This window comes from Amycolatopsis sp. NPDC004772, assembly GCF_053601215.1.
Genome location: NZ_JBSGBK010000003.1, coordinates 1 through 50,591, shown reverse-complemented (window position 1 = coordinate 50,591; position 50,591 = coordinate 1). Strand labels below are relative to the sequence as shown.

At 69.1% G+C, this 50,591-nt stretch carries 76 protein-coding genes and 1 tRNA gene (1 of these 77 running past the window's edge); 65 read left to right on the top strand and 12 right to left on the bottom strand.

The window, feature by feature from the left end; genetic code table 11:
• The 13 genes in view from ACWEF6_RS02835 to ACWEF6_RS02775 are tightly spaced (each overlapping or abutting the next) and all read left to right on the top strand, a layout consistent with a single transcriptional unit that may run on beyond the window.
• A protein-coding gene (locus tag ACWEF6_RS02835) for a hypothetical protein (protein ID WP_449681334.1) crosses the window boundary here: on the top strand, nucleotides 1-675 show its 3' portion. It extends 228 nt beyond the left edge of the window; only the last 675 of its 903 coding nucleotides appear in the window; its start codon lies off the left edge, out of view; its stop codon occupies nucleotides 673-675.
• Nucleotides 672-1,313, top strand: a complete 642-nt coding sequence (locus ACWEF6_RS02830) for a hypothetical protein (protein WP_449681333.1) — start codon at nucleotides 672-674, stop codon at nucleotides 1,311-1,313. Before ACWEF6_RS02835 ends, ACWEF6_RS02830 begins: the two co-directional genes overlap by 4 nt.
• Nucleotides 1,306-1,698 (top strand): hypothetical protein, encoded by a 393-nt coding sequence (locus tag ACWEF6_RS02825; protein WP_449681332.1) that lies wholly within the window; start codon nucleotides 1,306-1,308, stop codon nucleotides 1,696-1,698. Before ACWEF6_RS02830 ends, ACWEF6_RS02825 begins: the two co-directional genes overlap by 8 nt.
• Entirely contained in the window at nucleotides 1,691-2,014 is a 324-nt protein-coding gene (locus ACWEF6_RS02820; protein ID WP_449681331.1) for a hypothetical protein, read from the top strand. The genes ACWEF6_RS02825 and ACWEF6_RS02820 overlap by 8 nt, the downstream gene beginning before the upstream one ends.
• The gene (locus ACWEF6_RS02815; protein WP_449681330.1) at nucleotides 2,007-2,174 is read left to right on the top strand and encodes a hypothetical protein; all 168 of its coding nucleotides are present in this window, start codon (nucleotides 2,007-2,009) and stop codon (nucleotides 2,172-2,174) included. Before ACWEF6_RS02820 ends, ACWEF6_RS02815 begins: the two co-directional genes overlap by 8 nt.
• Nucleotides 2,171-2,578 (top strand): hypothetical protein, encoded by a 408-nt coding sequence (locus ACWEF6_RS02810; RefSeq protein ID WP_449681329.1) that lies wholly within the window; start codon nucleotides 2,171-2,173, stop codon nucleotides 2,576-2,578. Before ACWEF6_RS02815 ends, ACWEF6_RS02810 begins: the two co-directional genes overlap by 4 nt.
• Nucleotides 2,575-2,955 (top strand): hypothetical protein, encoded by a 381-nt coding sequence (locus ACWEF6_RS02805; RefSeq protein WP_449681328.1) that lies wholly within the window; start codon nucleotides 2,575-2,577, stop codon nucleotides 2,953-2,955. Before ACWEF6_RS02810 ends, ACWEF6_RS02805 begins: the two co-directional genes overlap by 4 nt.
• On the top strand, nucleotides 2,952-3,314 hold the full coding sequence (locus tag ACWEF6_RS02800; RefSeq protein ID WP_449681327.1) for a hypothetical protein: 363 nt from the start codon (nucleotides 2,952-2,954) through the stop codon (nucleotides 3,312-3,314). Before ACWEF6_RS02805 ends, ACWEF6_RS02800 begins: the two co-directional genes overlap by 4 nt.
• A complete protein-coding gene (locus ACWEF6_RS02795; protein ID WP_449681326.1) occupies nucleotides 3,311-3,664 on the top strand; it encodes a hypothetical protein in 354 nt (117 codons plus the stop codon). Before ACWEF6_RS02800 ends, ACWEF6_RS02795 begins: the two co-directional genes overlap by 4 nt.
• The gene (locus ACWEF6_RS02790) at nucleotides 3,661-3,807 is read left to right on the top strand and encodes a hypothetical protein (RefSeq protein ID WP_449681325.1); all 147 of its coding nucleotides are present in this window, start codon (nucleotides 3,661-3,663) and stop codon (nucleotides 3,805-3,807) included. Before ACWEF6_RS02795 ends, ACWEF6_RS02790 begins: the two co-directional genes overlap by 4 nt.
• Nucleotides 3,804-4,178: a hypothetical protein gene (locus ACWEF6_RS02785; RefSeq protein ID WP_449681324.1), complete on the top strand. Its 375-nt coding sequence runs from the start codon at nucleotides 3,804-3,806 to the stop codon at nucleotides 4,176-4,178. Before ACWEF6_RS02790 ends, ACWEF6_RS02785 begins: the two co-directional genes overlap by 4 nt.
• The gene (locus tag ACWEF6_RS02780) at nucleotides 4,109-5,104 is read left to right on the top strand and encodes a DNA cytosine methyltransferase (RefSeq protein WP_449681323.1); all 996 of its coding nucleotides are present in this window, start codon (nucleotides 4,109-4,111) and stop codon (nucleotides 5,102-5,104) included. Before ACWEF6_RS02785 ends, ACWEF6_RS02780 begins: the two co-directional genes overlap by 70 nt.
• A complete protein-coding gene (locus ACWEF6_RS02775) occupies nucleotides 5,101-6,036 on the top strand; it encodes a hypothetical protein (RefSeq protein WP_449681322.1) in 936 nt (311 codons plus the stop codon). Before ACWEF6_RS02780 ends, ACWEF6_RS02775 begins: the two co-directional genes overlap by 4 nt.
• A 41-nt stretch (nucleotides 6,037-6,077) precedes the next feature.
• Here ACWEF6_RS02775 and ACWEF6_RS02770 read toward each other — a convergent pair whose 3' ends face one another.
• Together ACWEF6_RS02770 and ACWEF6_RS02765 are read right to left on the bottom strand one after the other, a co-directional pair.
• Complete coding sequence (locus ACWEF6_RS02770; RefSeq protein WP_449681321.1) at nucleotides 6,078-6,707, bottom strand: hypothetical protein; 630 nt, start codon at nucleotides 6,705-6,707, stop codon at nucleotides 6,078-6,080.
• A gap of 120 nt (nucleotides 6,708-6,827) precedes the next feature.
• Complete coding sequence (locus tag ACWEF6_RS02765) at nucleotides 6,828-7,157, bottom strand: hypothetical protein (RefSeq protein ID WP_449681320.1); 330 nt, start codon at nucleotides 7,155-7,157, stop codon at nucleotides 6,828-6,830.
• Nucleotides 7,158-7,416: 259 nt separating this feature from the next.
• Between ACWEF6_RS02765 and ACWEF6_RS02760 the strand changes: the two genes are divergently transcribed.
• The 48 genes from ACWEF6_RS02760 (at nucleotide 7,417) to ACWEF6_RS02525 (ending at nucleotide 40,383) form a co-directional block, all read left to right on the top strand.
• Nucleotides 7,417-7,611 (top strand): hypothetical protein, encoded by a 195-nt coding sequence (locus tag ACWEF6_RS02760; RefSeq protein WP_449681319.1) that lies wholly within the window; start codon nucleotides 7,417-7,419, stop codon nucleotides 7,609-7,611.
• Entirely contained in the window at nucleotides 7,604-8,059 is a 456-nt protein-coding gene (locus ACWEF6_RS02755) for a DUF6221 family protein (protein ID WP_449681318.1), read from the top strand. Before ACWEF6_RS02760 ends, ACWEF6_RS02755 begins: the two co-directional genes overlap by 8 nt.
• On the top strand, nucleotides 8,056-8,322 hold the full coding sequence (locus ACWEF6_RS02750) for a hypothetical protein (RefSeq protein WP_449681317.1): 267 nt from the start codon (nucleotides 8,056-8,058) through the stop codon (nucleotides 8,320-8,322). Before ACWEF6_RS02755 ends, ACWEF6_RS02750 begins: the two co-directional genes overlap by 4 nt.
• Nucleotides 8,319-8,453 (top strand): hypothetical protein, encoded by a 135-nt coding sequence (locus ACWEF6_RS02745; RefSeq protein WP_449681316.1) that lies wholly within the window; start codon nucleotides 8,319-8,321, stop codon nucleotides 8,451-8,453. Before ACWEF6_RS02750 ends, ACWEF6_RS02745 begins: the two co-directional genes overlap by 4 nt.
• Nucleotides 8,453-8,752 (top strand): hypothetical protein, encoded by a 300-nt coding sequence (locus ACWEF6_RS02740; protein WP_449681315.1) that lies wholly within the window; start codon nucleotides 8,453-8,455, stop codon nucleotides 8,750-8,752. The genes ACWEF6_RS02745 and ACWEF6_RS02740 overlap by 1 nt, the downstream gene beginning before the upstream one ends.
• 52 nt (nucleotides 8,753-8,804) lie before the next feature.
• The gene (locus ACWEF6_RS02735; RefSeq protein WP_449681314.1) at nucleotides 8,805-9,083 is read left to right on the top strand and encodes a hypothetical protein; all 279 of its coding nucleotides are present in this window, start codon (nucleotides 8,805-8,807) and stop codon (nucleotides 9,081-9,083) included.
• Nucleotides 9,080-9,259 carry a hypothetical protein gene (locus tag ACWEF6_RS02730; protein WP_449681313.1) on the top strand — a complete coding sequence of 60 codons (180 nt, stop codon included), beginning with the start codon at nucleotides 9,080-9,082 and terminating at the stop codon, nucleotides 9,257-9,259. Before ACWEF6_RS02735 ends, ACWEF6_RS02730 begins: the two co-directional genes overlap by 4 nt.
• Nucleotides 9,260-9,323: 64 nt before the next feature.
• Nucleotides 9,324-10,100 (top strand): hypothetical protein, encoded by a 777-nt coding sequence (locus tag ACWEF6_RS02725; protein ID WP_449681312.1) that lies wholly within the window; start codon nucleotides 9,324-9,326, stop codon nucleotides 10,098-10,100.
• A gap of 89 nt (nucleotides 10,101-10,189) precedes the next feature.
• Nucleotides 10,190-10,828 carry a hypothetical protein gene (locus ACWEF6_RS02720; RefSeq protein WP_449681311.1) on the top strand — a complete coding sequence of 213 codons (639 nt, stop codon included), beginning with the start codon at nucleotides 10,190-10,192 and terminating at the stop codon, nucleotides 10,826-10,828.
• A 1-nt stretch (nucleotide 10,829) separates the two neighbouring features.
• Nucleotides 10,830-11,012: a hypothetical protein gene (locus ACWEF6_RS02715; RefSeq protein ID WP_449681310.1), complete on the top strand. Its 183-nt coding sequence runs from the start codon at nucleotides 10,830-10,832 to the stop codon at nucleotides 11,010-11,012.
• The gene (locus ACWEF6_RS02710) at nucleotides 11,012-11,398 is read left to right on the top strand and encodes a hypothetical protein (RefSeq protein ID WP_449681309.1); all 387 of its coding nucleotides are present in this window, start codon (nucleotides 11,012-11,014) and stop codon (nucleotides 11,396-11,398) included. The genes ACWEF6_RS02715 and ACWEF6_RS02710 overlap by 1 nt, the downstream gene beginning before the upstream one ends.
• 67 nt (nucleotides 11,399-11,465) lie before the next feature.
• Nucleotides 11,466-11,774 (top strand): hypothetical protein, encoded by a 309-nt coding sequence (locus ACWEF6_RS02705; RefSeq protein WP_449681308.1) that lies wholly within the window; start codon nucleotides 11,466-11,468, stop codon nucleotides 11,772-11,774.
• Nucleotides 11,767-12,231 carry a DUF6221 family protein gene (locus ACWEF6_RS02700; RefSeq protein ID WP_449681307.1) on the top strand — a complete coding sequence of 155 codons (465 nt, stop codon included), beginning with the start codon at nucleotides 11,767-11,769 and terminating at the stop codon, nucleotides 12,229-12,231. The genes ACWEF6_RS02705 and ACWEF6_RS02700 overlap by 8 nt, the downstream gene beginning before the upstream one ends.
• Complete coding sequence (locus ACWEF6_RS02695; protein ID WP_449681306.1) at nucleotides 12,228-12,467, top strand: hypothetical protein; 240 nt, start codon at nucleotides 12,228-12,230, stop codon at nucleotides 12,465-12,467. The genes ACWEF6_RS02700 and ACWEF6_RS02695 overlap by 4 nt, the downstream gene beginning before the upstream one ends.
• 323 nt (nucleotides 12,468-12,790) lie before the next feature.
• Nucleotides 12,791-14,380, top strand: a complete 1,590-nt coding sequence (locus tag ACWEF6_RS02690) for a TROVE domain-containing protein (protein WP_449681305.1) — start codon at nucleotides 12,791-12,793, stop codon at nucleotides 14,378-14,380.
• Nucleotides 14,381-14,921: 541 nt separating this feature from the next.
• Nucleotides 14,922-15,107, top strand: a complete 186-nt coding sequence (locus ACWEF6_RS02685) for a hypothetical protein (RefSeq protein ID WP_449681304.1) — start codon at nucleotides 14,922-14,924, stop codon at nucleotides 15,105-15,107.
• 194 nt (nucleotides 15,108-15,301) lie between these two features.
• Nucleotides 15,302-15,622, top strand: coding sequence for a hypothetical protein (locus tag ACWEF6_RS02680; protein ID WP_449681303.1), 321 nt, complete (start codon nucleotides 15,302-15,304; stop codon nucleotides 15,620-15,622).
• Nucleotides 15,622-15,987 carry a hypothetical protein gene (locus tag ACWEF6_RS02675; protein WP_449681302.1) on the top strand — a complete coding sequence of 122 codons (366 nt, stop codon included), beginning with the start codon at nucleotides 15,622-15,624 and terminating at the stop codon, nucleotides 15,985-15,987. The genes ACWEF6_RS02680 and ACWEF6_RS02675 overlap by 1 nt, the downstream gene beginning before the upstream one ends.
• Before the next feature lie 2 nt (nucleotides 15,988-15,989).
• Nucleotides 15,990-16,532 carry a hypothetical protein gene (locus tag ACWEF6_RS02670; protein WP_449681301.1) on the top strand — a complete coding sequence of 181 codons (543 nt, stop codon included), beginning with the start codon at nucleotides 15,990-15,992 and terminating at the stop codon, nucleotides 16,530-16,532.
• Nucleotides 16,532-16,684 (top strand): hypothetical protein, encoded by a 153-nt coding sequence (locus ACWEF6_RS02665; protein WP_449681300.1) that lies wholly within the window; start codon nucleotides 16,532-16,534, stop codon nucleotides 16,682-16,684. Before ACWEF6_RS02670 ends, ACWEF6_RS02665 begins: the two co-directional genes overlap by 1 nt.
• Nucleotides 16,684-17,121 (top strand): AAA family ATPase, encoded by a 438-nt coding sequence (locus tag ACWEF6_RS02660; RefSeq protein WP_449681299.1) that lies wholly within the window; start codon nucleotides 16,684-16,686, stop codon nucleotides 17,119-17,121. Before ACWEF6_RS02665 ends, ACWEF6_RS02660 begins: the two co-directional genes overlap by 1 nt.
• A gap of 388 nt (nucleotides 17,122-17,509) precedes the next feature.
• A complete protein-coding gene (locus ACWEF6_RS02655) occupies nucleotides 17,510-17,794 on the top strand; it encodes a hypothetical protein (protein ID WP_449681298.1) in 285 nt (94 codons plus the stop codon).
• On the top strand, nucleotides 17,791-19,287 hold the full coding sequence (locus ACWEF6_RS02650) for a hypothetical protein (protein WP_449681297.1): 1,497 nt from the start codon (nucleotides 17,791-17,793) through the stop codon (nucleotides 19,285-19,287). Before ACWEF6_RS02655 ends, ACWEF6_RS02650 begins: the two co-directional genes overlap by 4 nt.
• Nucleotides 19,284-19,463 (top strand): hypothetical protein, encoded by a 180-nt coding sequence (locus ACWEF6_RS02645; protein WP_449681296.1) that lies wholly within the window; start codon nucleotides 19,284-19,286, stop codon nucleotides 19,461-19,463. Before ACWEF6_RS02650 ends, ACWEF6_RS02645 begins: the two co-directional genes overlap by 4 nt.
• Nucleotides 19,464-19,474: 11 nt before the next feature.
• Nucleotides 19,475-20,635, top strand: a complete 1,161-nt coding sequence (locus ACWEF6_RS02640) for a phage portal protein (RefSeq protein WP_449681295.1) — start codon at nucleotides 19,475-19,477, stop codon at nucleotides 20,633-20,635.
• Nucleotides 20,632-21,432 carry an HK97 family phage prohead protease gene (locus ACWEF6_RS02635; RefSeq protein ID WP_449681294.1) on the top strand — a complete coding sequence of 267 codons (801 nt, stop codon included), beginning with the start codon at nucleotides 20,632-20,634 and terminating at the stop codon, nucleotides 21,430-21,432. Before ACWEF6_RS02640 ends, ACWEF6_RS02635 begins: the two co-directional genes overlap by 4 nt.
• A gap of 124 nt (nucleotides 21,433-21,556) precedes the next feature.
• The gene (locus ACWEF6_RS02630; RefSeq protein ID WP_449681293.1) at nucleotides 21,557-22,951 is read left to right on the top strand and encodes a hypothetical protein; all 1,395 of its coding nucleotides are present in this window, start codon (nucleotides 21,557-21,559) and stop codon (nucleotides 22,949-22,951) included.
• 66 nt (nucleotides 22,952-23,017) lie between these two features.
• A complete protein-coding gene (locus tag ACWEF6_RS02625) occupies nucleotides 23,018-23,365 on the top strand; it encodes a hypothetical protein (protein ID WP_449681292.1) in 348 nt (115 codons plus the stop codon).
• A gap of 21 nt (nucleotides 23,366-23,386) precedes the next feature.
• Entirely contained in the window at nucleotides 23,387-24,274 is an 888-nt protein-coding gene (locus ACWEF6_RS02620) for a LamG domain-containing protein (RefSeq protein WP_449681291.1), read from the top strand.
• 9 nt (nucleotides 24,275-24,283) lie between these two features.
• Entirely contained in the window at nucleotides 24,284-24,949 is a 666-nt protein-coding gene (locus tag ACWEF6_RS02615) for a LamG-like jellyroll fold domain-containing protein (protein WP_449681290.1), read from the top strand.
• Nucleotides 24,950-24,964: 15 nt separating this feature from the next.
• Nucleotides 24,965-25,432, top strand: a complete 468-nt coding sequence (locus ACWEF6_RS02610) for a hypothetical protein (RefSeq protein WP_449681289.1) — start codon at nucleotides 24,965-24,967, stop codon at nucleotides 25,430-25,432.
• A gap of 243 nt (nucleotides 25,433-25,675) precedes the next feature.
• Nucleotides 25,676-26,449 carry a hypothetical protein gene (locus ACWEF6_RS02605; protein WP_449681288.1) on the top strand — a complete coding sequence of 258 codons (774 nt, stop codon included), beginning with the start codon at nucleotides 25,676-25,678 and terminating at the stop codon, nucleotides 26,447-26,449.
• Entirely contained in the window at nucleotides 26,450-27,244 is a 795-nt protein-coding gene (locus ACWEF6_RS02600; RefSeq protein ID WP_449681287.1) for a hypothetical protein, read from the top strand.
• Nucleotides 27,244-27,762: a hypothetical protein gene (locus tag ACWEF6_RS02595; RefSeq protein WP_449681286.1), complete on the top strand. Its 519-nt coding sequence runs from the start codon at nucleotides 27,244-27,246 to the stop codon at nucleotides 27,760-27,762. The genes ACWEF6_RS02600 and ACWEF6_RS02595 overlap by 1 nt, the downstream gene beginning before the upstream one ends.
• A gap of 9 nt (nucleotides 27,763-27,771) precedes the next feature.
• Nucleotides 27,772-28,065, top strand: a complete 294-nt coding sequence (locus tag ACWEF6_RS02590) for a hypothetical protein (protein WP_449681285.1) — start codon at nucleotides 27,772-27,774, stop codon at nucleotides 28,063-28,065.
• A gap of 1 nt (nucleotide 28,066) precedes the next feature.
• Nucleotides 28,067-29,101 (top strand): phage tail tube protein, encoded by a 1,035-nt coding sequence (locus ACWEF6_RS02585; protein WP_449681284.1) that lies wholly within the window; start codon nucleotides 28,067-28,069, stop codon nucleotides 29,099-29,101.
• On the top strand, nucleotides 29,101-29,667 hold the full coding sequence (locus ACWEF6_RS02580; RefSeq protein WP_449681283.1) for a hypothetical protein: 567 nt from the start codon (nucleotides 29,101-29,103) through the stop codon (nucleotides 29,665-29,667). The genes ACWEF6_RS02585 and ACWEF6_RS02580 overlap by 1 nt, the downstream gene beginning before the upstream one ends.
• A 9-nt stretch (nucleotides 29,668-29,676) precedes the next feature.
• Complete coding sequence (locus tag ACWEF6_RS02575; RefSeq protein WP_449681282.1) at nucleotides 29,677-30,096, top strand: hypothetical protein; 420 nt, start codon at nucleotides 29,677-29,679, stop codon at nucleotides 30,094-30,096.
• Between the two features lie 130 nt (nucleotides 30,097-30,226).
• Nucleotides 30,227-34,087 (top strand): transglycosylase SLT domain-containing protein, encoded by a 3,861-nt coding sequence (locus ACWEF6_RS02570; protein WP_449681281.1) that lies wholly within the window; start codon nucleotides 30,227-30,229, stop codon nucleotides 34,085-34,087.
• Nucleotides 34,087-34,956, top strand: a complete 870-nt coding sequence (locus tag ACWEF6_RS02565; protein WP_449681280.1) for a phage distal tail protein — start codon at nucleotides 34,087-34,089, stop codon at nucleotides 34,954-34,956. The genes ACWEF6_RS02570 and ACWEF6_RS02565 overlap by 1 nt, the downstream gene beginning before the upstream one ends.
• On the top strand, nucleotides 34,929-36,107 hold the full coding sequence (locus ACWEF6_RS02560) for a siphovirus ReqiPepy6 Gp37-like family protein (RefSeq protein WP_449681279.1): 1,179 nt from the start codon (nucleotides 34,929-34,931) through the stop codon (nucleotides 36,105-36,107). The genes ACWEF6_RS02565 and ACWEF6_RS02560 overlap by 28 nt, the downstream gene beginning before the upstream one ends.
• A complete protein-coding gene (locus tag ACWEF6_RS02555) occupies nucleotides 36,107-36,979 on the top strand; it encodes a hypothetical protein (protein WP_449681278.1) in 873 nt (290 codons plus the stop codon). The genes ACWEF6_RS02560 and ACWEF6_RS02555 overlap by 1 nt, the downstream gene beginning before the upstream one ends.
• Before the next feature lie 36 nt (nucleotides 36,980-37,015).
• A complete protein-coding gene (locus ACWEF6_RS02550) occupies nucleotides 37,016-37,321 on the top strand; it encodes a hypothetical protein (protein WP_449681277.1) in 306 nt (101 codons plus the stop codon).
• A gap of 2 nt (nucleotides 37,322-37,323) precedes the next feature.
• On the top strand, nucleotides 37,324-37,506 hold the full coding sequence (locus tag ACWEF6_RS02545) for a DUF7620 family protein (RefSeq protein ID WP_449681276.1): 183 nt from the start codon (nucleotides 37,324-37,326) through the stop codon (nucleotides 37,504-37,506).
• On the top strand, nucleotides 37,503-37,817 hold the full coding sequence (locus ACWEF6_RS02540; protein WP_449681275.1) for a putative phage holin: 315 nt from the start codon (nucleotides 37,503-37,505) through the stop codon (nucleotides 37,815-37,817). The genes ACWEF6_RS02545 and ACWEF6_RS02540 overlap by 4 nt, the downstream gene beginning before the upstream one ends.
• Nucleotides 37,818-38,813, top strand: coding sequence for a glycoside hydrolase family 25 protein (locus tag ACWEF6_RS02535; RefSeq protein ID WP_449681274.1), 996 nt, complete (start codon nucleotides 37,818-37,820; stop codon nucleotides 38,811-38,813).
• Nucleotides 38,810-40,039: a GH12 family glycosyl hydrolase domain-containing protein gene (locus ACWEF6_RS02530; RefSeq protein WP_449681273.1), complete on the top strand. Its 1,230-nt coding sequence runs from the start codon at nucleotides 38,810-38,812 to the stop codon at nucleotides 40,037-40,039. Before ACWEF6_RS02535 ends, ACWEF6_RS02530 begins: the two co-directional genes overlap by 4 nt.
• 11 nt (nucleotides 40,040-40,050) lie before the next feature.
• The gene (locus tag ACWEF6_RS02525; RefSeq protein ID WP_449681272.1) at nucleotides 40,051-40,383 is read left to right on the top strand and encodes a hypothetical protein; all 333 of its coding nucleotides are present in this window, start codon (nucleotides 40,051-40,053) and stop codon (nucleotides 40,381-40,383) included.
• Nucleotides 40,384-40,524: 141 nt separating this feature from the next.
• Here ACWEF6_RS02525 and ACWEF6_RS02520 read toward each other — a convergent pair whose 3' ends face one another.
• From ACWEF6_RS02520 to ACWEF6_RS02510, 3 genes are all read right to left on the bottom strand, one after another.
• Nucleotides 40,525-40,839: a hypothetical protein gene (locus tag ACWEF6_RS02520; RefSeq protein ID WP_449681271.1), complete on the bottom strand. Its 315-nt coding sequence runs from the start codon at nucleotides 40,837-40,839 to the stop codon at nucleotides 40,525-40,527.
• 395 nt (nucleotides 40,840-41,234) lie between these two features.
• Nucleotides 41,235-41,360, bottom strand: coding sequence for a hypothetical protein (locus ACWEF6_RS02515; protein WP_449681270.1), 126 nt, complete (start codon nucleotides 41,358-41,360; stop codon nucleotides 41,235-41,237).
• A gap of 237 nt (nucleotides 41,361-41,597) precedes the next feature.
• Nucleotides 41,598-41,891: a hypothetical protein gene (locus ACWEF6_RS02510; protein ID WP_449681269.1), complete on the bottom strand. Its 294-nt coding sequence runs from the start codon at nucleotides 41,889-41,891 to the stop codon at nucleotides 41,598-41,600.
• Nucleotides 41,892-42,019: 128 nt separating this feature from the next.
• On the opposite strand from ACWEF6_RS02510, the gene ACWEF6_RS02505 reads away from it, so the two are divergent.
• Nucleotides 42,020-42,847 carry a helix-turn-helix domain-containing protein gene (locus tag ACWEF6_RS02505; protein WP_449681268.1) on the top strand — a complete coding sequence of 276 codons (828 nt, stop codon included), beginning with the start codon at nucleotides 42,020-42,022 and terminating at the stop codon, nucleotides 42,845-42,847.
• The gene (locus ACWEF6_RS02500; protein WP_449681267.1) at nucleotides 42,847-43,029 is read left to right on the top strand and encodes a DUF397 domain-containing protein; all 183 of its coding nucleotides are present in this window, start codon (nucleotides 42,847-42,849) and stop codon (nucleotides 43,027-43,029) included. Before ACWEF6_RS02505 ends, ACWEF6_RS02500 begins: the two co-directional genes overlap by 1 nt.
• 53 nt (nucleotides 43,030-43,082) lie before the next feature.
• Here ACWEF6_RS02500 and ACWEF6_RS02495 read toward each other — a convergent pair whose 3' ends face one another.
• The 5 genes from ACWEF6_RS02495 to orn form a co-directional block, all read right to left on the bottom strand.
• Entirely contained in the window at nucleotides 43,083-44,261 is a 1,179-nt protein-coding gene (locus tag ACWEF6_RS02495) for a tyrosine-type recombinase/integrase (protein ID WP_449681266.1), read from the bottom strand.
• Complete coding sequence (locus tag ACWEF6_RS02490; RefSeq protein ID WP_449681265.1) at nucleotides 44,261-44,473, bottom strand: hypothetical protein; 213 nt, start codon at nucleotides 44,471-44,473, stop codon at nucleotides 44,261-44,263. The genes ACWEF6_RS02495 and ACWEF6_RS02490 overlap by 1 nt, the downstream gene beginning before the upstream one ends.
• A gap of 127 nt (nucleotides 44,474-44,600) precedes the next feature.
• Nucleotides 44,601-45,002 (bottom strand): hypothetical protein, encoded by a 402-nt coding sequence (locus ACWEF6_RS02485; protein ID WP_449681264.1) that lies wholly within the window; start codon nucleotides 45,000-45,002, stop codon nucleotides 44,601-44,603.
• Between the two features lie 96 nt (nucleotides 45,003-45,098).
• A tRNA-His gene (locus ACWEF6_RS02480) sits at nucleotides 45,099-45,174 on the bottom strand.
• 77 nt (nucleotides 45,175-45,251) lie between these two features.
• On the bottom strand, nucleotides 45,252-45,860 hold the full coding sequence (orn, locus tag ACWEF6_RS02475; RefSeq protein WP_310971174.1) for an oligoribonuclease: 609 nt from the start codon (nucleotides 45,858-45,860) through the stop codon (nucleotides 45,252-45,254).
• Nucleotides 45,861-45,962: 102 nt separating this feature from the next.
• Between orn and ACWEF6_RS02470 the strand changes: the two genes are divergently transcribed.
• Together ACWEF6_RS02470 and ACWEF6_RS02465 are read left to right on the top strand one after the other, a co-directional pair.
• Nucleotides 45,963-47,495, top strand: coding sequence for a helicase HerA-like domain-containing protein (locus ACWEF6_RS02470; RefSeq protein WP_449681263.1), 1,533 nt, complete (start codon nucleotides 45,963-45,965; stop codon nucleotides 47,493-47,495).
• Nucleotides 47,496-47,561: 66 nt separating this feature from the next.
• Entirely contained in the window at nucleotides 47,562-47,939 is a 378-nt protein-coding gene (locus tag ACWEF6_RS02465) for a DUF3224 domain-containing protein (protein WP_449681262.1), read from the top strand.
• A 115-nt stretch (nucleotides 47,940-48,054) separates the two neighbouring features.
• On the opposite strand, the gene ACWEF6_RS02460 is transcribed toward ACWEF6_RS02465, so the two are convergent.
• Both ACWEF6_RS02460 and ACWEF6_RS02455 read right to left on the bottom strand, forming a co-directional pair.
• Entirely contained in the window at nucleotides 48,055-49,080 is a 1,026-nt protein-coding gene (locus ACWEF6_RS02460) for a S1C family serine protease (protein WP_449681261.1), read from the bottom strand.
• A 98-nt stretch (nucleotides 49,081-49,178) separates the two neighbouring features.
• Complete coding sequence (locus tag ACWEF6_RS02455) at nucleotides 49,179-50,501, bottom strand: M20 family metallopeptidase (protein ID WP_449681260.1); 1,323 nt, start codon at nucleotides 50,499-50,501, stop codon at nucleotides 49,179-49,181.
• Nucleotides 50,502-50,591 lie beyond the last annotated feature (90 nt).

Sequence of the window (50,591 nt, the reverse complement as noted above, 5' to 3'; positions counted from 1 at the left end):
GCCGAGGACTGCGCGTGCGCGGTCGGCGGGGACTGCGCGCACGGCCCGGAGCCGGTCGACGCGCTCGACCTGGCGGTGTGGCTGCACGCCGAAGCCGTCTGGCAGCGGGAGCACGCCCGCAACCTGTTCCTCGACCACTACAACGCGGCCAGCTGCACGGCCGACCGCATCGCCCAGCTGGAGGCCGCGCTGCGCGAGCGCACCGACCAGCGGGACGCGCTGCAGGCCCGCGTCGCGGCCCAGCAACAGGCCATCGACCTCGACCGGGCCCAGAACGAGGACTGCGCCGAGAAGGTCGACACGGCACTCGGTCACCGCTACCACCGGCCCGGACTGCACTACTCGATCCCGCACGTCGCCGAGAAGGCCGCAGCCGAGCTGAAACAGCTGCAGGCCCGCATCGACGCGATCGTCGAGACGCTCGGCCGCGCCGCCGGGATGATGGCTACCGACTCGCGGGACTGGGGACGCGACCGCGGCGACGCCTGGCTGTACGGGCTGCTGGTCGGCTGGGGATGCGAGGAGCAGCACCAGCACGACTACATCTGCGGCGGCCCGGCCGCCATGGGTGAGGTCGCGACCTGGCACGGCTGGAGCAACGACGACACGGCGCGGCTCCGCCGGTTCCGCGCCGCGCTGCAGGGGGAGCCCGCCGAACCGAAGGAGCAGTCGTGACGGAACGACGGAATGCGTGGGCCCACGGCCGGTGTGTTGCTCGGCAGCGTGCCCTGCAGGCGCGTATTGACGCGGCGCTCGCGCTGATCGCGAAGGCACTGGAGTCCGGCCCGTTCCTCGACCCGGACGAAACGCGTGCCCTCCTGGCCGTGCTGCAGGGCGACCAGCCCGGCGAGCCGTGGACGCCGTCCGTCGGCGAGCGGGTGACCGGCGTCGAGACGCAGAACGTCGGCCAGCCGGTCGTCACGGGCTACTTCCACTCGTCCGGGGCGGATGGTCTGTCCTGGCTGAAGGTGCATGCCGACGACCCCGAGACCGCACAGCGGTTCCTCGTCGGCACCGCCACGCTCAAGCCCGCGTCGGTGGAGCCGAGGCCGCGGTGCTGTATCGGTCCGTTCGCCGACGGCACCCACGCTCCCGGCTGCCTCGACGCCTGCCAGGACTGCGGTGGTGACGAGGCTGGGCCTCACCGGTGCCAGTGCCGCGACGTCGAGCCCGAATGCACCTGCACGCCGTCCCGCTGCGACTACGACGGCTACTCGCTGGACGGGCCCGCGTGCCTGCCGTGCGGACAGCGCCCTCAAGGCGCGCCGTGCCTGGCCGTCGCCGAGCCCACCGGGGAGGTGGACCGTGGCTGACCGGACCCGCGCGAGCTACCTCAGCCCGCCCGACTTCGCCCGCCTCGACTGGGCCTGCCGCCCCGTCGCAGCCGCGTTCGACCGCCCCGTCTACCTCGTCGGCTCCGTCCTCCAGCGCCCGAACTACCGAGACGTCGACCTACGGCTCATCGCCGACGACACCGAAATCGAACGCTGGTTCGGCACCGAGGGCCGCTACGGCACACCCGAACGCCCCACCCCGCAAGGACTCTGGCGCCTGCTGAACGTCGCCCTGTCCGACTTCATCGCCCGCGCCGCCAGCCTGCCGGTCCCGGTCGACTTCCAGATCCAGGCCCGCACGGAAGCCAACGCGACCGCCGGAGGCCGGAACCCGATCGGGATCGAGGGGGTCGGACGTGACTGACGACACCGAACCGCCGCTGTATGACGTCGACGCCGCACTCCGCCAGCTCGCCCGCAGCCGACGCCGCAACGACCCCCTCACTCGCCAGACCGTCCTGATCGCCGACAAGCTCGCCACGCACATGGCCCGGCACTTCACCCGCGAGCAGGCCGACACCGCTGGGCGCGCCCTCGTCATCGCGGCGGCCAGCATCAGCGTCATCACCGCCACCGTGCCAGACCTGACCGCGCAGGCCGCCGCGAACGTCATCGCCTACGCCGGGCACCGCCTGGTCCTCGACGCCGAGCAGGCCCACCGCGAGGCGCCCAGTGCCTGAACCCGCCACCACCCAGCGCGACACCCGCCCGGCGACCGTCGACCTGGTCCTGCTCGCCGTCACCCTCGCCGCAGTCGTCGCCCTCCGCGGCTTCGACGTCCTCGCCATCCTGATCGCCGGATTCCTGCTCAAGACCCTCGACCCCTGGAGCCCACGATGACCGAGCTGACCCTCTTCGTGCCCGGCCAGCCCGCCCCGCAAGGCTCCAAGCGGGCCCGGCCGATCTACCGCGGCAAGGGCGACGCCCGCGAGTTCACAGGCAAGGTCGCGCAGACCGAGTCGTCAAAGGCCGTCAAGCCGTGGCGCGCCGACATCCGGGACGCGCTCCTCGACGGCCACGGCCAGCCGCGCGCCCGCTTCGACGGCCCCGTCGCCGTCGAGCTCGCCTTCGTCGTGAAGCGCCCCGTCGGCACGCCGAAGACCCGCGCCACCCCGGCCGCCGTGAACGCCACCAAGCGCATCGCCGAGCTCGGCGAGCCCACCGGCTGCCTGATCACCATCCGCGACACCACCGCCATCCGCCCGGCCAACGCTGGCCCGCTCACCCTGGAGATCCCGGCATGACCGACGCCCGAGAACTCGTCGACCAACTCGCCGGAAGCACCGTCTACGTCGGCGGCGGCGAATACTCCGCCGACGCACTCGTTCCCGCTCCATTCGCCGCCCTGCGCGCCGTCCTCGACCTCCACCCGCCGTCCACGCTGAACGCCGCCATCATGCCGGAGAAGTTCGGCCCCGGCCGCTGCGCCTACTGCGGGCTCGGCGCACCCACACGCGAGTACCGCGACAAGCCGTGGCCGGACCGCCCTGAGCTCGACATGCACGAGCACACCGCCCCCGAGCCGTGGTGCCTGACCTGCGCCGGGCCCGACGACGACTCGACCGAGCCGTGGCCGTGCCCGACCGTCCGCGCCATCACCACCGCCCTGGAGGCATCGTGACCGAGCAGCCCACCACCTCACCGCCCGCCGGGCGCACGCCGACCCTCGGCCACGGCCTGGGCCGCTGGTCCGCGCACATTGACGGCGAGCTCCTGCCGACCGAGCCCTACCAGCCGCCCCCGCGCCACCGCTCGGCCGCCGGCTGGCCGAAGCCGGGCACCGTCGGCGCGTCCACCTGCCTCAACGACGACGAGGAGCCGGCCACCGTCCCGGCCCGCCCGTACGCCGACGCCCGGCCGAACCGCGGCGAGCAGGACCGCGTCGGCCAGCTCCTCGTCACGGCGGACACCGAGCCTGACGAGCGCCCGGTCTGGGTCGCGTACCTGTTCGGCCGTGCGATCGGCTGGTTCCGCCGATGACCGCGCGCGGGGAAGACCGCGGCATCTGGCTCGCCCCGGACTGGAGCGGTCTGGCGATCGAGGCCGAGGACGGCTCGCTGATCGAGCTGGGCCACGAGCACGGCTACGGCGCGTGGGTGAGCCAGGGCATGCTCGACGCCGTGCCGGACCACTGGCTCCGCCTGGTAGCCACTCCGGCTGAAGTGATCGCGGCGACGCCGGGCAGCGAGACAGAGTGGGGCCGCCGCTGGATGGGCACCGGCGTGATCCAGGAGTTCGGTGACCGCCGCGAGGACGCGGAAGACGCGTGCTACCCGAACACGCAGCTGGTCCGCCGTGAGGTCGGCCCGTGGACGGAGGTCCAGCCGTGACCGAGGACAGCCGCATGCCGAACTTCTGGTGGTGCCCGACGCATCACCTGTACCGCGGCGGCGACACGCGCCCGTGCGCCGACGCCGTCCGGCTCGTGCCCGCGCCCGCGCCTTGGGTGTTCTTCCCGGGCGACACCCCGTGACCCGCTCCCGCGCCTCAGCCAAGGCCGCCGGCACCCGCTTCGAAACCGCGGTCGCCCGCTACCTCGCCGCCAACGTCGATGACCGCATCGAGCGCCGCGCCCGAACCGGCGGCAAGGACCGCGGCGACATCTCCGGACTCCGCGCACCCGGCGGCGGCCGCATCGTCATCGAGTGCAAGGACACCGCTCGCATCAACCTCGCCGGATGGGCCGCCGAAGCCGAAACCGAACGCGGCAACGACGACGCCCTCGCCGGCTTGATCGCGCACAAGCGCCACGGCGTCAGCGACCCCGCACAGCAGTGGATCACCATGACCCTCGCCGACCTCGTCGCGCTGCTCACCGGCACCCGACCTCCGGAGGATCGTTGATTATTCAGCCTTTCGCCGGACCGGGCGGTTGGGACGTGGGGCTCCGTTTGGCGGGGTACAGAGGCGCGGCGGCGGGAATCGACTGGGACGCCGATGCCTGCGCAACCGCGGTCGCCGCCGGGCACGTCCGCATCCGCGCGGACGTCGCCGGGTTCGACCCGTCGGTTTTCGCCGGCCTGGTCACGGGCGAGATCATGTCGCCTCCCTGTCCGCCGTACTCGATCAGCGGCAGCGGCGGCGGCAAGCTCGACCGCGCTGCCGTCGAGGCACGCATTGACGCGTTCGCTGCCGGGGAGAAGCCGGCGGATGTCGAATGGCACGACCCGCGGTCGCACCTGACGGCGGAGCCTATGCGGTGGGCGGTCGCGCTCCGCCCGTTGTGGATCGCGTGCGAGCAGGTGCCTGGCGCGCTGCCGCTGTGGCAGCACATCGGCGGTCACCTCGCGCAGCTCGGGTACTCCATCGCCACCGGCGTGCTCAGCGCCGAGGAGTTCGGTGTCCCGCAGACCCGGCGCCGCGCGGTTCTGGTCGCGCGCCGCGACGGCGTCCCGGCGTCCCTGCCTGCGCCGACGCATCAGCGTTACGGAGCGCTGCCGAGCGGGCTGCCGTGGTGGGTGTCGATGCACGAGGCGATCGGGTGGGGACTCACGGACCGCCCGGCGTGGACGGTCACCGGCGGTGGGACGCGGACCGGCGGCGCCGAGGTCTTCGGCAACGCCAAGTGCCGGGCCCGGCTCGGCGGCCGCCGACCGACCGTCGCCGAAGCGGCGGCACTGCAGAGCTTCCCCGCGGGCTACCCGTTCGCCGGCCGGGAGGGAAGCCGGTATCAGCAGGTGGGTGACGCGGTGCCGCCGCTGCTCGCTGCGGCGATCCTCCGGCCGCTTCTGGCCGCTACCACGTCGATCGAAGAGGAGCGTGCTGCATGACCGTCGAGTGTGTGGCCGGCTGTGGCGGGCCGACGGAGACCACGATGTGCGCCGGCTGCGCGCGGAAGCTGTTCGACGACCTCCGCGAGGTCGAGTGGTTGCTGCCGGAACTCGACATCACGATCACCCGGCAGGCGAAGCTGTCGTCGGGTGGTGTCGGGTTCGTGACCGGGAACGGTGGCGGCAGTATGCCGCTGCACCTCGGCGCGTCCGCGGTCGCGGCGGAATTGCGGGACCGGTTGGCGCGGTGGGTGCTGAACCTGTGGGAGGAGCACGGCGTCCGGTGGCACCGCTGCACTGCGTGCGGGGTCGAGGATCGCACCGGCGAAGGCGCACCGGCGTGCGCGCCTGGTTGCCCGACGAAGTGGGAAACCCACCTCGACCCGCTGAACATCCCGCTGCATCCGCTGCCGTTGTCGCGGTGGCTGCTGCGGCATCCGTCGTGGGTTCAGTCCTACAGCGACGGTGCTGCCCTGTTCGACGACATCCGCTCGGCGGTGCGGCACGCCAAGTCGACGGTGTACGGGCCGGGGGAGCGGGCGTTCCTGGGGATCTGCTCCGCCCCGATCGAGGCACCGGTCGGTGACGACGGTGACACGGTCCTGGTCGAGTGCCAGCGGGACCTGTACGGGGCGAAGGGTCGGCCGTGGGTGGCGTGTCCGGAGTGCGGCGCCGAGTGGGACGCGGTGGAGCGGCGCCGGTGGATGCTGCACCGGATGCGCGACGAGTTGCTGACGGCGACGGAGTTGTCGCGGGCGCTGCCGAACTACCTGGAGCGGCCGGACGACAAGCCGGTGACCGCGAGCATGATCCGGGGTTACGCGAAGCGGGGCCGGTTGGTGGCGCACGGGTACGCGCCGGGGTCGCAGGATCCGCGGTATCGGGTGGGGGATCTGCTGGACATTCTGGAGCCCACCGCGGCGGCGTCCTGACGATGAGGGCCCCGGCGTGTTGCCGGGGCCCTCGTTCCTGATCATCCCCCGTGCTTCTGCGCGATCTGCTTGACAACGGCCAAGAACGCGCGGGTCGCCCCCTCCGCCGAAGTGGACGCCTCCTGCGCACCCTTCAGCGCGGCCTGCATTTCCGTCGCCTTCGCCGCGGCCGCGGAAGCGGCCGCGAGCGCCGTAGCGTAGGCCTGCTTCGCCGCCTCGCCCGCGCCGCCGATCTCCTGGTGGTCCGAACCGTCCCCGACGCAGGCGAGTGCGCTCGATACGTGGGACTCCAGCGACGACTGACCTTCCTGGAGCGGGCCGACGACGGTCTGGCTCAGGTCAGGGACCGGGATGCCGGTGAGGTTCTCGCTCGCCGTGGCCGCGCCGGTGGCGGGTGCCTCGTCGTTGCCGATGACGTAGAGCCGGGCGGCGTGTTCTGCGATGGACAAGGTTCCTCCTGATGGTGGCGCCGGCGGCAGTTCGCCGCGAGCAATGTGCGCTGAAGGGGTCTGGCCCCAGTCGAACGGTTCGGCGTCGACGTCCTTGCGCCACTCGGTCGCGCCGAGCTGGTCGCCTACGAAGTCGCGGCGGTTGCCGATCGCGTCGAGGTAGACGTCGGCGGCCTCGATGGCGGCCCATTCCTCGGGCGTGGGTTCGTCTTCTTCGGGCATGGTTCGTCCACAAAGGATTATCAGCGAACGCCGGATGATCTCTAACGAGGGAGCCATCGTCAGCCCGGTCTCGATCCCGGGGACACCGCGCGACCGCGGTGTTTCGGCTCAGCTACCGAATCAGCGCCACTGCTGCACCCCGGCACCGCAGCACGAGCACCCGGTACCGTGCCCCTCCGGCTTGGACACCGACGGAAACACCGTCGCGGCCAAGCTCTTCAGCTCGGACGGCGGCTCAGGAGCCGGTGAATACAGCAGTTCGCGCAGAGCGTCGACGGGCACGTCGGTGCCGAGCGCGGTGTGGGTGCCGATCAGGTAGGCGAGTGCGGCGCGGAGGTTGTCTCGTTCGTCGCGGATGGTGTCGCGGTCCTGCATGAGGTCCCACCAGGCGTCGGAGAGGTTGGGGTACTGGCGGCGGAGTTCGGCGTAGTGTTCGGCGCGGTTGGTCATAGCGGGCTCTCCGGGTGGGCGGGAGATGGTGGGTTGGGGTTGCGCCCGCCGGTCGCTGGCCAGTCGGGCGGGCACGTGTGCCTTAAGTCGCGGTCGAGGACGTCGCGCATGTCGTCGATGGCCCGGGTGGGGATCTGGGTGGTGGTGTCGGTCATCCTGTCCTCCGTGTCGCTCGCTTCCTTGTAGCTACAAGGCTAGCAGTGCGTGTAGCTACACGCAAGGGGTGTGCTACCTTTCTTGTAGCTACAGAGGAGGACCCGTGACGCCGCCCGAAACGCACACCACCCCGAAGCAGATCCGCATCCCGGACGAGGACTGGGAGAAGTTCGAGACCACGGCCGGCAAACGCAACCGCGCCAGCGTCGTCGTCGGGTTCATCCGCTGGTTCAACCGAGAGCCCGGCGCCAAACTGCCCACCCGCCCACCCGCACCCGAGGAGACCGACCGTGGATGACCTGGCGGCGTTCCTCAACGCCAGACTCGACGCTGACGAGCGAGTGGCGCTGGCTGCCACCGAGGGCATGTGGGCCGCGCTGGAGACGCAGGACTTCAAGTTCGGCGTCTGGCCAAGCGGGACGGGCTTCAGTGGAGAGGAAGACCAGCTCGCCACCGCGAACGTCGAGACCGACGCGCTGCACATCGTTCGCCACGCCCCGGCCCGCGTGCTGGCTGATGTCGCTGCCAAGCGGCGGCTGCTGCAGCTGCACGAGCGTGTGCTGCTCGAACACACTCACCCGCTCGTCACGGACGCGCACCTGACCAAGGAACGGCTCGCCGTGTGCGCGAGTTGCGAACCGCCGCGCCAGTTCCGGCGTACGCAGTCGTGGCCGTGTCCGACGCTCAAGGTGCTCGCCCTGCCGTTCGCCGGACACCCCGACTACAACGAAAGCTGGTGCCCGTGAGCGACGAACGTTGGAAGCTGACGCTGCAAGACCCGGACGACCCATACGGGCACTCGGCCCGGGCGGTGCAGCGCGACAAACGGCACTGGGACGTCGAGTACTACCGCGGCGACGAGCTGGACTCCACGGGCAGCATCAGCACCCCGCCGCCGTACATGCCTCCCATGGCGACCCTGATGAGCACGCTGCAGGACCTGCGTCAGGTGGCCGACTACTGGGCGCGCCAGCCTTCGAATGCCGCTGTTCCGAAGGAGGGCTTGTGACCCAAGAGACGACGACCGGCCGCCCGCTGTGCTCGAAGTGCGGCAAGAAACCCGCCGGGCCGGGCGGCATCCTCTGCCCAGGCTGCGTCACGGTCATCCGTGCGCAGAAGCTCCCCGCGGCGGGGTCGTGATGGACGACCCGGTGGAGCAGGCCGCCCGCGCCGAATTCGACAAGGTCCGTGCGGATCCGCAGTGGCATGGCCGCAGCATCGAGCACCTGTACTCGGAGGCTTTGCCGACGATGGTCGCCGCGGCTGTCCGCGCCGCACTTGCCGAGGAGACGTCTGCGGTCCGGCTCGGTGCCCGCGCCATGAGCGCTCGCAGGTTGGGCATCCGACGTCCCACGCTCGGCGTCGAGGGCGTCGACTGGATCCCGGACGCTGAAGGCCGTCCCGTTCTCGTTCCTCACCCACCGGGCGTGGACGCATGAGCACCCCGCCGTTGACCGAGGACTAGCTGTCCCACCTCGAAAGGTGTCGATCTTGAACGACCTTCCTCCGGACCACTCTGGTCAAGCCGAACCGACCGTGTGGAAGATCGCGATCCGCGACGAGATCCGCGCTCGCATGGTCACCAATCCGGACCCGTACTGGGCCACCACCGAGTCCGAACGCGACTGGTACCTCGAGAAGAACCTACACCGGCCGCGGGAGGACTACGTCGTCGAGGAGGTCCCCGGCCCGGTCTCCCGCGCGATCGCTGACGAGCGGGCCAGGTTCGACCGGGTGCGCGCCGAGGTCCGGGGCGGCGGCCGGCCATGAGCGTCTGGGAGTTCGACGTCGGCGTGACGACGCACGAGCAGCTGCAGGGCGGCGTGCTGGTCGACCACTACGTCCGCGTCCAGGTCGCAGCCGACGGCTACCTGGAGGCGTCGGAGTTGGCGATCCAGATGGGGTTCGTGGTGGGCTACGCGACCGAGTGTCTGCTTCGGATCTGAGGGCTGTGCCGCACACTGTCTGCATGAGCGCTGGGCCGCCGCGCTCCCGAAGAAGGTGATGACGATGAGCACCTGCACCACACCCGGCCACGAGGACCGTCACCGCCCCGAGCACCAGTGGATCTGCAACAAGTGCGTCCGCCAGCTCGCCGACGACCTCGCCGCCGCCACCGACCTGTGGGACGACCTGACCGTCACCCTCACGCGGCAGGACGAGATCGGCGGCGACGGTCGCGGCTCCTCCGAACCCGCCCTGCCGTTCAAACCGTCGGCGGGTGAGGCGATGTGGGTGCTCGCGCAGTCGCTCGGCTCGGTCGCGTCGGATCTGTCGCTGGCGTTGGGGATGCAGTTCCCGCTGAACCCGGTGCGGTGGCTCGCCGCGAACACGGACAAGCTCGCGGGGTCGGCGGAGGCTGGCCGGCTGGTCGACGAGATCCGTTCGGCGGTCAGGTTGGCGCGGGCGACGATCGACCGGCCACCGGAGTTGGTGTTCGCCGGTCGCTGCCCCGCCGACACTGAGGACGGGCAGTGCCCCGGGATGCTGTACGCGCGGCCGACGGACGACGTGGTCGCGTGTGGGGAGTGTGGGGCGCAGCATGAGGTGCGGGCCCGTCGGCAGCGGATGCTCGACGCGGCCGCGGTGCTGGACGTGTCCAAGGCGAAGGCCCTGGTGTGGATCCGGGTGTTGATGGACCGGGAGATCCCGGATGGGACGTGGCGGCAGTGGCGGTCGAACCGGAAGCTGCACGTGTCGCGGGTGGTGGAGGGGCAGGAGCTGTTCCGGTTCGGGGATGTGCGGGACCTGGCTGTGGGCTGGGTCGCGAGGAAGAGGGCAGCGTGATGGCAACGGAGATGCGCAGCGGCTGGTTGGCGAGGGCCATCGAGCAGGCACGCGCCGCGGATCCAGCCCACGGAGCGGGGCTCCCGGTCATGCCGGCATTCAAGCCGTGGGGTTCGGTCGCGCGCCCCGGGCGCCCAGGGAAGCTGAAGGCGTACCCGACGCGCGCGGAGCACGCCCGCGCGCACCGTCTCGCCGCCGAACGAGCCCGCCGCAACCGCCGCCGTGTCCGCAAGGGCCTTCCCGTGCCGGGCGGGTTCCGGACGACGGGGACGATCACGTGGAACCTGACGATCGACACGAGCGGGCTCGAGGCTGCCTTCGAGGGGATCGGCAGGTCGCTGCGCCGCTTCGGCGAGTCCATGTCGACCGTCTACGCCCAATTGCTGGAATTCCACCACCCCACGCTCGCGCGCCTGTACGGGCCACCCGCGGAGGAGACGACCGGGCCGGACACCGACCCCTGCTCCGGCTCACCGTCGATGGCCGTCGTGGTGCTCACCCAGCCCGTCGAGGTGGGACCGCCGGACTGGGACCACCCGGTCAAAGGTGCTGGTCGGCATCCGGCCGAACGGCACGATCGAGGCGCTCCGCGGCGTGCCGTCGTGGGCTCCGGTCCCGCCAGCTGTGCCGGTCGGGTTCACGCCGCTGGCGGTCGTGCACTTGGAGCGCGGCCAGGCCGCGATCGCGAACCGAAGCATCGAACTCTGCTGACCTACCGACGGGGATGACATGACTGAACGCCAGGAGTACGCCGAGCCGAACGGTCGCGTCTGGACCTGGGACGAACACCGCGGCGGCTACACCCACCCCTCCGACCCGAACGTCTACGAGACCGTCGACCTGCTCTCGCAGCACACCGGGCCGCTGCAAGCCTGGTGGCCCGGCCTGGAGCCGGAGAACCACGCAGACTGATGCCCGACCGCGCCGCCTTCAACCCGCAGCTCCACGGAGCGCTCACCGCCGCGCAGATGGCCCCCGCCGCCCGCGACGGCCTCACCCACCACACGACGACCGTGCAGCGCACCGCCGCCGCCTGCGGAGCGCCGGGCGCGACGCGGCTCGCGCGGGACTGGGCTCTCGTCGACTGCCCCGACTGCCGCACCACACCCACCCCCACCGCAGCCCCGAGCGGCCTCTACCCCGCCGGCTACCGGTTCACGATCCACGGCAAGGTCCACACCGTGATCGGGCATCGTGAGGTCGGCTACGGGCAGGTCGGGCACGAGATCGACTGTGAGGGTGTGACGTGCTGGGTCGCGACCGAGTACATCCGCGAGTACGGAACCAGCGTGAAGTGAGACGATGGACGAGACCCCCGCGACCGCGCGAACGGCCCGGGGGCATGGCCGACCTGAGGAGTCGACGATGAACGATCTTACCGAGCCGATCGCCGAGTTCACCCCGTACTCGGCACCCGACCTCACCGGCCTGCGCGCCGGGAAACTGGTCAACTTCCACGGCGTCCTCTACGACGTCGAACGCGTAGAGGTCCGCGAATCACTTGGTGGCCGAGACCGCAGCAACGGCTCACCGCTCGCTATCGAGACGAAGGTCGACATCCACCGCGTCTACTTCGACCGCGGCCCCCGGTCGGCCGACCAGGACATCCCGGAGTCCATCGAACTCCAGCTCGTCCGGAACCCCTTCGAGGACTCGGAGGCCGACCGTGGGTGACCGCGACGACTTCACGATCCGCGATCTCAAGATCCAGGCGAGGGCAGAAATAGTCGATCGAGGTGACCTGATGGATGACCTGCCCACCTGGCTGCGCGCCCAGATCGACGAGCGAGAGACGAAGATCAAGGCGCGGCCGGAGGTGCACGTCGCTGTTGCGGATCTGCTCGGCGATCGGCTCGACGTGTTCGCCTACGGCCAGACCGAGCGACGGCTGCTGGCGCTTGGCCTTGTCGACTCGAAGGAGGATGTGCTCCGCGAGGTCGAGGCCAAGCGGCGGCAGGTCGACTGGTGCGTCGAAGTGATCGGCGACCGCGACCTATCCCGCTACGGCGAGCCGGGCGCGCTGAAGGACGACCGGGACGCGCTCGCCGTCACCCTGGCCGTGGAACAGCTCAAGCTGCTGGCCCTGCCGTACGCGGACCGGCCGGGCTACCGCGAGGGCTGGCGACCGTGAGCAACTTGATCACAAGCATGAAGCGCGACTGCCGCATCGCCGAGGCCGCCGCTGGCCTCCTCGTTGCCGTCTTCGGGGCGCTCATGGCCTGGGCATGGTCCGAGATGGACGCAGGCAACCCGACCGGCCTCACCGGGGTCATCGGCTCAGGATTTGGGGTCGCGCTGTTTGTGGGCATGGGGCTGTTCGTCCGCGGGGTACGGCGCTCGCTGGGGCCCGACGACACGCGACGCTGAAACCCAGGGTGGCGTTCGAGAGTTGATCTGTTAGCGTGATGAGGGCACTCCCGGTGCGAAGCCCAACGGTTACTTCCTTCTGCTGAGAACACCGTCAGGCGACACTGATCTCGGGAGCCACAACTTCAGATGTGCCCGGTGCGCAGGAGACGGTTACTTCTACTGTGGATAGAGAGGTCGGAGGTTCGAATCCTCCCTGGACGGCCTGGCCGCCCGGTAGCTCAGCTGGATAGAGCGCTAACGTCACCGTCGCCGAACTTGATCTCGGGCCATCATCTGATCTTGTCGCTCCCCTCGAATGCCGCGAAACGAGGGTCGAGGACATGTCGAAGTTCAACACCACCAGCACGCGCCCGGCGACATCTTCGCCGATCGTCGCCGAATCCACGCCATCCGGACTCACGTTCGAAGGTGGCGACGGCTACACGCGCGACACCAAGAGCGAACTCTTCCTCCTCGCCGTGTCCAACATGGTCGGCGAGAACACCTTCTACGAGTCGGCCGACAAGCGAGACAACCGCTACGCCGACCTCGTCCACGCCGCCACCCTGGCCGATCCCGAGTGGACCGCGCGGTTCCTCCGCTGGCTCCGCACCGACGGCAACATGCGCTCCGCCAGCCTCGTCGGTGCGGCCGAGTTCGCCAAGGCACGTCTCGACGCCGGACTCCCCGGCCAGTCCCGCCAGGTCATCGACAGCGTGCTCCAGCGCGCCGACGAGCCAGGGGAGATGCTGGCCTACTGGACATCGGTCCACGGCCGCACCGTCCCGAAGCCGGTCAAGCGCGGCGTCGCCGACGCGGCGAAGCGCCTCTACAACGAGCGGTCGTTCCTCAAGCACGACTCCGACTCGAAGGGCTACCGCTTCGGCGACGTCCTCAACCTCACCCACCCCACGGCGGACGGGTGGCAGGCGGACCTCTTCAGCTACGCCCTCGACGTCCGCCACGGTCACGCCGAAACCATCCCGGTCACGCTGAAGACCATCCTGCAGCGCCGCGTGCTCATGGACATGCCCGTCGGGCAGCGCCGCGCCAGTCTCGCCCTCGACGGCACCGCCGACGTGCTCAACGCGGCGGGCATGACGTGGGAGTCACTGGCCGGCTGGCTCCAGGGCCCAATGGACGCGCAGGCGTGGGAGTGCATCATCCCGTCGATGGGCTACATGGCTCTCGCGAGGAACCTCAGGAACTTCGACGAGGCCGGTGTCTCCGACGTCATCGCGGCGACGGTCGCGGCGCGTCTCGCCGACCCGGAGCAGGTCGCGAAGTCTCGGCAGCTGCCGATGCGGTTCCTGTCCGCCTACCGGGCGGCGCCGTCGCTGCGGTGGTCGTGGGCACTGGAGCAGGCGATCACTCTGTCGCTGGACAATGTGCCCCGCCTCGGCGGGCGCACGCTGATCCTGGTCGACACCTCGGGGTCGATGAACTCGGGGTTCAGCAAGGACGGCACCCTGATGCGGTGGGACGCGGCCGCAGTGTTCGGGATCGCGCTCGGCAGTCGCTGCGAGTGCGCGGACGTGGTGTCGTTCTCCGCGGCCGGATGGTCGGGCACCGCGACGAAGGTGTTCGACCTTCAGGCTGGCGAGTCGCTGCTGCGCGCGGTCGAACGCTGGAAGTCGGGTGGCTACTTCATCGGCTCCGGCACGGATACGGTCGGCGCGGTCCAGCGGCACCTCCGTCCGGGTTTCCACGACCGCGTGGTGATCCTCACCGACGAACAGGCCGCCTATGGGGATGTCGGCGGGTCGGTGCCGTCCGCTACGCCGCTGTACACGTGGAACCTCGCGGGCTACGAGCGCGGGCACTCCACGTCCGGACGCGGGAACCGGCACACCTTCGGCGGGCTCACCGACGCCGCGTTCCGCATGATTCCGCTGCTTGAAGCGGGCAGGAACGCCCACTGGCCGTTCTGATCAAGTCCGGGTGTGTCACGCGCCGACACGCCGTGACACACCCGGACTTGACGTAACGCCCCGGATAACTGAACATGACCTTCATCAAACTGACCACCCATGTCGAAACAGGTCAGTGCCCACGCTTGCGACAGTATGGGCGTCCAACCGGCCCTCGCCCGTGCACAGGACGAGGTGGCCCCCGATCCTGGCTGTCGAGGCAGGGGACAACGCCGCGAAGTACAAGCGGCCCGGTACAGACGTCCGCCAACTTCCCTCGGGAGAGCATCCCGAGGCTTACGCCCGGTAGCCCAACTGCCGGGCGTTTCCTCACCCCCAAGTCGTGACGGTACGCGGCACCGTCACACGCCCGGTCTGCCTCCAGCACCTCAGCGGCGGGGACACTGTCGAGCGCAGACCGGGCACCACAACGCGGGCGCCTTGGCACGAGCGGCCAAAGGCTGACACCGGATAGAGGATGCGGGCGGCTCCGGACAGCCAATGCCCAAGCCGCCGTCCGTTCAAATCGGTCAGGCGCCCCCACCAGCTTCAGAGGAGGGTCATGGCCAACTTCGCGATCCTCATCGAGTACGAACTCCCCGACGACGTCGACTTCGCCGTCCAAGCCGCCTCACCCGCCCTCGACCTCATCCGCAACCTCCCGCTCCCGGGCAGGCCCGAGCTGGTGACCGCGTTCGCCGCAGAAGCTGCGGAAGCCATGACCCAGGCCCGGCAGGACGTCACCTGACCCAGGGTGTCCCCGACACGCCCTGAGAGCTGCCCGACAGAGCCGGGCAGAGCCCACGGCGCAGGCCCGACCACAGGCAGCGCGCGGCGGGCAACTCTCAACCCCACTCGAAACCGCACGCGACGCCGCGACCTGCGGAAAGTCTCCTACTCTCACCGGCCGGAGACGCAACCCAGGTTGACAAGAGGATGATCATGAGCCGACCCGGTCACGAAGCGCCGTCGTCGCCGTTCGAGATGCCCACGATGACGCCAGGACCCGCGCAAGGCGCAGCCGGCTGCCACTTCCGCGCGGCGGCCGACCACGGCGCCTGGATCAAGCGCCAGCGCCCCAGCGAGCACTACTGCTTCCGGCCCGACCTGAACGCTGGCCTTCGCGACAAGGTCGTCGACGGCGACCAGTGGCAGTGCCACGACTGCCAGGCCGTGTGGACAGTGCGCCGCACCCGGTCCGTTGCCCGCCCGTGGGAGTTTCGCAGGGCAGACTCGGACAACCCGCCCGACTACGACGGCTAATGTCCCGCCAGCCCGGCCAACCCGGACGCGTAGGCCACCGCTGGCGACAAGCCCAGCAAGCCGTCTTCGACACCGAAACCCACTGCTGGCTCTGCGGCGGCTACGTCGACCAACGCCTCTCCGCCCAAGGCCCGCTCGCCAAGCTGTCCCGCTCCGCCGACCACCTCGTCCAGCTGCAGCACGGCGGCGACCCACACGCCCGCTCGAACTGCCGGCTCGCCCACATCGGCTGCAACTCCGCCCGCTCCAACCGGCTCCGCGGCCTCGCGCGCGAGAACTGCGCCTGCAGCCACGGCCGGCCATGCGAACCCCTCAACCCCACGCAGCCCCGCGGCTACGTCGAACTCGACCCCAGCGAGGTGTGACCGTGGCCTTCGTCGACATGCGAACCACGTCGGACTGCTTGCGCGCCTGCCTCGCCACCGTCACCGGACGGAGCTACGAGGACGCCCCGACCACCGAGGGCGACTGGCGAGCCAAGGCGATCGCCTTCCTCAACGCGAGCGACGCCACCGGCGGGATGGTGATCGGCATCGGCGAGTCCCCGCGCGGCTGTAAGGGCGGCCACGTCATCGTCTGCAACCCGGACGGCGAGATGGTCCACGACCCACACCCGAGCCGTGACGGCGTCGTCGCGATGTGGGAGCTATGGGACGCCGACGGGAAGATCGTGGTCGATCAGGTCGAGTTCGCCCACCGGGCAGAGCGACGTGTCCCCGTCGTCTGCCCATCCTGCGAGCAGACGATCGGTCACGCACCGAAGGGCGGCTGGGCTCAAGGCGACGCAACCCAGGACATCACCGTCGATCACCTGCGCACCCAACACCCCGACGTGTGGGCACGCGTAACCGGCGCCACACCACGCCCCGCACCCACCGACCAGAGCTGGCTACAGATGGAGACAAGCTGATGGCCCCCGCCCTCCAGATCCAGCTACTCGCCGCAGCAGGCACAGCCCTCGGCCTCGCCCTCCTCATCGGCCACACCCTCGCCAGCCGAGTGCTCGCCGTACTCGGCGCCGTCCTCTTCGCCGTCGTCCTGGTCGTCACCCTCGTCGCCTGATGCACGTCACCGTCCTGTGCGGCCCACCCTGCTCCGGCAAGTCCACCCTCGCCCACCACCTCGCCCAGCCAGGCGACCTCGTCCTCGACTACGACGACGTGGCACGCAGCAGGGGCAGCCCGGTCAGGTGGCTCCACCCCGAGCCCTACCGCACAGGCGCAGAGCAAGAGCTGCAGGCTCAGCTCGCCCGCGCCTACGAGGACGACAGCGACGCCACCTGCTGGCTCATCCGCACCGCACCCCGCATCTCCACCCGCGTGGCCCTCGCTCAGGCCTGGCAAGCCCCGGTGTACGTGCTGGACCCAGGCGAGCGGGAGTGCCGGCGCAGGGCGAGGGCAGACGGCCGACCGCCAGGCACAGGCCAACGCATCGGCGAGTGGTACCACCGGTACCGGCCATGGCTCCACGACCTGGACGGCCGGAGCCTCCTCACATGATCCACACCAAGCCCCGCGGTTGATCTTCACAAGGTCAACGATCATGGCCGAAGATGATCTTTTTAAGATCCGCTACGGTGACCCGCGCCCACGGCTCCGTGTTTTTCTACATCGGAGGCCGATTTAAGCCCCTGACCTGCGGCGATGCGAGCATCAAGATCACCCCATGATCAACAGGTCGCGAATTCCTGCAGGTAGAGCGCGAAAAACACCGCACCGAGAGGGATGCACCAGTACTAAACCCAGGGGGTGGCGCGACGTGAAAAAGGTCTGCGAAACCCCGGGGTGCGGCGAGGTCATCCCACCTCAGCAAGGCTCAGCCCGGCCCAGGAAATACTGCACCACGTGCCGGCCTCCGCGAGACCGGAAGAACCCGCGGGTCGTCGAGATGCCGAAGCAGGGCGACGAACGGCCAACGGCGCCGGTTCCGGCGCTGGTCGAGTCGTACCGGAAGCAGCTTGAGGACACTGAACGTCTGGACACCCCGGAGGGGGCGTTGGTGTTGCATCTGGCGACGCTGTTCACGTCGGATGGGCACACGGCGTCGGGTGCGGCGGCGCTCTCGAGGGAGCTCCGGGCGGCGATGGAGGTCGCTCTCCGCGGCGCGGCGAAGCAGGGCGACGCGGTGGACGAGCTCGACGCTCGCCGGCGCGCGAAGGCGGCGTCAGCGTGATCGACCCCGCGTACTTGTCGATTCCGTCTCGAGTGGGGTCGTATGGGGATGAGGCGATCGATCTTGCGGAGCGCGCCGGCCGGGTGCTGGATGAGGAGCAGCGGCTGGGTGTCGACGCGCTGCTGTCCTACGGGGCTGGTGGTCGGTGGACGGCGCTGGAGTCGGCGATCCTTGAGGCCCGCCAGAACGGTAAGACCGCGGGAATCCTGCTGCCGGTGACGCTGTTCGACCTGTTCCTGATGCCGCCGGACCGGATCGTGTGGACCGCGCACCTGTTCAAGACCTCGAGGGACGCGTTCGAGGACTTCGAGACGTGCATCGCGACATCTCCGGATCTGTCTCGGCGTGTGAAGCAGGTCAACCACGGGCGCGGTGAGGAGTCGATCGAGCTCCACAGCGGAGCGAAGCTCGAGTTCCTCGCCCGGTCGAAGGGCGGCGGCCGCGGTTTGGGCGGTAAGCGGGTCGTGATGGACGAGGCGCTGTTCCTCGCCGCGTCGGCGATGGGTGCGCTGATGCCGACCTTGTCGGCGAGACCGGACCCGCAGATCAACTACGGGTCGTCGGGGGCGTTCGACACCTCCGACCATCTTCACCGGTTGAAGGACCGGGGGCGGTCGGGTAAGGACCCGTCCTTGATCTGGGTGGAGTGGTGTGCGCCGGGGTCGTGGGAAGACCCGCCGTGTGAGGCGAAGAAGAAGTGCTCCCACATGCCCGGGACGCCGGGGTGCGCGCTGGATGACGAAGAGCGGTGGAAGAAGGCCAACCACACGCTCGGGAAGCGCATCACGATCTCCTACGTCCGGGCGGAGCGGTTGGCGCTTCCGCCGATCGAGTTCGGCCGGGAACGTCTGGGGTGGCATCAGCCGCCGTCCGAGGCGGGGAAGGCGATCTCCGCGGAGCAGTGGGCGCGGCTCCTGGATGGCGATTCCCGTCGTGTCGGTGACGTCGCGCTCGCGGTGGACATCTCCCCGACCCGGGACTACGCGGCGATCGCGCTGTGGGGCCGGCGTGAGGATGGCCTCGGTCACGGGATGATCGTGGCGTACAAGCCGGGGACCGATTGGGTCCTCGCGGAGCTCGTTCGGTGGCGTGACCAGCTGAACCCGGTGGGAATCGGCGCCGGCCGGCAGGTCGCTGCATCGCTCAAGGGTGAGGCGTTCGACGCGACCGGGATCCGGGTGCCGAACTTCTCTGATGAGCCTGAGTACGGCGATCTGGTGGTGCTGAACTCGACGGATATGGCCGCGGCGACGAGTCAGATTTTGGATGCGGTGAAGCAGGAGACGTTCCGGCACCTGGGTCAGCGTGAGCTGGATGCGTCGGTGCAGGGCGCGAAGACGAAGGTGACGGACTTCTCCGAGCTGTGGGTTCGGAAGGACTTGGACTCGGATACGTCTCCGATCGGGGCGTTGACGTTCGCTCGGTGGGTGTTCGAGTCCCGGGCGCACCTGGCGCGGGATGCCAACTACGACGTCTTGGAGTCGGTGTATTGAGGACGCTCATCGTCGACTTGCTCGAGCTGCTTGCGCTGGTGTTGTTCGCTCTGGCCGCGGCGTTCGGGTTGTGGCCGGTGCATCCGGCGCTGGGGTTCGCCGGCGCCGCTGTGGTGCTGGGTGGGGCGGCGTGGTGGCTGGGTCGCCCTCGGAAGCCTCAGGGCTCGAATCAGTGAGGCGGTGAGGCATGTCGTTGTTCCGGCGCAGCAGCACGTTCGGCCCCACCGCTGAGCAGATGATCGCCGAGCGGCGCGGGCTCCGCGTCGGCGGGAAGGTCTCGGTCACGACGGACACGGCGATGCGGCATTCGGCGGTGTGGGCGTGTCTGCGGCTGCGCGGCAACTTGATCTCGACGATGCCGGTGGACGTGTTCCGCAGGGTCGCCGACATGCAGGTGGAGGTCCCGAAACCGCCGGTGTTGGTGAACCCGGGCGGCGAGCGGGTCGACATGCTGGAGTGGATGTACTCGACGCAGGTGGATCTGGATCGGGGCGGGAACGCGTTCGGTCTGATCACGGCGCGGGACGGGCTGGGGTTCCCGTCGCGGATCGACCTGATGCCGTTGTCGGAGTCGTCGGTGCGGATCCGCAACGGGGAGCTGTGGAAGTACCAGTTCGCGGGGAAGCTGTACGACCCGAAGGACGTGTGGCACGAGCGGCAGTACACGGTGTCGGGCCTGCCGGTGGGGTTGTCGCCGGTGGCGCACGCGGCGTGGTCGATCGGCGAGTACCTGTCGATCCAGGAGTTCGCGCTGGATTGGTTCGGCGGCAAGGGCGTGCCGGCGGTGCACCTGAAGAACACCGCGAAGACGCTCGATTCCGAGCAGGCGTCGTCGGTGAAGGAACGCTACAAGGGGTCGGTGTCGGCCGGGGACACGCTCGTGACCGGCAAGGACTGGGAGCTAAAGCCGATCCAGGCGGAGCAGGCCGGGAACTCGTGGCTGGACGCAAAGAAGTACGGGATCGCGGACATCGCCCGGTTCTTCGACTGCCCGGCGGACTTGATAGACGCTGAGGTGTCGACCGGGTCGATCACGTACGCGTCGATCACGCAACGGAACCTGCAGCTGCTGATCATGCACATCGGTCCGGCGATCGTGCGGCGCGAGAACTCGCTCGGGAAGCTGCTGCCGAAGCCGCGGTTCGTGAAGCTGAACACGGACGCGTTGATGCGGATGGACCCGAAGGCCCGGGCGGAGATGTTCAAGGTCCAGATCGAGTCGAGGCAGCGTGTGCCGTCCGAGGCGCGCGCGTTGGACAACCTGATGCCGTACACCGACGAGCAGCTCGCCGAGTTCGACCGGCTCTTCCCGCAGAAGACCCCGATTCCCGCAGGAGCGGCAACATGACCATGGACGAACTTCGTCAGGCGGCGTCCCGCCGAGCGCTGGGAGTGCGCGCGCCGGCGGACCGGCCGTCGCAGCGGCGATGCGCCGAACAAACCGGGTCGCTGCCGCTGGCGCGGGTGCGGGTGCGGGAGATGGAGCTGCGGGACTCGAGCGACGGGAAGCTAAAGTTCGTCGGCTACGCGTCGGTGACGGACGCGGCGTACGAGATGTACGACCTGTTCGGCCCGTACAGCGAGCTGGTGACGAACGGGGCGTTCGCGAAGTCCCTGTCGTTCCCGGATCTGGACGTGCCGCTGGTGCTGCAGCACCAGGATCTGCGGCGGATCGCGCGCACCACCAACGGCACCCTGACGCTGGCCGAGGACGACAACGGGCTGCTGGTCGAGGCCGACCTGGACCCTGAGGACGCGGACGTCCGCTACATCGCGCCGAAGCTCCGGTCGGGACTGATCGACGAGATGTCGTTCAAGTTCCGGATCACGTCGGGCCAGTGGTCGCCGGACTGGATGGAGTACCACATCAACGAGGTGGACATCCACCGCGGTGACGTCGCGATCGTCGGGTACGGCGCGAACCCGCACACCGCCGGCGCGACCCTGCGCACCCAGGACCCGATGGACGTCGTCCGGGAGCTGACCGACGAGCAGGCCCGGTCGGCGTTCGACCTGCTGACCGCCCGGTTCCAGCCGGCCGCCCCGGAGATCCGGGCCGAGCCTGAGGTTCGGGCTGCCGAGCCCTCCAAGACTTCGCGGGTCCTCATCACCGATGAGGACGTCCGCGAGCGCGTCATCCGCTGACGCACCCACCCCACTTCGCGCACGACCGTTCCCGCACCGCGCCGCTTCGGCCTGGTCTGGGTGCTGCTGCCTGTCGTGGCCCATCCAACTCGACACCCCTGACTGGGGAGGAAGGCTGACGGCGATGACTCTCGCCCAGCTGATCGCCCAGCTGCGGAGCCAGATGGCCTCGAAGCTGGAGCAGCGCAACACCCACGCCAAGGAACTCAGCACCCTGCGGGCGCAGGACGAGCCGGACGAGGCCCGCGTCACCGAGCTGCGGAAGGCGAAGGACGACCTCGACACCGAGCTCGATGCCCTGCAGGCGCGGGTCGCGGACCTCGAGGCGGAGCAGGCCCGCGACGACGCCGCGGACCGGCTGGCCCGCGAGGTCACGCCGGGCGTCGACAAGCCGGCCTACGACCAGACGGCCCGGGTCGGTTCGGAGGAGCGCACCTACCACCCGGGGAACGACCCGAAGGGCGAGACGTTCCTGCGGGACGTCGGCAAGGCGTTCGTGATGCGCGACTTCGCTGCGTCCGACCGGCTCATGTCGCACCTGCGGGAGGAGCGGGTGGAGCGCGGCGAGTACCTGAAGCGCGCCACGACGACGGGCAGCTTCGACGGCCTGACGGTGCCGCAGTACCTGACGGACATGTTCGCCAAGCACGCCAAGGCCGGGCGGCCATTCGCAAACGCGATGCGGCACCACGACCTCCCGCCGGAGGGCATGAACGCCTACATCGGGCGCGGCACGACCGGCACCGACACCGACGTCCAGGCCAACCAGGGTGACGCGGCGACCGAGCAGAACTACGACGACACGCTGCTGACGGTCCCGATCCAGACCAACGCCGGGCAGCAGACGATGTCGCGGCAGGCGGTGGAGCGGACCTCCGGCGCGCTGGACGTGACGGCGGAGGACCTGTTCCGCGCCTACGGCACGAAGCTGGACAAGACGGTCATCACGCAGGCGTCGACCGGTCTGTCGGCGGTCGCGACGGCGGTGTCCTACACGGACGCGTCGCCGACGGTGGTCGAGTTCTGGCCGAAGATCCAGGAAGGTCTCTCCGGGACGGAGTCGGCGCTGCTGGACCAGGTGTCGCCGGGGTCGTTCCTCGCGGTGATGCACCCGCGTCGGTGGCGGTGGATGAACCAGGCGCTGACCAACCAGTGGCCGCTGATCCAGCAGCCGGGCCTGAACACGCAGAGCGGCGGCCTGAACTACGGCGAGGCCTACGGCGACGGGTTCCGCGGTCTGCTGCCGGACGGCACTCCGGTGATCGTGGACGCGAACATCGCCACGAACAACGGCGCGGGCACCAACGAGGACGAGGTGTACCTCGTGTCCCGCGACGAGTGCCACCTGTGGGAGGACCCGGACGCGCCGTTCTTCATCCGCGCCGAGGAGACGAAGGCGGCGACCGTGCAGATCCTGTTCGTGATCTACGGCTACTTCGCGTACACGCACCAGCGGTACGCGCAGGCGCGCAAGATCTCCGGGACCGGCCTGGTCACCCCGACCTTCACCGGCGTCTGACAGAACGGGTGGCCGGGCTCCGGCTCGGCCGCCCGTGCCGTGATCAACCAATGAGGAGTGGTTCGAGTGGCTGAGGGCAAGAGCGGCCTGACCAAGGAAGAGCAGAACGCAGGCATGGTCGCCGCGCTGCTGCGGGAACGCGGCGCGTACCTGCGCGTCGGGAAGCCGGAGCGGGCCGCGGAGGTCGAGGAGCAGCTGCGGCTGCGAGGTGTCGAGGAGTTCCCGGACGCGAACGGCACCGGCGACCCCAGCACCGAGCCGCCGCAGGGCCGCTCGGCGGCGCCGCAGCAGACCGTGGAGGCGGACGAGGCGAACCAGATCCGCGCGCACCTCGAGGCGGCCGACGTGAAGGTCGACAAGCGGTGGGGTTTGGAGCGGCTGCGCGAGGAGCTCGCGAAGCTCAAGAAGGACTGATCTCGACGGGGAGGGGGCGTCATGCAGGTTCTGGCGTGTTCGTTCGACGAGTCCGGCGACACCGTGCTGGACATGACCGGGAACGGAAACGACTTCCCGCTCGGCGCGAATTTGACGCGGGTCGCGGGGAAGACGAACGGCGGGATCCAGCCGGCGACGACCACGGCGACAGTGCTGCCGGACGTGGGCCAGACGGATGACCGGACGGTGTGCCTGTGGGTGAAGGGATCTATCCCGGACGGCTGGCTGGTGCAGTGGTACGACTCGACCGCGGCGTCGGGGGCGGGCGGCGGTGTGTGGGGGATCCGCTTCCTGTCCGGTGCCCCGGTGCTGCGGGCCCGTAACGTCGCGGACGACTTCACGGATGCGACGGCGGCGTGGCCGGACACGACCGGGTGGCATCACGTCGCTGGGGTGTACGGCGGCGGTTCGGCGAAGCTGTACGTGGATGGTGTGCTGGCGGATCAGAAGTCGCTGATCGGTCCGATCCGGTCGTCGGACGCGCCGAAGCTGTTCGGGGACTTCTCCGCCGCGGGGAGTTACGACGATCTGCGGGTGTACACGTCGGCGTTGACGCAGGCGTCGGTGGCGGCGTCGATGACGGCGGTGGCATCGAGCGATCTGGCGTCGGCGGCGGCGCTGTCGGTGGATGCGGGGTTTCTGGCGCGGGTGACGGCGGCGATGCAGCAGTACGCGGTGTCGCTGGCGAAGTCGATCCGCGCGGCGGGGGATCAGTCCCGGAAGGACGAGTACTTGTTCGCGCAGAAGTGTCTCGCGGCGCCGTCGACGTACGGGGCGCAGTTCGGGTGGGCGCTGGGCACGGATGTGACGGTGGATCCGACGATCGACGACGACACGATCCGCTCGCTGGTTCAGGCCGCGTGGCCGGTGCTGGCGAAGTCGCTGTAGGAGGCTCTGGTGTCGCTGGAGGTCGCGTACTCGTTCAACAGCGACTACAGCGACGTGGCCAACGGCCGGACGATCACCTCGGTCGGTAACTCCGCGATCGTCTCCGGCGGGCAGACCGGCAACGCCCTCGGCAAGACCGGCGCCACGATGCCGGTGCTGCCCGCCGCCGCGCTGGCGGCGCTGCAAACCGACGACCGCACGATCATGTTCGACGCGAAGCAGAACCTCACCACCTGGTGGGTCCGCTTCAACGACAACACCTTCGGCTCCGGGATGTGGGGCATCCTCAACATCTCCGGCTCGATGGCTGTGCAGGCCCGCGACAACACCGGCTCGCACAACCTCGCCACCCGGCCCACCGCGACGTCGCCGGATGCGACGAACTGGCACAACTACTGCGCCACCTACGTCCGCTCGACCGGCGTGATCTCCCTGTACCGGGACGGCACCCTGTCCACCACGTCCACCTTCACCGCCGGCACCCAGCTGTCCACTTCGGCCGACTCGATCGACCTCGCCGAGTGGTCCTCCACCGGCGCGGCGATCGACAACCTCCGGCTCTATAGCCACGCCCTCACAGCCGGCCAAGTTGCCACGACCGCCGGGACTCCGGTGACCGCGGGGGCGCCCGCCTGGCCAGTTCCCCCGATCTCCCAGTACGGGAGCTTCCACTAGAAAAGGAGCCCCCTGATGGCTCGCTATTCCGCTCAGGCCAAGTCGTCCGCGGCGCTGGCCGTCGACACCGGGTTCGCGTGGCTGCAGGCCGTGGCCGGCAACGGTTTCAAGCTGCGCCGGGTTACCCTCGGCGTCGTCGCCGGCGCCTCGACGCCGACCAGCCAGCAGCTGACGGTCGGCATCAACCGGGTCACCACCGCAGGCACCACGCCCGGCGGCGGCATGACCCCGAACAAGCTCGACCCGAACTCCGCGGCCGCCGGCGCGACGTTCAAGACGACCTACGCAACGCCGCCCACCACCACGGCCGACGACCTGTTCCGGGTCAGCTTCAACTCCCAGTCGGGGGTCGACCTGCCGTGGGAGCTGCTCGAGGAGCTGATCGTCTCGGCGGGCACCGCGAACGGGCTGGTGTTCATCAACCGCGACAACGCCCTCCCGGCGTCGCACAGCTACGTCCTCTCGGTCGAGTGGGAAGAGTGATCCTGAGGTAGCGGTCGGCGTCGGCGAAGGAATGAGCGAATGATCCGGCGCTGGCGCAACCTCGTCGCGCGTCGCGGCCGGTTCCTGCCGGTCCCGCCAGCGCAGCCCGTCGCGGCGCCATCGCGTGTCCCGGACGCGGTGCGACGCCGCACCCGGCCCGCGGCGACAGCCAGGCGTGGCGAGTTCCTCCCTGGCCCGCTGCCGATGCCTGCAGTCCCGCCGGCGCGAGCGCGACGACGGGCGATGCTGCCCACTGTCCGTCGTGGCGAATTCCTGCCGGTGCTCGCGGCGCCGTCGGTCTCGCCCGCCTTCATGGTGTCCGGCCGGCTGGCTGCGCTGCTGCTGCGCCGCGGCGCGGTCTTCACCGTGCCGCGGCCGGTGGCCACCGCAGGAACAGGGCCGGTACCGCCGACGGTGACGCGGCAGTCCCGACGTCCGCAGCTGCCGGTGCGGCGCGGGGAGTTCTTAGCGACGCCGTTCCCGCTGCCCGCCGGTCCTGGCCCGGTCGCGCCGCAGATGCTGCGGCAGACCCGACGTGCGGCGCTGCCGTCCCGGCGGGGCGAGTTCGCTACGCCGGTCCCGGCGGCGCAGGTGCCGACCGTGCCCGGGTTCGTTCCGCGGCCCGGGCGGCGCACCGCGGCCCGGTCGCTACTGATTCGGCGCGGCGAGTTCCTGCTCGTGCCGAACGCTGCTCCAACGGCGCCGCGAGGGATCGCGGCCTCGAGGTGGCGGCTGGTCGTCACTCGTCGCGGTGAGTTCTTCGGGCCGGTCCCGCCGCCAGCGGTCGCAGGGGTGTCGTGGGTGCCGACGAGGTCGCGGCCGCGGCGGGCGTCGGCATCGCTGGCACGGCCGGGAGCTTTCCTGCCGGTGCCGCTGGTCGGCGCGCCGCCGCCCGTGCTGGTCCGCGGCGACATGCGTCCGGTCGACCGGGCGGGCACCACGATGCTCCCGGCCGACCGGCCTTCCACGACCATGACCCCGGTTGCGCGTGGGGTCGCGACGATGAGCGGGGGATAGATGCCTTTCGACCTCGGCGACGTTGTCCCCCTGTCCGTGTCGATCGACGTCGCCGGCGTGCCGACGGACGGCACGGTGACGCTGACGGTCACGAAACCGGACGGCACGGTCGACACCCCGACCCCGGTGCACGGCGCGACGGGCCAGTACTCGTGCGACTACCTCGCCGCCACGCCCGGCCGGCACGTGGTGCGGTGGGTGTCGAGCAGCCCGAACGCGGCGTACACGGACGTGTTCGACGTCCGCGAGGCTGAGCTCGGCGCGATCGTGTCCTTGAAGGACATGAAGACCCACCTGGACATCAAGGGCACCTCACGTGATGAGGAGCTCCGCGGTGTTATCGAAGCCGTCACCGGGATGATCGAGGAGCACCTCGGGATGGCGGCGGTGCGCTCGACCCGCACCGAGGAGCACAAGATCCGCGCGGGCCTGGTGTTGAACTGGACGCCGGTGCAGTCGCTGGTGTCGATGGCGTTGGTGGACGGCACCTACACGTGGAACGTCGCCGATCTCCATGTGTCGCCCGCTGGGGTGGTGACGTCGCCGCTCGGTGTCGCGCCGTACGGGCACCTGACGGTCACCTACGTGGCCGGCCCGAGTGTCGTGCCGGCGCGGTACCGCGAGGCCGCGATCTACACCGTCCAGCACCTGTGGCGGTCGAAGCGCCCGGAGAAGGGCGCCAGCAGCCGCGGCGGCTCCGGGCTGGACAGCTCGATGGGGTATCAGCAGGCCGGGTATGCGCTGCCGAACTACGCGATCGAGTGTTTGGGCGCCGGGATGCCGGGGCTGGCCTGATGGTGGTGTCGCGGTTCTTCGAGTCGATCGACGCGCTGGTCGCGTTGTTCGGCGCCGACGGTGACCTGGTCGAGCTTCCGTCGATGGCCCAATTCGACGAGCCCGGCTATGTCGTGTTCGACGGCGAACCCGCGTCGCAGGAGTACCCGCCGAACGTTCTGATCATCGGCTGGGACGGCGACCCCGACTCGGACCTGAAGGTCGCCGACATCAACCAGGACTGGGCCGACGCCAAGGGATCCCGGGCGCGGGACGAGCAGTTCGAGATCCAGTGCTGCGTGATCTCCAAGTACGGCGACGCGGACTCGTGGCGCCCGGTCCGGGAACGCGCCAAGGCGATCCTGACGGACTTCGAGACCAAGCTCCGCGCCGCACCGGACCTGAACCTCCCGGACGACCCGACCCGGAAGTTCCTCACCGCCGAGTACAAGCCCACCGGGGCCTACCAGGAACCGTTCTCCGACAGCGGGTTCTGGTTCCGGATGCAGTTCGTTGTCAGGGTCTCCACCCGTGTCTGAAGGAGAGTCATGCCCAAGTTCACGCTGAAGGTGGACCACGCGGTCACCTTGTTCAGCCCGGAGGGGCGACCCGGCGCGATGCTCGTCGAACCCGGCGACGTCATCGACGTCCCCGGCGAACTCGTCACGTCCCGGCCGGCCCCGCAGGACGACGAGCCGGAGCCCACGCCGCTGCCGGAGGACGCCTACACCGTGGCGAACAACGGCGAGGAGAAGACCTGGCCCCACTCGATGTGGGAGCTGGTCGAGGACAAGCCCAAGAAGGTCGAGCCGGTCAAGGCTCCGGCAGTGAAGGAGAGCTGACGTGGCCACTGGGTCGGGCATCGACGCCCAGCTGATGATCAAGCCGGAGACCACGTGGGGCACCCCCGTCACCGTGGACCGGGCCTACGAGTTCCTCGACGAGTCCCTCAACCAGGAGATCACCTACGTCGACTCCGCGGGCCTGCGGGTCGGGACGACGTTCAAGCGGTCGTCCCGTACCCGGCAGTCCCGCTTCTCCGTGTCGGGCGACATCACCCTCGAGCTGCCCACGCTGGGGGCGGGGCTGCTGGTGAAGCACATGCTCGGCTCGGCGGTGACCACCCCGACGCTGGTGTCGGGCTCGGCGTACAAGCAGGTCCACACCCCGTCCGGGCTCGCCGGGCTGGGCCTGACGATGCAGGTCGGCCGGCCGGAGCCGGTGTCGCCGTACACGGTGCGGCCGTTCACCTACGAAGGCTGCAAGATCACCAAGTGGGAGCTGTCCCTGAAGGACGGTGGCCTGTGCACCCTGAAGCTCACGGTCGACGGGCAGGCCGAGTCCACCGCGACCGCGCTGGCGACGGCGGCGTTCCTCGCGGCGTCGAAGGTGTACTCGTTCATCGACTCCACGATCAAGCTCGGCGGCACCGCGTCCACTGCCGCGGGCGAGACGTCGATCGCGTCCGGTGTGGCGCTGTCGACGGTGGCGAAGTCCATCACCATCTCCGGTGACAACAGCCTCGCCACCGACCGGTACGGCATCGGCAACGCCGGCCAGAAGAAGGAGCAGCTGCAGAACGGGATGCAGACCATCATGGTCAAGCTGGACTCCGAGTTCTCCAAGAGCGAGCTCTACGACATCTACACCGCGGGCACCCCGACGCCGATCCAGTGGACGCAGACCGGCGCGTCGATCGGCGGCGGCAACTTCTTCCTGTTCGACGTGATCTTGCCGTCGTGCTTCCTGAAGAAGGCCCCGCCGGCGGTGAACGGCCCGGACATCGTGCAGATGTCGACGGAGTGGGAAGCGGAGTACGACGAGACGAACCCCGCGATCCAGATCAAGATCGTGTCGACGGAGAGCACGAGCATCTGATGGCTGGCCTGCTGCGGATCGCGACGAATGTGCAGCAGGTACAGCAGTTCCGTGACCTGTCCAAGCGGCTCAAGGAGAAGGGCCGCGGGGAGCTGCGGAAGCAGCTGAACAAGGCCATCAAGGACGCTGGCCGGCCGATCGTGGAGGACGTGCGGAACGCAGCGCAGGGGCTGCACACCACGTCATCGCACGGTGGCGGCGCTCGGCAGCGGCAGCGGTTCGCGGCGTCGCGGGCAAGGTCGGAGCGGGCCGCGGCGAACGCGCTGCGCCGCCATGGCGGGCTGCGGCGGCGGGTGGCGGCGGCGACCACGCTGGAAGCGACCCGGCGAGGTGTGCGGTTCGTGGTGCGGTCGGCGCAGCTTCCGCCGGATCAGCGGTCGTTGCCGCGGCACATGAACTCGGAGAAGGGCTGGCGGCACCCGGTGTTCGGTGACACCGACAACTGGGTGGCGCAGAAGGCGACTCCGGCGGGGTTCTTCAGCAGGACGATCTCGCAGAAGTCGCATGAGTTCCGGCGCTTCATCGGCGCGCAGATGGAACAGATCAAGAAGCAAATCGAGCAATAGGGGATGACAGTGGCTGAGAAGGTGCTTCCGCGTCCGCGGTTCAAGTACGAGGATCTCGACGGCAGGGTCCGCGAGTACGAGTTCCGGGCGGAGATGAGCGTCCGGGACGCGATGTTCCTGCAGGAGAAGTCCGGGGCGACGATCGCGACGCTCGCGCAGTACATCGACCGGCGTGAACCGGCGGCGATCGTCGCGACCGTGTTCCTGCACAAGCGGGCCAACGGAGAAGCCGTTCGCTATGAGGACCTCCTCGACACGAACATCATGAGCTTCCAGTGGTTCAATCCCGGCGTGGAGCTGTGCCCGAACTGCGGCGGTCACGGGCTCGTGGAAACGTCGCCGCCCGCGGATGCGCCGGAGCAGTCCGAAGTGGACCCTACGACGCCCGCTGGTCGGCCCCGGCGGAAAGGTACCACCAAAACCGACTGACCCTCACCGAACGCTGGCAGTGGACACCCGACCAGATCCTCGACCTGACCCTGTCTGACTTCGACTGGCACGTCGAAGCCGCCAAGGCCCTGAACGAGCGGGACCTCAAGGCCCTTGAGGGGAGTGGTGGATGAGCGACCTCTCGTTCAACGTCATCGCCTTGGACCGGGCGTCGAAGACGTTCCTGTCCGCGGCGGAGTCGATCGACCGGATGGTCGCGAAGCTCGACAAGCTGGACGGGAAAACTGCCACCGCCACGGTCAACATCAAGACCGACGAGTCGACCAAGGCGCTCGACAGCTTCACCAACCGGTTCACGCTCATGGCCGCCGGGATCGCTGCCGCCTCGCCGCTCGCGGGCGCAGCGATCCTCGCCGGTCTCGGTGGCAGCCTGATCGCCGTCGCGGCGACTGCGCAGGCGTCGAACGAGAAGGTCCGGCAGACCTACAAGACCCTGTGGTCCAATGTGGTCCAGGACACCAAGTCCGCCACCAACGTGCTGGTTCCCCAGCTAGTGGCGTCCGGGAACCAGATCGGCCACACCTTCGAAGCCCTGCAGCCCCAGATGCAGCAGGCATTCAAGGCCGCCGGCCCAGACCTGCAGGAGCTGACCACCGGGCTGACCGGGTTCGCGACGAACGTGATGCCCGGAGTGACTTCGGCGGTCGGATCCAGCTACCCAGTGTTCGAGGGGCTCCGGCACGCCGCGGAAGACCTCGGTACCGCGACGGGCACGTCGCTGGCGAGCATGGGGCAGAACTCCGTCGCCTACGGGGCGGCGATCCAGTCGTTCGGGCAGATCACCGGCACCGTCATCACCCTCGCGATCACGTTGGTGAACGACCTCGCCCAGGTGTGGGCGTCCAGCGGGCAGGAGATCTCCGGAGCGATCTCGTCGGTCGCCGGCGTCGCGTCCGGGCTCGCGTCCGGTGCGCTGCCGATCCTGTCGGCCGGGTTGAACGCCGCGGCCCGGATCCTGACGGTCGTGGCGGATGTGGTCGAGCCGATCGCGCCTCTGCTTGGCACCGTCGGCACCGCCGCGCTGGCTACGTGGGCGGCGTTCAAGCTCTCCGGGCTCGTTACGGCGGGCGTGAACGCGCTCGCTGCGGGGATCCTCAACATGGGGGTCGCGGCGCAGACCGGCGCCACCAAGGCCACCGCCGCGGGCATCGCCGTCCAGGGGCTCGGAAACCGCGCTGCCACCGCCGCGGTGGGCACGGCCGCGGTCGCGGAGTCTCTGGCCGGCCCGGTGGGTATCGCGGTCGCCGCGGCCACCCTCGGTTTCGGGCTGCTCGCCACCGGGATGGGCGACTCATCCGACTCGGCGCAGCGGCTGGCCGGCTCGATGGAAGGTGTCGTCGGGGCGCTGCAGGCGTCGAACGGCCAGGTCAACGCTTCGGTGATCAGCTCGATCCAGGCCGATGGCGGGTTCAAGAAGGTCGCCGAGTCCGCCCGGGCGTTCGGCATCACCCAGAACGACCTCACGGGCGCGATCACCGCGGGCGGCGGCGCCTACGACAACCTCGCGGCGAAGATCCAGAAGGTCATCGACGCGAACCACCGCTACACCACCGTCGCCGGCGGGTCCCGGGTGGATTCTGGGCTCAATGAGACTGGCGAGGCGGCGCAGCAGCTCCTCAATGACCTCAACGAGCTGGTCGGCAAGTTCAAGGACCAGAAGACCGTCGCGGACCAGTCCACGAACTCGCTGAAGCAGCACGCGATCGAGCTCACCCACACCCAGGACGGGTTGAACGCGGCGAACGCCGCGTCGTTCCAGTTCGGGATCTCCCAGCGGGACGTGATCGCCGGTCTGGAGAACGTCGCTGCGGCTTCCGGGGACGCCTCGGTTGGCCTGGGGGATGTGGCGGCGAAGTTCGCGCAGGCCACGCTAGCGTCGGCGAACGCCGCGGGCGCGATCGAGAAGACGTTCCAGCAGGCCGACCAGCAGGTGACGCAGGCTCGACTGTCGGTGGCGTCAGCCGCTCACGGCCTTGAGGCGGCGAGCCGGAGCGTCGCGGACGCTCAGCACGGCGAGACCACGGCGGCGCGGGCGTTGGCGCAGGCTCAGCAGGGGGTCGCGGACGCTCAGCGCGGCGTGATGACCGCTCAGCGGTCGCTGCTGGACGCTCAGCGGCAGGAACGGGACGCGCAGCTCGCGATCAACGAAGCCCGGCAGCAAGCCATCCGGGACCTGAAGGCCCTGCACCAGCAGCTGGACGACCAGTTCACCTCCGAAGCGTCCGCGCGGGTGCGGTTGTTCGACGCCCAGCAGGCCCTGAAGGAACTCGACGTCAAGGAGTCCGACGCCCGCGGTCTCGCGGCGGGGCCGGTCACCGCGGACAACGAGACCAAGGTGAAGGCCGCGATCGACCTGCTGTCGGCGCAGAACGGCCTGAACGCGGCGCTGCAGAACGGCGCGAACCTCCGCGAGGACGTCGCCAAGGCTGACCGCGCCGGGGTCGAGGGCTCGAAGGGTGTGCAGGCGGCGCAGCAGCAGCTGGCGTCGGCGCAGCGGCAGGTGTCGGACGCCTCCTACGGAGTGGAGCAGGCCCAGAAGGCGGTCACGCGCGCGCAGCAGGGCGTGGCGGACGCGTCCTACGCTCAGCAGCGCGCCCACCAGGCCGTGGCCGACGCCCAGTACCAGCAGCGGCAGGCGTCGCAGCAACTCACCACCGCGCAGCAGGGCCTGAACGACGCAGTCGCGAACGCCTCGAGGTCGCTGGACATCTCCACGGAGGCGGGTCGGCGGAACCTGGGGCAGCTGTTCAGCCTCGCCGACGCGATCAAGAACCAGTTCGGCCCGACGGCAGCCGGGTACAACTCGCTGATCCAGACGACGGCCGACAAGTTCGGCATCACCACCCAACAGGCCCAGGGGCTGCTGGACAAGCTGGGGTTGATCCCGAAGGACTTCAAGTTCGGGATGACCGCGGTCGCGTCGGCGAGCTTCGAAGAGCTGAACCGGATCTACGACGACAAGTTCGGCGGCCACATCGGCGCCGTGTCTCTCACCGCCGCTCGAGCGATGGCGACCGGTGGCCACGTCTCCGGGCCGGGTGGGCCGCGGGATGACCAGATCCCGGCGTGGCTGTCCAACGGCGAGTGGGTGCAGCCCGCGGACTCGGTGAGCTACTACGGCCACGGCTTCATGGAGGCGGTCCGGCAGAAGAAGTTCCCCCGCTTCGCCTCTGGCGGTCTCGCGCGCGGCCTGGCAACCAACTACATCCTCTCGGGCGCGGGCGTCGCCTACCAGGGCGGTGTGTACGCGCTGGAGGCGATGGGGTTCAAGGCGCCGGCCCGGCTGGCAAAGTACGAGCCGCCGACGTACACCGCGCGCGGTGGAGCGTCCATCATCCCCACCGGTCAGCACTTGGCGTTGATCGACGCTGCTCTGGCGGCGGACGGCATCCCGCGCAGCGACTGGGCTCGCTGGGAAGCCGGCATGAACGTCCTGATCCAGCGGGAGTCGGGCTGGAACGCCAACAGCGTCAACCTGTGGGACAGCAACGCCAAGCGCGGCACCCCGTCCGGCGGTCTGACGCAGACGATCGGCCCGACGTTCGCGGCGAACCGCAACCCGAGCCTGCCGAACAACATGTTCGATCCGGTGGCGAACATCGCCGCGTCGATCAACTACATCCGGCGTCGCTACGGCGACATCTCGAACGTCCAGCAGGCGAACCCGAACCTGCCTCCGCGGGGGTACGCGGCGGGTGGCCCGGTGCGGATCCCGCGGCCGCGGGCGTACGACAACGGCGGCGCGCTGCCGCCGGGCATGAGCACCGTGTGGAACGGGACCGGCCGGCCGGAGAACGTCCGGACCGCGAACGCGGAGGACAAGCTGCTCGACGCGGTGAACGGGCTGCGGTCTTCGTTGGAGAAGTTCGCGAACCGGCCGATGACGGGGACTCTGCGGACGAGGGAGGGCGCGTTCTTGGGTGAGGTGGAGATGGCGCTGTCCCGGCTTGAGCACGCGGCGGGGATCTGATGGTCGCGGAGGTCACGCAGTGGATCGACCCTGATGGGGTGGCCACGACGATCGACGTCGACTGGAAGGCGAAGGGCCGGTTCATGCCGCCGGTCGACTACCAGGAAGACGTGGTCCCCGACCAGCCTGGTTCGGTGCCGAGGTCGTTCCGGCACGGGGCTCGGGATTTCACGATCCGGATCAACTTGAACGCGGCGACGGAACCAGCTTTGCGGACGGTGCAGCGGTCGATGATGTACACCGTCGACCCGACCCGCGGGCAGGGGACGATCAGGGTGACGTCGCCGCTGGGGGATGTGCGGGAGATCGGGTGCCGGTATGTCGCCGGGTTCGAGACGGAGGAAGAGCCGGGGGTTTCGGGTCCGACGATGCAGCAGTCGGACGTGACGTTCCGGGCGTTCGAACCGTACTGGCAGGATCAGTCCGACATCTCGCAGACGTTCACGATCGGTACCCCGCCGAATTTCTTCCCGTTCTTTCCGGTGCGGTTGACTTCCAGCGAGATCGCGGTGGACGACACGGTCCTCAACGACGGGGACGTGCAGACGTGGCCGGTGTGGACGATCACCGGCCCAGGGTCGAGCATCTCGCTGCAGAACCTCACGACTGGCCGGTCGACGGTGTTGCAGACGGCGTCGCTGGGGATCGGTGAGTCCATCACGATCGACACGCGTCCGTCAAAGCTGTACCCGACGGGGAAGACGATCCTGCGGCAGAACGGTGCGCCGCTGTTCGAGGACCAGTCGAGCACGTCGGCGTTGTGGCCACTGATCAAGGGTGTGAACGCGATCCGGTTGGCGATGACGGGCGCGGTGGCCGGTCAGTCGGCGCTGAACCTGTCGTGGCGCCGCAAATGGTTGTCTGTCTGATGTGGAATCTGTATGCCCGCAACCGTGACGGCACCCGCGCGGGGGAGATCGACCACTTCAACGAGGCCGAGTTCACGCCGGTGTTCTGCGATGTGGGGTCATGGACGCTGAAGCTGCCAGCGACCGCGTCGATCCTGGAGAAGCTGGCGCAGCCGGGCGCGGGGGTGATCGCCTGCCGCGACGACAAGGCTCTTGTGTCGGGTCCACAGCGTGGTTTCCGGCGGCTGCGCGACGCGAAGAACGACTACGTCGAGTTCAAGGGCTACACCGACGAGGTGTGGTTGAAGAACAGGACGGTGTCCCCTTCGCCCACCGAATCGTCGCCGCCGTACAGCCTGCAAGCCACGGATGACCGCAGCGGCGTCGCATCGACGGTGCTGTCCCAGTACGTCAACGTGAACGCCGGACCCGGCGCGGTCGCACCGCGGCGCGTGTCCGGCCTGACGATCGGAACGGACCCGGTCACCGGCGCCACCGTGTCCGGGTCGGCGCGGTGGGAACACAACCTCCTCGCGTTCCTGCAACCTCTCGCCACCTCAGGCGGCATCGGGTTTCGGGTCGTGCAGGTCGGCAGCAACCTCCAGTTCCAGCCCTACGCCATCACCAACCGAGCCGCGACGGTGAAGTTCTCCCACGCCATGGGGAACCTGGCCTCGGTCGACTACTCGGTGACCGCGCCCGACGGGAACTACTACTACGTCGGCGGCACCGGAACCGGCGCATCCCGCACCATCAAAGAGTTCTCCGACAACACCTCCATCGCCGAGTGGGGACGCATCGAAGGCGAGTTCGTGGACCGCCGTGACACCTCCGACGCGACCCAGCTGACACAGGCCGGCACGGAGGCATTGGCGAACACCACCGAGCGGCTGTCGCTGGCGTTGACGCCGTTGGAGACGGACTACCAGAAGTTCGGTGTCCACTACTTCCTCGGGGATCAGGTGACGGTGAAGCTCGAAGACGCTTTGCCGACTGTGTATGGGGAATCGGGGTTGATCGTCGATGTTCTCCGGTCGGTGTCCATCAAGCTCACGCCGGACGATGTGTCGGTGACGCCGACGATCGGCACTCCGGGCCGGAGCGACATGTTGCGGATCTTCCAGACCCTGAAGCGCGCCGTCAAGCGCCTGAACCAGCTTGAGAGGCAGTAATGGGAATCGCCCTGACGCAGTACGCGCCCTACGACTCGGGTCCAGGAGCTAACGTCACCGAGGCGACGTGGCGTTCGATGGTCCGTCGCCTCGTCCCCACCGGCGTCATCGCTGGTGTGCTGAACGAGTTCGCTGTCTTCGCCGACTCGACGGGCATGCAGGTCAAGATCCCGTCGGGCGAGTGCTGGATCGAAGGGAACTGGGGGATCCTGTCCTCTCAGGTCACCCAGGGCATCACCACCGCGCATGCCACGCTCGCGCGGCTGGACCGCATCATCCTGCGCAACGACTTCGCCAACAACAAGATCGAATACGACGTCCTCACGAACGGCACGCCGGGCTCGACTACTCCACCGCCGCTGACCCAGAACACGTCGATCTGGGAAATCAGCCTCGCCCGGGTCAACGTGCCGGCCGCCGCGTCGACGATCGCCGCGGGCAACGTCACCGATGAACGGACCTGGGGCAGCATCCGGCTCGTCGCCGACGGCGTCACGTCCCCGCAGAGCTTCACCACCGGCGTCACCGCGACCGTGCAGTGGCCGGTGTCGCAGTCCCTCGACGCCGGGATCATGGCGGTCTCCGGCACGAACAACACGACCTTCACGTGCACCAAAGCCGGGTTCTACCTCATCGAGACCGCGCTGCGGCTCGCGACCGGCACCACCGGCCTCGAACTGTCCATCAAGGTCAACGGGAACCGGGTGTCCGCCGGGATCGGCAGCGTCCTCACCTCGTGCTCCACCGGCAAACGGCTCCTCGTCGGTGACGTCATCACCATCACCGCCATCCACACCTCCGGCTCCACCAAGGCAGTCGAGTCCGGGGCGGAAGAAACCAGCCACCTCAGCATCGCCCGGCTCAGCGGCTGACCCCGCAAGAGCCCCTACTCCCGAACAGGTGGTGACGTGATCGATCCGGGCATCATCGCTGCCCTCATCAGCGGGGGGATCACCGTCAGCGGCGGCGGAATCGCCTGGATCCGATCCAGGCTCAAAGCCAAAGACACCGCGAAAGAGAAAGCCGAAACCCGGCTGCAGTCCGAAATCGACCGGCTGCAACGCGAAATGAAACTCCTCGAACAAGCAGCAGACCTGAAAGACGAGGCGATCGCCGACCTCAAGGCGCAGCTCAACCGACTGGAGATCACCGCAGAACTCCAGGAACGGTTCTTCGGGCAGCTGCCGCCGCGCCGGCGGGAAACCGGGGACTGAGTATGGCCGACGACGAGCTCACTCCAGAAGCGCGGGTGCGGCACGCGAAACTCCAGCGCGACGAGGTTGCTGAGGGGCGGCCGCGGGTCGATGCGTTGGTGGCCAAGCTCAAGCGCCACCTCGACGAGAACCACTTCGTCGAGCGGCTGTACGAACAACTGACCGCGACAAGGAGAAACGCATGACAACCCTGCCCGCCTGGCTGAGGGGGGTGTACATCGGGTTGCTCAGCTTCGGGGCGCTGGGTTCCTGGCTGTTCGTGGTGCGCTACATGATCTCGTTCAAGTGGTGGAGCACAGAACTCGGCCGTCACATGATCACGTTTTCGGCGAACGTCGGCGCGTGGTTCACCTACTTCCTGGCCGTGATCATCTGGCCTGACCTGCCCGGCAAAACCGCCATCCGCACCGTGCTGTTCATCGTGCTCGTGTTCGCCGTGTGGTGGCGAGTCGTCATGTTCGAACGGCTCCGCCGCAAGCCGAAGGGGATGAAGTAGATGGCCGTCACGTTCGGGCTGGACATCAGCCACTACCAGGACTTGTCGCTCGACCTCGCCGCAGCGCGGCGGGACGGGTGCGAGTTCGTGTTCATCAAGGCAGGCGAGGGTGGCTCGGGCGTCGACGACGAGTTCGCCGCCAACCTCGCGGAGGCCCACGCGGCGGGGCTTCTGGTCGCGGCGTACTGGTTCGTCCGCGCGAACGCGACAGCGGCCGCACACGTGGCTCTGATGCAGCGCGTGGTGCCACGGGACGTGCCGGTGATCCTCGATGTGGAGAAACCGGTGTCCGGTGCGGCGCCGACTCTCGCGCAGGCGCGCGCGGTGCTGGATGCGGTGCGGGTCGCCGGGTATCGGACGCCGCTGGCGTACATCCCGCTGTGGTTCTGGCGTGACGTGTGGGGGCGTCCGTCACTGGCCGGGTGGCCGCCGCTGTGGTCCAGCCGCTACCCGGACAACGTCGTCGGCACGCTCGCTTCGGAGTGGGCGATGGTCCCGGCGTCCTACTGGGACGGGTTCGGGGGTCTAAGCGTCGCCGTCTTGCAGTTCACCAGCTCCGCCCGGATCGCCGGGCATCAGCCGCTCGACGCTGACGCGTTCCGCGGTACCCGCGCGGAACTCGCCGCGCTACTCAACCAGGAGGACGACATGCCCACCGCAGACGAAGTTGCCACCGCCGTGTGGAACAAGGCTCTTCGCAACTACCTCGACGGTGGGTGGTTCTCCGCTGCGGACGGCGTCAGCTACGGTCAGATGGAAGCGGGCCGCGCGCGCCGAGAGATCAAAGACCAGCTCGTGAGCATCGGCACGACGTTGTCGGACCTTGCGCTCAAGGTCGCGGCGCAGCAGAACGTGCCGACGGCTGATCTCGTCTCGGGCCTTCTCGCGGGACTGCTCCCGGAGGTCAAGGCTGAACTCGCCGACGTCGAGCACCTCGACGAGAACGCGGTCGCCGACCGGCTCGCCGCCAACCTTGCCGCAAGGCTAGCCCAATGAGCCGGCGGGGGAAGTTCGCCGCGGCTCTGGCCGCCGTGAGCCTGCTGCTCGGTGTCGTCCTGGCCGCGTCCGCCGACACCACCAGCCCGAAGATGGTGACCGGAGTGGGGAGCTGCACCACCGACGCAAACGGGATCTGCGCGATCGCCCACACCCTCGGAACCATCCCCGACACGGTGGTGGTGTCGGCGAACACCCCCGGCCAGTACAACGGCTTCCTGCTGAACACCGTCCAGGGGTCCTACACCGAGAAGACGTTCAAGGTGCGGGCGATGTTCGCTCAGACGAAGCCGAAGACGTTCGGCACGATCTGGATCTCCTACATCGCGTCGGTCGGCATGGGCACCCCACCTCCGCCGCCGCCGACCTCGGCGACCACCAGCCCGGGAACGACCACTCCGACCACCGCCGCGCCGCCGAGCTCGACCGCGCCGCCGACGACCACCGTGACTCCCTCAAGCACGACCGCCCCGACCACGACGACCACTCCGCCGGCGTGCGCGAACCCCGAGAAGATCGTGGAACAGGACGGGCGCACGTTCGACGCCCCCGGCACCGGCGGCCAGTACTACGTCCACAACGACGCGTGGAACTGGCAGGGCCCGAACTCGGGGCAGCACGAACTCCTGTACCTCTGCAACCAGGCGAACTGGTACGTCGACTCGTGGGGCTTCGACACCCCTGAGGGCGAAGTTTTCATGTACCCGTCCACGAAGTTCGACGTCACCGGCTCCTGCTGCGCAGGCAAGGCACTGTCCACGTGGCCGAACCAGGTCCTCGGCAGGTTCGCCGGCACGGTCTCCGGCTACGACAACACCTCGAGCTACAACGTGGCGTGGGACCTGTGGCTGAACGGTGTCGCCAGCGGCAACTACACCGAGCTGATGATTTGGACGCAGCGCGGTGGAAACGCCGCGCCGGCCGGCCAGAAGCAGAACAACGACTATGTCGCCCCGAATGGCCAGGTCTACGAGATCTGGTGGGACGGCAACACCTACGCGCAGCCTGGCGGCTCCTACCTCGCGTTCATCTCGAAAACGCCGCAGCTGTCCGGGACGGTGGACATCCGGGCGTTCATCGCCGAGTCCGCGGCCCGCGGCTACATCAACGCGAACCCCACCCTCAACCAGCTCAACTACGGCATCGAAGTCCGCGACACCGGCTCCGCGACCTCGAGCAACCCCGCCCGGTTCACCCTCACCGACTTCGCACTCACCCTCAGCTGAAAGGCACCATCATGAAGATCTTCGGACGTGAACCGGCCGTCGTCATCGCGTTCGTCGCGACCATCCTCCAGGTCGCCGCGTCGCTCGGACTCCCCGTCTCGGTGGACGTGCAGGGCGCGATCATCGCGGTCCTCACCGCGCTCGCCGGCGCGGTCACGGCGTGGAAGGTCGCCGCGGACAAGGCTCTGCCGTTCCTGCTGGGTCTCGCGCAGGCCGGGTTCGCGCTGTTGCTGGCACTGCACTTCGACGTGAAACCGGACGTGCAGTCCGCGGCGGCGGCGACGATCACAGCGGCGTTCGCGCTGTTCGTCCGCACTCAGGTGATGGCGCCCGAATCGCGGTGACCTGATCCCTGATCGACGAGGTTCAGGTTCCAGCGCTCTCACCTGAGCCTCGTCCCGAAGTCGACCGTCCCCATCCCCTGGACGGTCAGCGGCCCCCACACTCCCCTGCGGAGTGTGGGGGCCGTTTCCTCATGCCCGGGTTCAGTTGGTCGCGGGAGTCGCAGGCGGCGTCGGCCGCCGAACCATCGAACTCCCCGCCGCCACGACAACTCCTACGCCCACGAGCCCCCAGCTCCACGCCTGACGTGTCGAGGTCGCGCTGGCGCACTGGTCCTGCCACGCCTCGTAGGCCCGGTTGTTGAACAGCAGCTCGGAGGGCAGTCCGTGGAATGCGCCCTTGTCGTCACAGGTGCCGGTCTCGCCAGCGACGGTCATCGACACGGGAACGAACAGCAACACCAGACCGAGGAGGACGACTGCAGCGCCGACAATGCCGACGAATGCGCGCGGGCTCATGGTGGGCTCCCCTCGTGGTGTGGTCCGCTGCTATGTCGTCTGGATCAAGCGGGGCGTTGCCTGCCGTGACCGGACTGTGACGTCAGCACTCCGGGCAGGCGGCCTGCTGCGTCGAGTCGGAGGGGCAGGAGTTTCGGCCGGTCCCCGGTCCCAGCTGGTCTTCGCTGGCGACGAGGCAGGGGCGGAGCCGGCCACCGCAGGTGCACTGCGACCAGTGGGTGATCGGCTGGTCGGCGCGCGGGGCCTCGGTGAGGCAGGTTGTCACGGTTCTGTCTCCGTCTTGTCGTTGTTGGGGGCCCGCCCGCCGGCGCCGAGGAGGGTCAAGGCGCACGGCGAGCGGACGTTGGTGGCCCGGGCACCGCGGGTATCGGGGGTCACCGCGGTGCCCGGACGGATTAGGGAGGCGGCGGCTGCTCGGTGCGGCGGCGTTCCGCTTCGCGGCGGGCGCGTTCGGCCGCCTCCTTGGCCATCGCCTTGGCGGCCGTTGCGAGGCCTTCCGTGCCTTTGCCGCTGTTCGCCACGCGGGGGCCCCCTGTCGTGTTTCGTGGGCGAGGACGGCGCCCGCGTCCTGGAGGGTCGGCGGGCGCCGCCTCTCCGTGTCCGCCCGTCTGCTGCTGGACGCGGAGACATGGGGAGGGGCGACGCACCGGCCAATCGGGGTGGAAGGGTCGCGCGTCGCCCCTCGGTCCGCCCGTGGGCGGCTGGGTGCCTGGTCGCCGTGCACGGTCGGGGGTCACGGGCACGGCGACCAGGCGGTCTTAGGTGCCGGTCATCCGGCGGTGTTCGACCGCGGTGACGCTCTCCACGATCTGCTCGAAGGTGGGTGCCCAGTCCACGTTGATGAGGACGGCGACGCTCTTCTTTGGGATGTCGATGACGTCGGCGCGGACTTCACGTTCGGCCAGATATCGCACGAGCTCGTCGTTCCACTCGCCGCGGTCCAGTTGGCCGTAGGCCTCGTAGGGGAGCGCGATCCAGTGACCGGTCTTGAGCTTCCCGGCCGCGTTGTCGAAGTCCGTGAGGCGGCTCGGTGCGGTGATCAGTGCGCTCATGCGGTCCCCCGACCGGCTAGTTGTGCGGCGTTCCCGTTGTGCGCACAATCATCGTTGTGCGCACAACGGCTGGCAATACCCTAGATGGATGACAACCGAGGTGTGATCATGCGCGTACTGTGCTGTGCGTGCCCCGCACACCACGAACCCAAGTCGACAAGCTCGGCCAGCTACTCAGCCACCACCGCCGCACCGCAGGCCTCAGCCAGCAAGCTCTCGCGCGCATGCTCGGCATCGGTCACTCCGACGTGTCGCGCCGCGAGAACGGCCGCCAAGGCCTGACGAAGGACTCGCTGCTGGCCCACCTCGACGCCCTGCAGGTGACCGGCCCAGACCGGGACTTCGCGGTGGCGCTGCACGAGGCCGTCACGAACCCGAACGCGGTGACCGGGATTCACCCGCCGTTGGCGATGCTCGCCCGGTACGAGGACGCGGCCACGGCGATCATCAACGCGCAGCCGGCGCTGATCGCGGGCCCGTTCCAGACGCGGGCATGGGCGCTGGAGATGGCGCGCCAGCGTGGCATGTCGCCGGCCGAGGCGGAGCAGGCTGCCGAGTTCCGGGCGGCAAGGTCGAAGAAGATCCTGGACCGCGGGATCGAGTACACGGCGTTCATAGGCGAATTCGCGTTGCGGTATCCGGCGTGTGGTCCGGAAGCCGCGGTGGGGCAGTGGCGTCGGCTGCTTGAGTTGAGCGCGCTTCCGCAGGTCACGATCCGGGTGGTGCCGATGACGGTGCGGTCGTCGCCGTTGCGGCTGGGTCCGTTCGTGTTGATGCAGCTACCGCAGATGTCGGTGGTTCACTTGGAGGGGTCTTCGTCGAGTACCACTCTGACGGAGCCGAAGTACGTGAGCGACTACCAACAGGATGCCCGTAATCTCCACAGCGTAGCTATGAGCCCTCCCGACACAGAGGGGCTCATAGCCGAGCTGATCGATGAGATGGAGGGTACCTGATGGAGGAACGCGTGCGGCGGAAGTCGTCGTACAGCGATAAGACCGACTGTGTGCAGGTGGGGTTCCCGACGAGTTCGGACCCGACGTGCGAGATCGATGATACGAAGGATCCGGGGCCGTCGCTGGTGATGTCCCGGGAGATGTACGTTGGGTTTCTGGCTGCGGTGAAGCCGCAGCAGTAGCCCCTGTTGGGCGCCCCCGGCATACCCGTCTGGTGCCGGGGGCGTCTTCGTGTCTACGCGTCGACGGCTTCGTTCGCGGGCAGGATCGCGCGCAGCGACGCTTCCGCCGCGGCCGCAGCCCTCTCCAGCTGGCTGGGGTCGAGGTGCCCGTAGATGTCGACGGTGGTGGTGTACGACTCGTGCCCGAGCCGCCGTTGGATGGTGGGGAGGTCGACGCCAGCGGCGATCTGCCACGACACGTGCGTGTGGCGCAGGTCGTGGATCCGGGGGCGCTTGTTCAGCCGGAGCGCGGCAGGCACGAAGGCGCCGTTCTCGTCCCGGTCGGCGTTGGCGGCGTCGACGGCGCGGCGCCACACGCGGTCGCGGAAGTTGTTCTCGCGGAGCCGGGCGCCGTTCGCGGACGTGAACAGGGGCTCGTCGGGGGCGCGGCCGAAGACAAGGCTCGCGAGGTCCGATACCAGGGACCGGGGGATAGAGACGGTGCGGCGCCCGGCCCGGGTCTTGGTGGTGCCGACGTAGTGCCCTTCCCGGTCACGCTTCACGGCCTTGATGACCCGGACGTGGGGGGTCGGGGCGATGAGGTCGAGGTCGCCGACGGTGAGTGCGACCATCTCTCCCCAGCGAAGCCCGGTGGACACGAGGAACGTGATGACAAGCTTGTACTGGTCGGGGACCTTGGAGAGGAGGAGGCTGAACTCGCCGGCGGTGAGGAAGCACATCTCCTCTTGGACGTACTCGGGGAGCCGGAGCTTGAAGAACGGGTTGTCCGGTCGGTGCCGCGGGACGGCGGAGGCGATGGCCGCGGACAGCAGTGCGTGAACGTTCTTCAGGGTCTTGCCGTTCATGCCGGCTTCGGCGCGGTCGTTGACCCACTTCTTGGCGAGGTCGTCGAGGTGTTCGTGGTTGATGGGGTGGGTGCCGAGGTAGGGGATGATGTGGTTCTTGGCCATCGAGCGGTAGTCCTTGCGGGTGCGGTGCTCGATGCCGGTGAGGTGTTCGATGTGGTGGTCGATGATCTCGGCGATGGTGGGGACCTTGTCCTTGATCGCCTTCATCGCCCGGATCGCGTCGGAGAGGCGTTGGCCGTTGGCGTTGAGGAACTTGACGGCGCGTTCCGCTTCGGTTTCGTCTTCGAAGGTGAGGCTGTCCTTCTTCTTGGTGTCGGGGTCGCGCCACACCACCCGGTAGGCGAGGGTGCCATCCGACCGGGTGCGGCGTTCGATGCTGGCCATCAGGCCTCCATCTGGAGGTCGTGCTCGTGGATGTCGAACCGTCGGTCTCGAAGCAGGTCCTCGACCTTGTACCAGTTGCCGACCTGATCGCTCCAGGAGTCGACGATTCGACCGTCTGCGTAGCCGTCCGCGTCCGTTCCGGGACGGAAGAGGACGACCTCACCCACTGAGTACTTCGGCGAGAGGCGGCTCATCGGGTCCTCCAGCTGCACGGTCCGGGGGTGGCCTTCGGGCGGAGGTCTTGGCGGCAGTCGACACAGTGGGTGCCCGTCAGTCCACCGGGGTAGATGCGGACACGGTGATCGCCGTCAGACCGCTGTCGGCGCTCGATGCCGGCCATCAGGACGGGTAGGGCTCGACGGGCGGGTCAGGTGCGACCAGAACCGCGTGGCAATCGAGGCAGCGCCATAGGCTCGCGGACTCCTGCGTGTAGCGATCCTCAGTCGCGTCCTTCATGCAGCGCGGGCACCATGTCTCGTCGGGCCGGGGGAACCCGTCAGCATCGGGTACGTCGGTGCCGAGAGCGGCGTACACGGCCTTGACCGTGGCGCACGGCCAGCTGGTGAACGTGACGTGCGTGGCGCAGCCCTTGCACTGCGGGCCGGACCCGCGGTCGTAGGGATGATGGAGAGCTAGGACCGCGACTACTGCGCCGAACGCGCGCGGAGCGTCGTCGCGCAGGATCCGCTCGACCATCGCTTGCTGTCTCTGCTCCGCTTGATGGCGGATACTTGTGTCCATGGGGACAAGTGTGAACCCCGAATCATGATCCGTGGGGACACAATTCGGGGTCTACGGGGACACTGATCAGAAACGAGTCTCTGACCTGCGCCTTAGTGGGGTGAGCGACGGGTTTCGAACCCGCGACCTCCTGGACCACAACCAGGTGCTCTACCAGCTGAGCTACGCCCACCATCGCCGAGGGGATCCGCTTGCGATCACCTCGCTGGCAGTAATCGTAGCGGGTGCCCTCGACCGGTTTTCACCGGGTCACCTCTGGTGGTGTTCCTGCACTTCAGCGGCGGCGGCTTTGGCTTCTTCGCTGGTGGGGCCGGGCTGGGGGACGAAGGCGACGCGCCGGTAGTAGTCGAGTTCGCCGATGGATTCGCGGATGTCGGCGAGGGCCCGGTGGGCGAGGCCCTTCTCGGGCTTGGCGTAGTAGATGCGCGGGTACCAGCGGCGCACGAGTTCCTTGACGGAGGAGACGTCGACCATGCGGTAGTGCAGGTGGGCGTCGAGCGCGGGCATGTCGCGGGAGATGAAGCCGCGGTCGGTGGCGATGGAGTTGCCGGCGAGGGGCGCGGTGCCCGGCTCGGGGACGTGCTCGCGGATGTAGTCGAGGACGCGGCGTTCGGCTTCTTCGAGGGTCACCGTGGAGCGGCGGACTTCTTCGGTGAGGCCGGAGTGGGCGTGCATCTCGCGGACGACTTCGGGCATCCCGGCGAGTTTTTCCTCGTCGGCGTGGATGACGATGTCGACTCCGTCGCCGAGCACGTTCAGCTCCGCGTCGGTGACGAGGGCGGCGATTTCGATCAACGCTTCCTTGCCGAGGTCGAGCCCCGTCATTTCGCAGTCGATCCAGACTAGGCGGTCGGTCACCTGGTGACCCTAACCCGACACGGGGATGCGAAGGGCGTTACCTGCGCGTACGGCGCGTTACGCTCCCGGTGTGGTCCAGGACACACGATCGGGGAGCTGCGAGTGACCGAGCAGGCGTCGCCGGCGAGTGAGATCGCCGCCGGGTATGCGAGTGAGGGTGCCGCGCTGGAGCTGGGCGCGGTGGTGATCGACGGGCAGGTGGACGCGGCCGCGGCCGTGCGCCTGCCGTTGGCGACGCTGAACCGGCACGGGCTGGTCGCCGGTGCGACCGGGACGGGCAAGACGAAGACGTTGCAGCTGATCTCGGAGCAGCTGTCGGCGGCCGGGGTGCCGGTGGTGCTCGCCGACGTCAAGGGCGACCTGTCCGGGCTGGCCGCGGCGGGCGAGGCGAACGACAAGGTCACGAAGCGTGCGCAGGAGCTCGGCGACGACTGGGCGGGCGCGGCGTTCCCGGTGCAGTTCCTGTCGCTGGGCACCGGCGGGAAGGGCTCGCCGATCCGGGCGACGATCACCAGTTTCGGGCCGGTGCTGCTGTCCAAGGTGCTGGGGCTCAACGAGACGCAGGAGTCGACGCTCGGGCTGATCTTCCACTGGGCCGACCAGCGCGGCCTGGCGTTGCTGGACACGAAGGACCTCCGGTCGGTGATCACGCACCTGACCAGTGACGAGGGCAAGGCGGACCTCAAGGGAATCGGCGGGGTCTCGGCGGCGACGGCCGGGGTGATCCTGCGTGCGCTGTCCAATCTGGAGGCGCAGGGCGGGGAGGACTTCTTCGGCGAGCCCGAACTGGACGTGCACGACCTCATGCGCGCTCGCGACGGCAAGGGCGTCGTCACGCTGCTGGAGCTGGACAACCTGCAGTCGAAGCCGGCGCTGTTCTCGACGTTCCTGATGTGGCTGCTGGCCGAGCTGTTCGAGGAGCTGCCCGAGGAGGGCGATCTCGACCAGCCGAAGCTCGTGTTCTTCTTCGACGAAGCCCACCTGCTCTTCGCCGACGCGTCGAAGGCGTTCCTCGAGCGCATCGAGCAGACCGTGAAGCTGATCCGGTCGAAGGGCGTCGGCGTGTTCTTCTGCACGCAGCTGCCCACGGACGTCCCGAACGCCGTGCTTTCGCAGCTCGGCGCGCGGATCCAGCACGCGCTGCGGGCGTTCACCCCGGACGACCAGGCGGCGCTGGCCAAGACGGTGAAGACTTACCCGAAGACGAAGTTCTACGAGCTCGACACGGCGTTGACGTCGCTGGGCATCGGCGAGGCGATCGTCACGGTGCTGTCGGAGCGCGGTGCGCCGACGCCGGTGGCATGGACGCGGCTGCGGGCGCCGCGGTCGAAGATGGGCTCGATCGGCGACGAGGCGGTTGCCGCTGCGGTGTCCTCGTCGGACCTGCACGCGAAGTACGCCGAGACGATCGACCGGGAGTCGGCCTACGAGAAGCTGGCCGCGAAGGTCGCGGCCGCCCCCGAGGCCGCGCCGGCTCCCGCTCCCGAGGCGCCGCCACCTGCGCCCGAGAAGGACGAGCCCGGCTTCATCGAGTCGGCGATGAAGAACCCGGCCGTGAAGTCGTTCATGCGGTCCGCGGCGAGCGCGCTGGGCCGGGAGATCACGCGCGGGCTGTTCGGCAACCGGAGGCGCTGACAAAACCTGACGCAAGCTGTCAGGTATGGCTGGCAGGCTGGCGCCACCTTCGAAAGGAAATCAGCCATGACCAGCACAGCCGCCGCGTCATTCGTCCTCGACAAGTGGGAACCGCAGGCGACCGACGAGGCCGGAGGCACCGAGTTCGCCCGGGTGGCGATCGGCAAGACGTTCACCGGGGCGGTCGAGGGGACCAGCACCGTCGAGATGCTTTCGGCGTCCAACGCGACTTCGCGTGCGTACGTCGCCTTCGAACGTCTCGAGGTCTCGGTCGACGGCCGCAAGGGCGGTTTCGTCCTGCATCACTCGGCCGACGACTCCGGCCTGGCGCTGAAGATCCTCACCGGCTCGGGCTTCGGCGAACTGGCCGGGATCGCCGGGACGGCGAGCATCGAGATCGACGAGGAGAAGAACCACCTCTTCACCCTCACCTACACGCTTTGAGCAGCACGAAGGCCGTTTCGAGAGCCCCCGATTGACTCTCGAAACGGCCTTCGCGGTGTTCTCCCGCTCCCCGAAGCGGGGGGACGGGCCGCCCCGACCACGGCCCGTCCGCGTCCTAGTTGTTCACGATCTGGTCGACGATCTTCTTGGCGTCGTTGATCGGGATGGCGAAGCCGATCCCGACGCTGCCCGCCGACCCGTTGGCCGACGCGGTCGGGCTGTAGAGCGCCGAGTTGATGCCGATCACGTTGCCCTGGGTGTCGACCAGCGCGCCACCGGAGTTGCCCTGGTTGATCGAGGCGTCGGTCTGGATCGCGGTGTAGCTGGGCGAGTCTTCGCTCTGGTTCGACGTGCGGCTGAACGGCGAGCGCTGCTGCTGCTCACCCTGCCCGATGTCGGACAGGTTCCGGTTCAGCGCGCTGACGATGCCGGTGGTGACGGTGTTCTGCAGGCCGCCCGGCGAGCCGATCGCGACCACCGACTGGCCGACGACGAGCTTGCTCGAGTCGCCCAGGCTGGCCGCGGTCAGGCCGCTGGCGTTCTGGGCCTGGACCACGGCGATGTCCGCCTTGGTGTCCGCGCCGACCACGCTGGCCTGGTACTTCTTGCCGTCGGAGGTGGTGATGACGACGTTCTGGGCGCCGTCGACGACGTGCGCGTTGGTCAGGATCCGGCCGTTCGAGGTGAGGATGACGCCGGAGCCGATGGCCTCGCCCTGGTCGGTCGTGACGTTGATCTGGACGACGCTCGGCGTCACCTTCGCCGCGACGGCGCTGACATCGCCGGAAGTGGAGTTCGCGACCGTCTGCCCGTTCGCCGCCGGCGTGCTGACCGACGTCGTCGCGCCGTCCGCCGAGGTCGTCGTGAGCCCGACGATCGCGGCGCCGCCGACGCCACCGACCAGCGCGGCGCCGAGCGCGGTCGCGCTGACGATCATCGCGACCCGGCCACCCTTGCGCGGCTTGGCCTTCAGCGCCGTGGGCGCCGGGGAGCCCGGCGGCGGCTGCGGGGTGAAGAGCGGATTCGGCGCGGCCTGCTGCTGGTAGGCGTACTGCGCGTACGGCCCGTACTGCTGGGTGCTCTGGTGCGGCTGGTGCCCACCGGTTGAGGCGGGGCCGGGCCGACTCTCGTTCTCGGTCATGACATTAGATTCGCGCCCGTGCTTGTGAGCAGCCTGTGGAAATACCTCAGGCTTTGCTGAGAAGAATCAGCTGAGAAAACTCAGGTAATCCTCAGGCGTCAGACGAAGAACGACGGAACGTCCAGGGCACCTCCCGCCGCCTCGAACTCGTCGTGCACGGCCCTGCGCAGCTCGGCGTCGCCGAGGTAGTCGGCGGCGGTCAGAGCCAGCCCCAGCGCGCCGTCGCGGACTCCCTGGTCGCCCGTCTCGGACCCGGCCGCGGCCGCGAACTCCTTGGTGTGCAACGCCACCGTCGGCCCCGAGATCGCCAGCATCGGGTGCAGCGCGGGCACGCGGTAGGAGAGGTTGCCGAGGTCGGTGGAGCCGGTGAGCGACTCCGGCACGATGCCCGGTGGGAGTGGCTTGCGGCCGGTGATCACCTGGTTGGCCGACCAGCGCCCGGCGAGCGCGGTGTTGAACCGGATCGGCAGGTAGGCCGGCTGGGCGTCCCAGATCAGCTCGACGCCGCAGCCGGTCATCGCCGCGGCGCCCTCGGCGATCGACGTCATGCGGGCGGCGAGGTCGCGCAGGGTATCCGGGGACTGGGACCGGAGGTAGAACAGCAGCGCGGCCCGCGCCGGGATGACGTTGGGCCGGGCGCCGCCGTCGGTGAATACGCCGTGGACGCGGTCGCTCTGCGGGAGCTGCTGGCGTAGCGCCGAGACACCTTGGTACGCGGCGACGGCGGCGTCGAGCGCGTTGCGGCCCATGAACGGCTGGGCGCTCGCGTGCGCGCCGACACCGTGGAAGACCATCTCCAGCTGACGCCGCCCGAGGAACGGGTGGAGCGCGATGTCATGGCTGAACGGGTGCAGCATGATCACCGCATCGACGTCGTCGAACACGCCGGCGCGGGCCAGGATCTCCTTTCCGCCCCCGCCTTCCTCCGCGGGGGTGCCGATCAGGCTGACGCGGCCGCCGAGCCGCTCGGCGACGGTGGCGGCGCCGAGGAACCCGCCCGCGGCGGTGGTGCAGATGACGTTGTGGCCGCAGGCGTGGCCCAGCCCGGGCAGCGCGTCGTACTCGGCAAGGAGCGCGATGTGCGGGCCGTCTTGTCGTGGAGTGCTGACGCGCAGCGCGGTGTCGAGTCCGCCGACGCCGACCGTGGCCTCGTGGCCGTGGCGTTGCAGGAGGTCGGCCAGGGCGCGGGCCGACCGGTGCTCGGTGAATCCCTCCTCGGGGTGGGCGTGCAGATCTTGGCTCAATGCCACCAGATCGGGTGAACTGCGTTCGACCGCGGCGGTGACTTCGGCCCGCGTCGCCTCGTCCGCGCCGGTGTGTGGCGAGGACAGCGGTTCGGCGGCCGCGACGGCGTCGGCGGTGGCCTCGACCAGGGAACGCAGGTAGCTGTCGTCGGGCGGGACGGGGGCGGTGTCGGTCATGGGTTGCTCCTATGTCAAGCCGCTGCGGGGAGCGTGGCTGTGAGGGGTGTGGTGTCGGTTCGTAGGAGGTTGAACACGACGCGGGCGAGG

Excerpts from the sequence above, each read along its gene's own strand:
- ACWEF6_RS02810 (WP_449681329.1), top strand. The coding sequence starts at position 2,171 with ATGACCGAGCTGACCCTCTTCGTGCCCGGCCAGCCCGCCCCGCAAGGC.
- ACWEF6_RS02805 (WP_449681328.1), top strand. The coding sequence starts at position 2,575 with ATGACCGACGCCCGAGAACTCGTCGACCAACTCGCCGGAAGCACCGTC.
- ACWEF6_RS02795 (WP_449681326.1), top strand. The coding sequence starts at position 3,311 with ATGACCGCGCGCGGGGAAGACCGCGGCATCTGGCTCGCCCCGGACTGG.
- ACWEF6_RS02775 (WP_449681322.1), top strand. The coding sequence starts at position 5,101 with ATGACCGTCGAGTGTGTGGCCGGCTGTGGCGGGCCGACGGAGACCACG.
- ACWEF6_RS02770 (WP_449681321.1), bottom strand. The coding sequence starts at position 6,707 with ATGCCCGAAGAAGACGAACCCACGCCCGAGGAATGGGCCGCCATCGAG.
- ACWEF6_RS02765 (WP_449681320.1), bottom strand. The coding sequence starts at position 7,157 with ATGACCAACCGCGCCGAACACTACGCCGAACTCCGCCGCCAGTACCCC.
- ACWEF6_RS02740 (WP_449681315.1), top strand. The coding sequence starts at position 8,453 with ATGGACGACCCGGTGGAGCAGGCCGCCCGCGCCGAATTCGACAAGGTC.
- ACWEF6_RS02730 (WP_449681313.1), top strand. The coding sequence starts at position 9,080 with ATGAGCGTCTGGGAGTTCGACGTCGGCGTGACGACGCACGAGCAGCTG.
- ACWEF6_RS02725 (WP_449681312.1), top strand. The coding sequence starts at position 9,324 with ATGAGCACCTGCACCACACCCGGCCACGAGGACCGTCACCGCCCCGAG.
- ACWEF6_RS02720 (WP_449681311.1), top strand. The coding sequence starts at position 10,190 with ATGCCGGCATTCAAGCCGTGGGGTTCGGTCGCGCGCCCCGGGCGCCCA.
- ACWEF6_RS02715 (WP_449681310.1), top strand. The coding sequence starts at position 10,830 with ATGACTGAACGCCAGGAGTACGCCGAGCCGAACGGTCGCGTCTGGACC.
- ACWEF6_RS02710 (WP_449681309.1), top strand. The coding sequence starts at position 11,012 with ATGCCCGACCGCGCCGCCTTCAACCCGCAGCTCCACGGAGCGCTCACC.
- ACWEF6_RS02705 (WP_449681308.1), top strand. The coding sequence starts at position 11,466 with ATGAACGATCTTACCGAGCCGATCGCCGAGTTCACCCCGTACTCGGCA.
- ACWEF6_RS02690 (WP_449681305.1), top strand. The coding sequence starts at position 12,791 with ATGTCGAAGTTCAACACCACCAGCACGCGCCCGGCGACATCTTCGCCG.
- ACWEF6_RS02685 (WP_449681304.1), top strand. The coding sequence starts at position 14,922 with ATGGCCAACTTCGCGATCCTCATCGAGTACGAACTCCCCGACGACGTC.
- ACWEF6_RS02680 (WP_449681303.1), top strand. The coding sequence starts at position 15,302 with ATGAGCCGACCCGGTCACGAAGCGCCGTCGTCGCCGTTCGAGATGCCC.
- ACWEF6_RS02675 (WP_449681302.1), top strand. The coding sequence starts at position 15,622 with ATGTCCCGCCAGCCCGGCCAACCCGGACGCGTAGGCCACCGCTGGCGA.
- ACWEF6_RS02665 (WP_449681300.1), top strand. The coding sequence starts at position 16,532 with ATGGCCCCCGCCCTCCAGATCCAGCTACTCGCCGCAGCAGGCACAGCC.
- ACWEF6_RS02660 (WP_449681299.1), top strand. The coding sequence starts at position 16,684 with ATGCACGTCACCGTCCTGTGCGGCCCACCCTGCTCCGGCAAGTCCACC.
- ACWEF6_RS02655 (WP_449681298.1), top strand. The coding sequence starts at position 17,510 with ATGCCGAAGCAGGGCGACGAACGGCCAACGGCGCCGGTTCCGGCGCTG.
- ACWEF6_RS02640 (WP_449681295.1), top strand. The coding sequence starts at position 19,475 with ATGTCGTTGTTCCGGCGCAGCAGCACGTTCGGCCCCACCGCTGAGCAG.
- ACWEF6_RS02635 (WP_449681294.1), top strand. The coding sequence starts at position 20,632 with ATGACCATGGACGAACTTCGTCAGGCGGCGTCCCGCCGAGCGCTGGGA.
- ACWEF6_RS02630 (WP_449681293.1), top strand. The coding sequence starts at position 21,557 with ATGACTCTCGCCCAGCTGATCGCCCAGCTGCGGAGCCAGATGGCCTCG.
- ACWEF6_RS02620 (WP_449681291.1), top strand. The coding sequence starts at position 23,387 with ATGCAGGTTCTGGCGTGTTCGTTCGACGAGTCCGGCGACACCGTGCTG.
- ACWEF6_RS02610 (WP_449681289.1), top strand. The coding sequence starts at position 24,965 with ATGGCTCGCTATTCCGCTCAGGCCAAGTCGTCCGCGGCGCTGGCCGTC.
- ACWEF6_RS02605 (WP_449681288.1), top strand. The coding sequence starts at position 25,676 with ATGCTGCCCACTGTCCGTCGTGGCGAATTCCTGCCGGTGCTCGCGGCG.
- ACWEF6_RS02600 (WP_449681287.1), top strand. The coding sequence starts at position 26,450 with ATGCCTTTCGACCTCGGCGACGTTGTCCCCCTGTCCGTGTCGATCGAC.
- ACWEF6_RS02595 (WP_449681286.1), top strand. The coding sequence starts at position 27,244 with ATGGTGGTGTCGCGGTTCTTCGAGTCGATCGACGCGCTGGTCGCGTTG.
- ACWEF6_RS02590 (WP_449681285.1), top strand. The coding sequence starts at position 27,772 with ATGCCCAAGTTCACGCTGAAGGTGGACCACGCGGTCACCTTGTTCAGC.
- ACWEF6_RS02580 (WP_449681283.1), top strand. The coding sequence starts at position 29,101 with ATGGCTGGCCTGCTGCGGATCGCGACGAATGTGCAGCAGGTACAGCAG.
- ACWEF6_RS02570 (WP_449681281.1), top strand. The coding sequence starts at position 30,227 with ATGAGCGACCTCTCGTTCAACGTCATCGCCTTGGACCGGGCGTCGAAG.
- ACWEF6_RS02565 (WP_449681280.1), top strand. The coding sequence starts at position 34,087 with ATGGTCGCGGAGGTCACGCAGTGGATCGACCCTGATGGGGTGGCCACG.
- ACWEF6_RS02555 (WP_449681278.1), top strand. The coding sequence starts at position 36,107 with ATGGGAATCGCCCTGACGCAGTACGCGCCCTACGACTCGGGTCCAGGA.
- ACWEF6_RS02545 (WP_449681276.1), top strand. The coding sequence starts at position 37,324 with ATGGCCGACGACGAGCTCACTCCAGAAGCGCGGGTGCGGCACGCGAAA.
- ACWEF6_RS02540 (WP_449681275.1), top strand. The coding sequence starts at position 37,503 with ATGACAACCCTGCCCGCCTGGCTGAGGGGGGTGTACATCGGGTTGCTC.
- ACWEF6_RS02535 (WP_449681274.1), top strand. The coding sequence starts at position 37,818 with ATGGCCGTCACGTTCGGGCTGGACATCAGCCACTACCAGGACTTGTCG.
- ACWEF6_RS02530 (WP_449681273.1), top strand. The coding sequence starts at position 38,810 with ATGAGCCGGCGGGGGAAGTTCGCCGCGGCTCTGGCCGCCGTGAGCCTG.
- ACWEF6_RS02525 (WP_449681272.1), top strand. The coding sequence starts at position 40,051 with ATGAAGATCTTCGGACGTGAACCGGCCGTCGTCATCGCGTTCGTCGCG.
- ACWEF6_RS02520 (WP_449681271.1), bottom strand. The coding sequence starts at position 40,839 with ATGAGCCCGCGCGCATTCGTCGGCATTGTCGGCGCTGCAGTCGTCCTC.
- ACWEF6_RS02510 (WP_449681269.1), bottom strand. The coding sequence starts at position 41,891 with ATGAGCGCACTGATCACCGCACCGAGCCGCCTCACGGACTTCGACAAC.
- ACWEF6_RS02500 (WP_449681267.1), top strand. The coding sequence starts at position 42,847 with ATGGAGGAACGCGTGCGGCGGAAGTCGTCGTACAGCGATAAGACCGAC.
- ACWEF6_RS02495 (WP_449681266.1), bottom strand. The coding sequence starts at position 44,261 with ATGGCCAGCATCGAACGCCGCACCCGGTCGGATGGCACCCTCGCCTAC.
- ACWEF6_RS02485 (WP_449681264.1), bottom strand. The coding sequence starts at position 45,002 with ATGGACACAAGTATCCGCCATCAAGCGGAGCAGAGACAGCAAGCGATG.
- ACWEF6_RS02465 (WP_449681262.1), top strand. The coding sequence starts at position 47,562 with ATGACCAGCACAGCCGCCGCGTCATTCGTCCTCGACAAGTGGGAACCG.
- ACWEF6_RS02460 (WP_449681261.1), bottom strand. The coding sequence starts at position 49,080 with ATGACCGAGAACGAGAGTCGGCCCGGCCCCGCCTCAACCGGTGGGCAC.
- ACWEF6_RS02455 (WP_449681260.1), bottom strand. The coding sequence starts at position 50,501 with ATGACCGACACCGCCCCCGTCCCGCCCGACGACAGCTACCTGCGTTCC.